A 56,484-nucleotide genomic window follows, 5' to 3' on the forward strand; every position below is an offset into this window, starting at 1 on the left:
CGTGCGCGCCTTTCGGGGCTTGGGCCGGTTAACAGCCCCTCCCGCATAACCCTCGAAAACAACGGAAAAATCCGGCCGCGGCCGGATCGGGAGAACGCTTTCGCGGGGGCAAGTGGCGGAGCGAGAGGGATTCGAACCCTCGAGACGGTTTCCCGCCTACACACTTTCCAGGCGTGCGCCTTCGACCACTCGGCCACCGCTCCGTGAGGCGGGTCTAGCTCGGGACGACGCGCGGCGCAAGTCGGATGTCAGAGCTTCGAGACACGCTTTTGCAGCTCTGCAAGCTGACGCCGGATCTCGGCCATGTCGCGGGCGTCGTCCGTGGTCGTTGACGGCGAGGATGCGTCCCCGTCCCCCGGATCGTCCGGCATCTGGCCCTTGGTTGCGCCGCGCCAGCCGCCCATCATCGCGCTGAGAAATGCCTGCTGCTGTCGCTGCAGAGCGTCGAAGCCGGGCATGGTGGCCATCGGGTTGGGAATGGTGGACATGTTCTCCATCAGCTTCGACTGACCCTCGCGCAGCATCTCGAAGCTGGCGGCCAGGAACTGCGGGACCACGGATTGCGCGTTGCCGGCATAGCTGCGGACAAGATCGGTCAACACATCCAGCGGCAGCACGTTCTCGCCCCGGCTTTCGTGCTCGGCGATGATCTGAAGAAGATATTGCCGCGTCAGGTCGTCGCCGGACTTCAGATCCACGATCTTCACCTCGCGCCCTTCGCGGATGAACAGGGCGATGTCCTCGAGCGTGACGTAGTCGCTTGTTTCGGTATTGTAGAGACGGCGGCTGGCGTAACGCTTGATCAGCAGCGGCGCAGTCGATGCAGCCATTACAGGGTCCTTGCAATGCATTTGGACCATGATGGAAGCTGGACAGGCAAAAGGCAAAGGAAAAACTTGCCGGCCGAACATGCAAAAGGGGCGGCCGGGCCGCCCCTGTGCAGGATCATCGCGAAGCGATCACTTCGCCGCGACGGTCGCCGCGGCCTTCTTGACCGTTGCCGCGTTGTCAGCGGCGGCCTTTTCGGCAACGTTCTGGCCTTCAGCGGACAGATCCTTGCCGGCCTTCAGCATCAGGTCGACGGTGTCCATCTGGACCTTCTTGGCAACCTCGGCGAAGGACGCCATGTGTTCGGCAGCCATTTCAGCCGACGCCGAGGCGAAGTCGCTCATGGCCTTGGCGTAGTCGGTCGGCTCTTCCTTGATGGCGGCAAGCTCGCCCATCCGGGCGATCGAGTCCTTGGCCCACTGGGCCGAGATGTCGGTCGAACGCTCGGCCGCGGTCAGCGCCACGCGGGTCAGACGCTCGCCCAGCATGGTCTGCGATTTCATCGCGTCTTTCATCGAGCTGGTGTCGATCGGGAAGTTCGCCATCATGTCCTGCATGGTCTTGGCGAAATCGGGGGTCTTTGCCATGTCATTCACTCCTGAAGGTGCAGCGGTTCGAAGACAGAGTGGCCATCACCGCTTTTTCCGTCCACCCAATATGGATGCTGCAGTGCAGCATTTCAAGAATTTTCTTCTGCGGCGCAGAAAGTTTCCTGCGGCAACAGGCACTTCAAGCTAAGGCATTGACCATGCAGGATCAGGCCGCCCGGTCGTGGACATAGCGGCCCGGCGCTGGCTCCAGCCCCTCCTCCGGATGCCGCGCAGCCACCATGGGTCCGGCACGCTCCGCCAGCCATTCGCCCCAGTGCGGCCACCAGCTTCCATCGGCGAAGCTGGCCTTTTCCCGCCATGTCTCGGCCCCTTCGCCGAAGCCGTGGTTGCTCAGGTAATGGCCGTATTTCTTCTTCGACGGCGGGTTCACGATCCCTGCGATATGTCCCGACTGCGACAGGATGAAGGTCTTGTCGCGCGATCCCATCTGCGCCACGCCGCGCCAGCAGTCCTTCCAGGGCGCGATGTGATCCGACTCGCAGGCGATGGCGCAGAGCGGCACGTCGACGTCCGACAGCCGCAGTTTATGGCCCAGCAGCTCGAACCCCTCGCCCGCAAAGGCATTCTGCTGGCACAGTCCGCGCAGATACTGCAGGGCCATGCGCCCCGGCAGGTTCGTGCTGTCGCCGTTCCAGAACAGCAGGTCGAAGGCGGGCGGCGTCTCGCCCATCATGTAGCTGCGGATTGCGGGCCCCCAGACCAGGTCGTTGGCGCGCAGAAAGCTCATGGTGCGTGCCATCAGCTGCGCGCGCATCAGGCCGTGGCGCTGGACCTCTTCCGCGATGCCGGCGACGAAATCCTCTTGCAGGAAGCTGGTGAACTCGCCCTGCTCGGAGAAATCCGTCAGCGTCGTGAACAGGGTCGCCGCGTTGACGCGGTCGTCGCCGCGCTGGTTCAGCAAGGCCAGCGTCAGCGACAGCGTCGTCCCGGCGATGCAATAGCCCACGGCGTTCAGCTGCCGCTGCCCGGTCAGGTCGCGGACGCGGTCCATGGCGTCCAGGTAAGCGCCGATGTAATCCTCCATGCCCAGCTCGGCGAAGTCCGACGTCGGGTTGCGCCAACTGACGACGAACAGCGTGTGGCCCTGTTCCACCAGCCAGCGGATCAGGCTGTTCTGCGGCTTGAGGTCCAGGATGTAGAACTTGTTGATCCAGGGCGGAAAGATGATCAGGGGCATCGCGTGGACCGTGTCGGTCGTCGGCGCGTACTGGATCAATTCGTAGAGATCGGTACGGTGGGCGACAGAACCTGGCGCGGTGCCGATGTTCTCGCCGACCGTGAAGGCGCCTCGGTCCGCCAAGGTCACGACCATTTCGCCGCCGTTCTGCTCGACGTCGCGCACAAGGTTCTCCAGCCCCCGGACAAGGCTTTCGCCTTCCGTCTCGATCGCCTTTTCCAGCGCATCGGGGTTTGTCGCCAGGAAGTTCGTGGGCGCCATCATGTCGACGATCTGGTTCGTCAGCCAGGTGACGCGACGGCGCGCGACCTCGTCGGGAAGTTCCAGCCCCTGCGCCGCTTCTTTCAGGGCGCGTGCGTTGGTCAGGTACTGCTTCTTGACCAGGTTGAAATACGGGTGGCTCTGCCACAGCGGGTTCGCGAAGCGCTTGTCGGCCGGGCTGCCGTCGTCGGGCGCCGTCAGCTGCCCCTGCGCCAAGGCCTGCTGGGCGCGGGCATAGTTGGCCAGCGTCTCGCCCCAATAGCTGACCTGGGTGCCGATCATCTTGGCCGGCTGCTCGGTCAGCGTCTTCACGAAGCCCGCGGCCGCGGTCATGTAGAGATCCGCCCCCGGCCCCTCGACTCCGGGATTGGGCAGGTTGCGTTCCGCGAAGGCGGCCATGAGGCGTTGGCCCAACGTCTCGATCCGCTCGATGTTCTGGGCCAGCTTCTGGGCGGTCGGCGCGTGGCCGACCTGCACAAGACGAGACAAAGTCTCGGCTGTCATGTCCTGCACCTCGGAAGCAGCCTCGGGCGCTGTCGCGGGTTGCGGGGGCGTCTCGGCGGCGGGCTTTTCGCGACTGGCGCGGGCCGGCTCTTTGGGCACTGTTGCCGTTGCGCCCTTGGCGCGACGGCGCATCTTCGGCGCGGCCGGCGAACCAGCGTCCGCGCCCGCGTCTGTCGGGGCCTCTTCCTTCTGCGCTTTGGTCGTCCGCGATCTGCGGACAGTTTTACCCGCCCCGTCCGGCTGCCTTGCCATGACCTGGATTCCCTCTTATTGATGGCTTGATGATATGCGCAGGGCAGGCAAGGCGTAAACCCAGCTTTTGTTACGTTTCGACCCTGACGATCCCCCGCGTGACGTTTTAGGTGCCGCAGTGCAGCAAGGGGTGCAACATGCCGTCCAAGGGACTCAAGGGCGTCCTGTCCTACGACGCGATGGAGACGATCCGGAACACCAACGAATGGCTGGGCGCGACGGCCCGCGCCATGGGATCCTATCCGGCTTTTGCGCTGGTTCCCCATCCTGCGTTCCGCATGCTCAGCGCCTGGGGCCGCGTCACCGAACGCAGCTTCGCCCGCATGGTGATCAAGCCTGACTGGGAGATCCCCGCCATCGCCGGCGCCGAAGGCCAGGACCACATCGTCTATGTCGAACCGGTCGTGAAGCGTCCCTTCGGCGACCTGATCCACTTCCGCGTCGCCCGTCGCGACCCGATGCCCCGCAAGGTGCTGCTCGTGGCGCCCATGTCGGGACACTACGCGACGCTGATGCGCTCGACCGTCACCTCGCTGCTGTCGGACTGCGAAGTTTATGTCACCGACTGGCACAACGCCCGCGACATCGCAGTCAGCGAAGGCAAGTTCGACGTCGAGGATTACACGAAATACCTCGTCGACTTCATCCGCCACCTGGGCCCCGACGTGAACGTGATCGCCGTCTGCCAGCCCGCGCCCCTGGCCCTGGCCGCGACCGCCATGCTGGCCGAGGACGATCCCGCGGCGCAGCCCCGCACGCTGACCCTGATCGGCGGCCCCGTCGATCCCGACGCCGCCGCGACCGACGTCACCGATTTCGGCAACCGCATCACCATGGGAGAGCTGGAGCACTTCGTGATCCAGTCCGTCGGCTTCAAGTATCGCGGCGCAGGCCGGATGGTCTATCCGGGGCTCGCGCAGCTGAGCAGCTTCATCAGCATGAACGCCGAAAGCCACAGTCGCGCCTTCATCAACCAGATCTTCGCCGAGGCGCGGGGAACCGCCTCGGACGGCGACAAGCACAACCGCTTCTACGACGAATACCTGGCCGTGATGGACATGACGGCGGAATTCTACCTTTCTACCGTCGAGCGGATCTTCAAGAACCTTGAGATTGCGCAGAACCGCTTCACCGTGGATGGCCGCGCCATCGACATCGGCAAGATCACCGACGTCGCCGTGATGACGGTCGAAGGCGCGAACGACGACATCTCTGCCCCCGGCCAATGCGTCGCGGCGCTCGACCTCTGCAGCGGCGTGGCGGCCTCGAAGAAAATCCAGCATCTGGAACCGGGGGCGGGCCATTACGGCATCTTTGCCGGCAAGTCGTGGCGTCTGAACATCCGCCCGCTGGTGCTGGACTTCATCGACGATAATGCCAGCCCGGCCCAGGATACCAAGCCCACGCGGCGGCGGAAGCAAGGCGGATCGACCGCCGATTGCGGCGTGAACGACCCGGTCGACAGCGACAAGATCGCCGTCTGAGCGCAAGGAACCTGTCCTACGGGGCGGTTGTTATGGTCCCGAACGCCGCCTGTCGCGGCAGGAAAGGACCATCATGACCGACCACGCCCACACGTTCTGGGACCGCCTCGACGACATCAACTCGGGGATGCTGGGCTTGACCGAGGACCCGCGCCTCGTGCCGATGTCGCACTATGTCGACCGCGACAACCGCACGCTGTGGTTCATCACCGCCAAGGGAACCGACCTGGCGCGCAGCCTGACCGGCTCCAAGCCCGCGATCCACGTCGTCAGCGACCGTGACGAGGGGCTCTATGCCCGTATCCACGGCCGCCTCGCGCTGTCGGACGACCGCGCCAAGCTGGACGAGATCTGGAACGCCGTCGCCTCCAGCTGGTTCGAGGACGGCGAGAACGACCCCGACGTCCAGCTGCTGCGCATGGACCTGTCAGAGGCCGAGGTCTGGGCCACCGGCGGCAACATCCGCTTCTTCTTCGAGATTGCCAAGTCCAAGGTCACCGGCGCCAAGCCAGACATGGGCGAACACTACTCGCTGACCTTCTGAGGCAGCGTCTCGACGCTGTCGGTGATCAGGCGCAGGCAATCGGGCGTCGAGAACCGATGATCGGCGCCCTTCACCAGCGTCAGGCGGATGTCGTCGCCGGTCATGTGGTCCAGCAGGTCGTGCGACCATGAAACCGGCACATCCTCGTCCGCAGTGCCCTGCAGCATCCGCACCGGGAACGGCAGGTGCAGCGGCTGGTCCAGCACCAGCTGCCGTCGTCCGTCTTCGATCAGCCGCCGGGTGATAACCAGCGGCTCACCATAATCGCTCGGCACCGGGACCTGCCCGTCGCGCATCAGCGCAGCGCGGTGGGTGTCAGAAAATCCGGCCCAGAACCCGCGCTCGGTGAAGTCGGGCGCTGCGGCGATCGTCACCAGCCCGGCCACCCGCGCCGGCATCGCCCGCGCGATCAGCAGGCTGATCCAGCCGCCCATCGATGATCCGACCAGCACCTGCGGCCCCTCGGTCAATGCCTCGATGGCGGCCGTCGCGTCTGCGGTCCAGTCGCCGATGCAGCCGTCGTCGAACCGGCCCTCGCTGTCGCCGTGGCCGGAATAGTCGAAGCGCAGGAAGGCCCTGCCGCGCGCTTGCGCCCAGTCCCGAAGATGCACCGCCTTGGTGCCCTGCATGTCCGACCTGAACCCGCCCAGAAAGACCACCCCGGGCCCCTGCCCCTTTGTCCGCTCATAGGCCAGTCGCCGCCCCGAGGGCGTGTCGAGCATGTCGGTCATCTTCGGCTCCTTCCAGTTCCGGTCGCGCTTATCTTGACAGTTCTGCCGCCGGGGTCCATCCCTGCGGCCCGACATACCCGCAGCCGGGCGTTCCGTGGGCGCCAAACCGACGAGGAGGACGTCATGTCCCAGATCTCCCTTACCTTTCCCGATGGCAATTCGCGCGATTATCCCGCCGGCGTGACGGCAGCTGCCGTCGCCGAAAGCATCGCGCCCAGCCTGGCCAAGCGCGCCATCTCGGCCAGCCTCGACGGCCGGCACATCGACCTGCAATGGCCGATCACGGGCAGCGGCGCCATCGCGATCCACACCCTGAAGGACGAGGCGCCGGCGCTGGAGCTGATCCGCCACGACTTCGCCCATGTCATGGCCCGCGCCGTGCAGGAGATCTGGCCCGACGTGAAGGTCACCATCGGCCCGGTGCGCGACTACGGCTGGTTCTACGACTTCGACCGCGCCGAGCCCTTCACGCCCGAGGATCTGGGTCGGATCGAGGCGAAGATGAAGGACATCATCAACGCCCGCGAACCCGTCCGCACCGAGGTCTGGGACCGCGAACGCGCCATCGGCTACTACAAGGACCGCGGCGAACCCTTCAAGGTCGAGCTGATCGACCGCATCCCCGAGGGCGAGGACCTGCGGATGTACTGGCACGGCGACTGGCAGGACCTCTGCCGCGGCCCGCACCTGCAGAACACCGCCCAGCTGCCCGCCGATGCTTTCAAACTGACCCATATCGCCGGCGCCTACTGGCTGGGCGATGCCAGCCGCCCGATGCTGCAGCGCATCTATGGCGTCGCCTTCCGCAACCGTGACGACCTGAAGGCCCACCTGCACATGCTGGAGGAGGCCGCCAAGCGCGACCACCGCAAGCTGGGCCGCGAGATGGACCTGTTCCACATGCAGGAAGAGGCGCCCGGCCAGATCTTCTGGCACCCGAACGGCTGGAACATCTACACCACGCTGCAGGACTACATGCGCCGCAAGCAGCGCGCCGACGGCTATGTGGAGGTGAACACGCCCCAGGTCGTCAGCCGCAAGCTGTGGGAGGAATCCGGTCACTGGGACAACTATCAGGAAAACATGTTCATCGTCGAAGTGGACGAGGAACATGCAAAGACGAAGGCGGTGAACGCGCTCAAGCCGATGAACTGTCCCTGCCACGTGCAGGTGTTCAACCACGGCCTGAAATCCTATCGCGATCTACCGCTGCGCATGGCCGAGTTCGGGTCATGCAACCGGTACGAGCCCTCTGGCGCGCTGCACGGCATCATGCGGGTGCGCGGTTTCACGCAGGACGACGCGCATATCTTCTGCACCGAGGAGCAGATCGAGGCCGAAACCAAGAAGTTCATCGACTTCCTCGCGGGGATCTATTCCGACCTGGGGTTCGACGGCTGGCGCATCAAGCTGTCCACGCGGCCCGAAAAGCGCATCGGGACCGAGGAAAGCTGGGACCGGGCAGAAGCCGCCCTTGGCAACGCCTGCAAGGCGGCGGGCCATGACTTCACGATCTTCCCCGGCGAAGGCGCGTTCTACGGTCCCAAGCTGGAGTTCGTGCTGACCGACGCGATCGGGCGCGACTGGCAATGCGGCACCCTGCAGGTGGACCCCAACCTGCCCGAGCGTCTGGACGCCGAATATGTGGGCGCCGACGGCCACAAGCACCGGCCCATCATGCTGCACCGCGCCGTCCTGGGCAGCTTCGAGCGTTTCATCGGCATCCTGATCGAGAACAGCGCCGGCAAGCTGCCCTTCTGGCTGGCGCCGCGCCAGGTGGTCGTCGCCTCGATCGTGTCCGACGCCGACGGCTACGTGGCCGAGGTGGTCGAGGCGCTGCGCCGCGCAGGCATCCGTGCCGAGGCGGACACCCGGAACGAGAAGATCAACTACAAGGTCCGCGAACATTCCGTGGCCAAGGTCCCCGCGATCATGGCCATCGGCATGAAGGAGGTCGAGGAGCAGACCGTCTCGCTCCGCCGCCTCGACAGCCAGGGCAGCCGCACGCTGGCACTGACTGACGCGATCGAGATGCTGAAAGCCGAGGCGACCCCGCCGGATCTTCGCTGAAACCTGCCGATGTCACCAAAGCTTCACGCGCCACGGGGCCCGCGCGTGAAGTTCCCGCTTGCGTTTTCAACCGATTCGGGCATCCTCGCTTTTGCGTGAGCGAAGACTTTCTACCGCCTCCCTTGACGGGCAGCCGGAAGACCGAAAGCGGGCTGCACGGCCTGGCGCAATCCTGCGTCGGGATGACTTGAAGGAGAGAGCGGTTATGGCGACCGGAACGGTTAAGTGGTTCAACGCCACCAAAGGCTTTGGCTTTATTGCACCCGATGATGGCGGCAAGGACGTGTTCGTGCACATCTCGGCCGTTGAACGCGCCGGCCTGACGGGCCTGCAGGACAACCAGAAGATCGGCTACGAGCTGCAGTCGGGCCGCGACGGTCGCGCCTCGGCCAGCGACCTGCGCCTGCTCTGATCACACAGCACTCGATTTTGGACGGCCCGCCCTTCGCGGGCCGTTTCCCGTTTCAAGGCTCCCTCGTCGGGGTGGCCCTGCCCCTTCGCCACCTGCTAAGAGGGGGCGTCCGACCCTTCGGACGATCCGCAGTGCTGGAACCGCCCCTATGACCCGTCTCGACATCTTTGCAGATCCCGTCTGCCCGTGGTGCCTGATCGCCAAGGTCGAATTGGACCGCGCGCTGGAAAGCCGGCCCGCCCATCCCTTCACGATCACCTGGCACCCGTTCCGCCTGAACCCGCAGATGCCGCCCGAGGGCATGGACCGCGTCGCTTATCTACGCGCCAAGCTGGGGGATCGCGCCGACGAAGCGGGCCGTGCCCTGACCGAACGCGCCGCCAGCCTCGGCCTGACGCTGAACCCCTCGCCTCGCGAGCCCGACACCACCGACGCGCATCGCCTGATGCACTGGGCGGGCGTCGAGGGCGCGCAAAGCCGCGTAATGTCCGGACTGCTGCGGGCCCATTGGCAAGAGGCGCAGGACATCGGCAACCCCGAGGTGCTGTCAACCGTCGCCGCCGGTGCCGGCATGGACGGGGCCGTCGTCGCCCGGCTTCTGGCGACCGATGCCGACCGCGAAGAGGTCGCAAGCCGAGAGGACCATGCGCGCCAACGCGGCATCAACTCCGTCCCGACCTTCGTGGTCGCCGACACCCATGCCGTCAGCGGCGCGCAGCCCGCTGCGCTGTGGCAGCAGGTCATCGACGAGATCAACGCAGCTTCGCGCCAGACCTGAAGCACGGCGGCAGAAAGACCCGGCTGCCCCGGAGCAAGGATGCGCCAGCAGTCTCCGGCCCATGGGAACTTCAAGCACCGGCCCTCTGGGGTGGGATCTCGACATATCCGTTGACCGCCCGGTGGCCCAACTCATCCTCTTCAAGGTGGCTCCCTATCGGTGTGAAGCGGCAATGCGCGATGCCGCGGCCAACGCACACGTCGCCAAAGTCGCGATTTCCAGTGGACGGGTTGCGGAAAAACGGATGCCACGGGTTGCCTTTGTCCATTTGTGTCCAAGCGCCAGAGGCGCTCGCCCTGCCCCGAACCTTGTGCAGGATCGCTGCAACGGCTAGCGCGATTGGAAGAGAGTCGATCCGACGAAGGAGCAGCGCATGCCAATCACCCGAAATTGCGATCCAAGCTGTTGCAGGCTCTGCGGCTTGGCGCCGTCGCTATGCTGGCTGCCGTTTCCGACTGCGCGAGTACCCCACTTGCTGAAGCTTGAGTTTTCGTAGCACAACTCGGCGAGGACCCTGCTGTTCAGCGCCCTCAACGCTGTTTCCACCTGAACGAGGCGCCCCGGCGCCACGATCCTCCGCCTGCCCCGCACTTGCACACTGTGCAAATTTATCTTATGTGGCGGGCCTGAAACCGACAGGTGATCCCCATGACCGATCTTGCCTTTGCCGGGGTGACGCCGCAGCGCCGCCTTCCGCTGCCAGAATTCATTGCGATGCTGGCATTTCTGTTTGCCACCATCGCATTTTCGATGGACGCCATGCTTCCGGCGCTGCCGGAGATCGCGGAAAGTCTGACGCCCGACAACGTCAACCGCGCCCAGCTGATCCTGACGGCGTTCATGGCGGGCATGGGGCTCGGCACGCTGTTCGCGGGCCCCATCTCGGACGCCCTGGGACGCAAGCGGACGATCACCATCGGCTTTGCGATCTATATCGTGGGGGCGATCTGGGCGGTCTATGCCAATTCGCTCGAAGCGCTCCTGATGGCGCGGTTCGTGCAGGGTCTTGGCGCAGCAGCGCCTCGGATCGTGGGCCTGGCGCTGGTCCGCGACCTCTATGAGGGGCGCGAGATGGCGCGCATCACCAGCTTCGTCATGATGATCTTCATCATGGTTCCCGCCATCGCGCCGACAGTCGGGGCGGGCATCATCGCCTTCGCGGGCTGGCACGGCGTCTTTCTGGCCTTCGTCGTCTTCGCCGTCGTCGGCGGCCTCTGGCTGAACATCCGCCAGGCCGAGACCCTGCCGCCCGAGCGTCGCCGCCCGCTCCGCTTCACGCCGCTTGTCGCAGCCGCGAAAGAGGTCCTGTCGGATCGCCAAGTGATGTTGACGACGCTGGTGCTGACACTGGGGTTCGGCCAGATGTTCGGGCTTCTCTCCTCGGCCCAGCAGCTGTTCGGAGAGACCTATGGCAAGGGTGAGACGTTCCACCTGTGGTTCGCCGCGATGGCGCTGCTGTCCGGCAGCGGGACCGTCCTGAACGCGACCTTCGTGATCCGCTTCGGCATGCGGCGCATCGCCAAGTGGGCCTATATCATGCAGACCATCGTGTCGGCGACCGTGCTGACGCTGCTGCTGACGGGCGTCCTGCCGCAGGCGATGCAGTTTCCGGTCTTCTTCTTCTGGGCGGTCAGCGTCTTCTTCATGGCTGGCGTGACCTTCGGCAACCTGAACGCCCTGGCATTGCAGCGTATGGGTCACATAGCGGGCATGGCCGCGTCGATCATCGCGGCGATCTCGACCCTCTGCGCGGTGATGATCGCGGCGCCGGTCGGGTTGCTGTATAACGGTACGGCGATCCCGGCGATGACTGCGACGCTGGTCTGTTCGGGCCTGGCCTGGTTCATGATCCGCCAGCTGCAGGACTAGGCGCAGGTTTGCGCTTGACGCGGGCTGCGGGCCGGCTATAAGCGCGCACTTCATTGGTGTTGGTGGACTCCGCAAGGGGAACCCTGTCAGGCTCTTGCCAAAGGACAACGCCCTTCGACAACGACAAGAAGGAGATCAGCCGTGACGAAACGCACGTCTGCCAAGTACAAGATCGACCGCCGCATGGGCGAAAACATCTGGGGCCGCGCCAAGTCGCCGGTCAACCGCCGCGAATACGGCCCTGGCCAGCACGGCCAGCGCCGCAAGAACAAGCTGTCGGACTTCGGCACCCAGCTGCGCGCCAAGCAGAAGCTCAAGGGCTACTACGGCGACCTGACCGAAAAGCAGTTCCGCCGCATCTATGCCGAGGCCGAGCGCGTCAAGGGCGACACCGGCGAGAACCTGGTCGGCCTGCTGGAGCGCCGCCTGGACGCCGTCGTCTACCGCGCCAAGTTCGTGCCGACCATCTGGGCCGCCCGCCAGTTCGTGAACCACGGCCATATCGAGGTGAACGGTCAGCGCGTGAACATCCCCTCCTTCCGCGTGAAGGAAGGCGACGTCATCTCGATCCGCGAGCGTTCGCGCCAGCTGGTCATCGTGCTGGAAGCCGTCGGCCTGACCGAGCGTGACGTTCCGGACTATCTGGACGTCGACCACAACAAGATGACCGCGACGTTCGTGCGCACCCCGGCCCTGGGCGACATCCCCTATGCCGTGCAGATGGAACCGAACCTGGTCGTCGAATTCTACGCGAAGAACTGATCTTCGCCGCATCGCTTGCTTCGGGGGCCGCATCTGTCGATGCGGCCCTTTTGCGTTCCGCGCACTCCCCAAGGATATTTCACGACCAATGCAGGTCGCCGCGGGTTTTCGGTTTCCTTGGACAAGGCGCGGCACTACACGAGGGCGCAGACAAGGATGACCCCATGACCCAGATACCCGTGCAGCCCGGCATCATGGACATCGCGCTTTACGTCAGCGGCGAAAGCAGGCTGGTGGGGCGCGACGACGTTCTGAAGCTGTCGTCGAACGAAAACCCGATGGGGTGCAGCCCCGCGGCGACCGAGGCGTTCAGAGGCGCCTCTGCGGACCTGCACCGCTATCCCGCGACCGATCACATGGGCCTGCGGACGGCCATCGGCGAGGTTCACGGACTGGACCCGGACCGCATCATCTGCGGCGTCGGGTCGGACGAGGTTTTGCAGTTCGTGGTCCAGGCTTATGCCGGCCCGGGGAACGAGGTCATCACGACCGAGCACGGCTTTTCAATGTATCCGATCCTGGCGCGGATGGTCGGCGCGACGCCCGTCACCGTCCCCGAGGCGGACCGGAAGGTTGACGTCGACGCGATCCTGGCGGCGGTCGGCGAACGCACGCGGATCGTCTTCATCGCCAACCCTGCCAATCCGACGGGCACGATGCTGGGCGCTGACGACCTGCAGCGCCTGGTGGAAGCTTTGCCCGCGCAGGTGATCCTGGTCCATGACGGCGCCTACACGGAATTCGCGACGGGGTTCGACGGCGGCGTGTCGCTGGTCGACGGCCATCCGAACGTGATCATGACGCGGACATTCTCCAAGATCCACGGCCTTGGCGGGCTGCGGATCGGCTGGGGCTATGCCAGCCGCGAGATGATCGACGTGCTGAACCGCATCCGCCAGCCGTTCAACCTGTCGAATGCCCAGATGGCTGCCGCCGAGGCCGCGATTCGCGACACCGCATTCACGGCGCACTGTGCCGAACTGAACGCGCGGATGCGGGACCGGATGCGGAACTCGCTGATCCAGATGGGCATCGCCTGCGACGAAAGCTTCGCCAACTTCGTGCTGGCGCGCTTCGACAGCGCCGAAACGGCCGCCGATGCCGATGCCGCATTGCGGGGTGACGGTATCCTCGTCCGTCGCGTCGGCGGCTACGGCCTTCCCGACGCCCTGCGGATCACCGTCGGTGACGAGGACGGGGTCGCCCGCGTGCTGGACAGCCTCGGGCGGTTCATGGCGTCGCGGAGGTCGGAATGAGCGTGATCTATGACCGCGTGGCGCTGATCGGGTTGGGTCTGATCGCTGGATCGATGGCGCTGGCGATCCGTGAGGCTGGTCTGGCCCGTGAAATCACGGGCTTTGCCCGCAGCCAGTCGACGCGCGACACCGCGCGCGAGATCGACCTCTGCACCGTCCACGATACCGCCGCCGAGGCGGTCGCGGGTGCCGATCTGGTCGTCCTGGCCGTCCCGGTGGGCGCCATGGGCGAGGTCATGGCCGAGATCGCGCCGCATCTTGCGCCGGGCGCGACCGTCACCGACGTCGGCTCGGTCAAGCAGTCGGTCATCGACGCGGTCGGCCCGCACCTGCCTGCGGGCGTCCACTTCGTTCCCGGCCATCCGCTGGCCGGGACCGAACATTCGGGACCACGGGCGGGCTTCGCCAGCCTGTTCCGCAACCGCTGGTGGCTGCTGACCCCCCTGCCCGACAGCGATCCCGACGCCATCGCGCGGCTGGACCGGCTGATCACCGCGATGGGCGCCAAGACCGATCGGATGGAGGCGCCGCATCACGACCTCGTGCTGGCCGTGACCAGCCACGCCCCCCACCTGATCGCCTACACGATGGTCGGTGTGGCCGACCACCTGCGGCGCGTCTCGGGCGAAGAGGTAATCCAGTATTCGGCCGCGGGTTTCCGCGACTTCACCCGGATCGCGGCCAGCGACCCGACCATGTGGCGCGACGTGTTCCTGCACAACAAGGAGGCGACGCTGGACATCCTCGGCCGCTTCACCGAGGAGCTGTTCGTCCTGCAGCGGGCGATCCGCATGGGCGACGGTCAGCAGCTGCACGATTATTTCACCCGCACCCGCGCCATTCGCCGCGGCATCATCGAGGCGGGGCAGGACACCGAGGCGCCGGATTTCGGCCGCTCGCCCGGCGCACGGCCGGCGACCTGACAGGCTGTCGCAACGACGCCCTTCCGTCCGCCGGCCCGCTGACCTACCTTCCCTCTGAAAGGATGGAAGGACCATGCACAGGATCGATTGGGTCTTCGCCTACGGCTCGCTGATCTGGAACCCGGGCTTCGCGCCGGCCGAGACGGTCGCGGCCCGGCTTGGCGGCTATGCCCGCAGCTTCTGCCTGCGGTCCATCCAGCATCGCGGAACCGAGGCCCTGCCCGGCCTTGTCCTGGGACTGGACCCGCAGGAGGGCGCGACCTGCCGCGGTCTTGCGCTGCGGATCTCGCCGCAGGACCACGACGCGGTGCTGGACGACCTGCGCCGCCGCGAACTGGTGACGGACGCCTATCACGAGGTGATCCTGCCGCTGGACCTCGACGACGGGCGACAGGTCCAGGCGCTGGCCTACGTGATGCGGCGCGACCATTGGCAATATGCCGGGGGCCTGCCGCATGACGAACAGGCCCGCATCATCGCCGTCGCCCATGGCGGCCGCGGACCGAACTCGGAATACCTGTTCAACACCGCAGCGCATCTGGCCAGCATCGGAATGGCCGACGACCACCTGGATGCGCTGTCGAACGCGGTCCGGGCGCTGCAGGAAGGCAACGACATGACGGCGCGGTAACGCATCCGTGTCGCAATGCTTGGCAAGCGGCAGTCGGCCCCCTACAGTCGCAGCCAAGGCATGGCGGCAACGGGGATTTACGTGAGCGATCCGACCAATGGCGATCCGCAGGCGCCATCGCGGCTGACCCTCGGCAACCGCCGCCTGGCGGCCACGCGCGACCAGGCGCTGATCGGCAGCGGCATGCCGCCGCGCTTTTCCCAGCCCGTCCGCCAGATCCTTCTGATGCTGAGCGTGCTGGCCCTGGTGCTGGTCGGGGGCTGGTTCGCCTATGGCCGCATCCTGCCGATCTTCATGGCGAACCGCTGGCTGAACGGCCTGATTCTGACCGTCTTCGCCTTGGGCGTGCTGGCCTGCTTCTGGCAGGTGGGGCAGCTGGTGCGCTCGGTCAGCTGGATCGAGCGCTTCGCCGCCCGCCGCCGCGACCCGCAGCATGGGGGCGTCCTGCAGGACCAGGCCCCGCGCCTTCTGGCCCCACTTGCGGCGCTTCTGGGCACGCGCGGACCGATCGGCGGCGCGATCTCGGCAAGCTCGGGACGGTCGATCCTCGATTCCGTGGCGACCCGCATCGACGAGATCCGCGACATCACCAGGTATCTTGCGAACCTGCTGATCTTCCTGGGGCTTCTGGGGACCTTCTATGGGCTTGCGACAACCGTCCCGGCGGTCGTGGACACGATCCGCGCCCTTGCCCCGCAAGCAGGCCAAACAAGCCTCGACATCTTCGACCAGCTGATGACCGGCCTCGAGGCGCAGCTGGGCGGCATGGCAACCGCGTTCTCGTCCTCGCTTCTGGGGCTTGCGGGATCGCTGGTGGTGGGGCTGCTGGAACTGTTCGTCACCCACGGCCAGAACCGCTTCTACCGGGAACTCGAGGAATGGATGTCGGGCTTCACCCGGCTCAGCATCGGCACGGGCGACGGCGAAGGCATCGACCAGGCTGCGCTGGCCGGGTTCCTTGAACAGATGGCCGGCCAGATGGACCGGCTGCAAAGCTATCACGCCCAACGCGACGCCATGAGAGAGGAAGCCGCCTTGATGGCGGACGAGCGGGTGGTGGTCATGGCCCAGGCCATCGAGGCGCTGGTGGACCGCAGCCGGTCGGATGCGGGCCCCGATCAGTTGACCGCCGCGCTGACCCGCCTGGCCGACGGCCAGGACCGCCTGCTGGCCGAGGCCCGCACCGCCAGGCAAACCGCCGCGCCCATTGACCTGTCGCGGCTGGAGGATGCGCTGAAGACGCTGGCCGTGGACCTGAACGAGGGGCGGGACGAGATGGTGGCAGAGCTGCGGTCCGATATCCTGGTGCTGACCCGCGCGGTGCGTGCGGCGCGCTTCGGCGATCCCTTCCGCGACGACCTTCTGCCCCGCGACCCGCTGCTGAACCGCGGCGAGGCCTGAGGCGATGCGGCTAGCGCGGGGTTCATCGGCGCAGCGGTTCTCCTCGACCATCTGGCCGGGCTTCGTGGACGCGATGACCGCACTGCTGATGGTGCTGATGTTCGTGCTGACGATCTTCATGGTCGTCCAGTCGGTCCTGCGAGAGCAGATCACCACGCAGGACGACACGATCGCGGGCCAGTCGCGCCAGATCTCCCGCCAGCAGCAGCAGCTTGACACCCTGGGCCAGCAGGTCAGCGCGCTCGGCCAGGCCCTGACGGCGTCAGAGGAACGCGAGGCAGGGCTGACCCGCGACCTCGAGGCGGAAACGGCCCGCGCGGCCGAGGCCGAGGCTGCCGCCCGCGAACGCGCCGCCCAGATCACGCGGCTGACGACTCAGCTGGACCAAGGGCGCGCGAACCTTGAAGCCGCCCAGAGCCGGCTGACCGATTTCGAGGCCGAGGTCGCGGCGTTGCTGGCCGCGCGCGCTGCCGCCGAAGACCGCGTTGCCACGCTGGAGACACGTCTGACCGAAGCGACGAACCGGGCCACGGCGGCCGAACTGGCCGTGGCCGCCGCGCGGTCGGAAACCGATGCGCAAGCCGAGGCCGCGCGCCTCGCCGCGGCCCGCCGTGACGCGCTGGAGGCGCTGACTTCAGAGCTGCGCGCGCAGGTCCAGCAGGGCGAGACGCAGCTGGCCGAGGCGGAGGCCGCGCTGTCGGGCGCCCAGGCTTCGCTGTCGCAGGCACGTGACCGCGTCGCGGAAACCGAGACCGCCCTGACCGAGGCAGAGCAGACGCGGCTGGCGGAAGCCGAAGCCGCCCGCCTGCTGCGAGAGCGTCTGGAGACCGCCGATGCGGAACTGACCGCCATGACCCTGGCGCTGGAGGAGCGCCGCCGAGAGGCCGAGGAGACGCTGACCCTTCTGGCCGCCGCCGATGCCGCCCGCGAGGACGCCGAGGCCAGAACGCAGGACAGCCTCTCGGATGCCGAGCGACAGGCCGCGCTGCTGGCCACCGCCCGCCAGCAACTGGCCGAGCAGGAGGGCCTGGCCGAGGACAGCCAGCGGCGCGTGGCCCTGCTGAACGAGCAGGTGGCCCAGCTGACCGCGCAGCTCGGCTCGTTGCAGGCGCTGCTGGACGCCGCCGGAGACGAGCAGGAACAGGCCGAGCTGCGGGTCGCTGAACTAGGCCAGCAGTTGAACGCGGCACTTGTCCGAACGGCCGAGGAAACCCGCCGCCGCCTTGCACTGGAGGAAGAGGCGCGCCGTGCCGCCGAGGCCGAGGCGCAGGACCTTGCCCGCTATCGGTCCGAATTCTTCGGCCGCCTGTCGCAGATCCTGTCGGGCCGTGAGGGGGTGCAGGTGGTGGGCGACCGCTTCGTCTTCCAGTCCGAAGTCCTCTTCGCGCCGGGCGAGGCGACGCTGTCCGCCGAGGGACGCCAGCAGGTTGCAAACCTGGCCGAACTGCTGCGCGACATCGCCGCCGAGATCCCGCCCGAGATCGACTGGATCATCCGCGTGGACGGCCACACCGACAGCCTGCCCCTGTCCGGGCTGGGGCGGTACCGCGACAACTGGGAACTGAGCCAGGCACGGGCGCTGGCCGTGGTGCGCTATCTGACCGACGATCTGGGTTTTCCGGCCAACCGGCTGGCGCCGACCGGGTTTGCCGACACGCGCCCGGTCGCTGACGGATCGACGGCCCAGGGCCGCGCGCTCAATCGCCGGATCGAGCTGAAGCTGACCGAGCGTTAGTGCCCGACGGTCCTGGAAAAGACGTTGATGATCACGACACCCGCAACGATCAGCGTCATGCCCAGCACCGCCGGACCGTCCAGCCGCTGACCGAAGGCGACCCAGCCGACCAGCGCCACGAGCGCCACGCCGCACGCGCTCCAGATCGCGTAGGCGACGCCCAGGGGCATCACTTTCAGCGTCACCGACAGCAGGTAGAAGCTGGCCAGGTAGCAGACGGCCATGCCAAGCGTGGGCCACAGCCGGGTGAACTGCTCGGACCGCTGCAGCATCGAGGTGCCCAGCACCTCGAGGCTGATGGCCGCCAGCAACGGGACATAGGGAGAATTGATCACGAATGGGCCTCGGTCGACGCGCGGGGAACGTCCAATCCTGCCATGCGTTTCAGGTGACGCTCAATCTCGGAATTGATCTCGGCCCCGATCAGCAGGATCGTCGCGTTCAGCCACAGCCAGATCATCAGGGCGACGACTGCGCCAAGCGAGCCATAGGTCTCGTTGTAGTTCCCGAAACTCGCCGCATACCAGGAAAACAGCATCGAGGTGACGACCAGCGCCACCGCCGCAAAGATCGCCCCCGGCGAGATCCAGCGCCAGCGCGACTTCGGGGCGGCGGGGCCATAGCGGTAGACCCCGGCCAAGGCCAGCACCAGGACGCCGAACATGATCGGCCAGCGGATCAGGCTGACGGCCATCTCTCCGCCCCAGCTCATCGGCAGCAGCTTCAGGACAGCTGGGATGACGGCGATGACCGCCAGCATCAGCGCGATCAGCGCCAGCCCCGAGATGGTGAAGACCATCGCAACCAGGTTCAGGCGCAGGAAGCTGCGGGTCTCGCGCTGGAAGAAGGCGACGTTCAGCGCCGACAGCAGCGCCTTCATGCCGCCGTTTGCGGACCAGAACGCCACCAGCAGCGCCACGATACCCGCCAGCGACAGCGCCCCGCTCGACGCCGACGCGATCGAGCTGACCTGCCCCCTGATGATCTCGAGCGAACTTTGCGGCAGCAGGTTGTCCAGCAGCTGCAGGTGGTTCTGGATCGTGGCCGGATCGGCATAAAGGCCATAGAGCGACACGAACGCCGTGATGGCCGGAAACAGCGACAGCAGCCCGAAGAACGTAACGCCCCCCGCAACCGATGTCACCCGGTCCGACCCGATCTGCGTCAGAACCGATTGCGCGACCTGAATGACGTCCTTGCGGTGCATGTCGCGCAGGCCGGGCATCCGGCCCCGGCGGTTCAGAATCGGCGCCTGCGGCTGCGGCGGCGGCGCGGTCTTTTCTTCCGGAGCGGACAGCCCGAAGCGCCTCCGGGTGGCATCGTCCAGCGGGTCAAACAGCGCCGACAGGACGCCCGGATTGGTCTTTCGGTCCGCCATCCGCTGTCCTTACAGTCGGTGCATGCGCGCGGCGTCGTCGGCGCCTGCCGCCTCGGGCCGATTCTCGGGCGCGACGGGGCGCGGGCCGGGGCCGGCGTTCAGGATAGACTTCAGCTGGTCGGCCGCGATCACGAAGTCCGCCAGGATCGAGTTCGCCTGCCGGGACACGCCCCGGAACGACTCGAACGCCTGAGAGATCGAGGTGGCGACGCCGTTCAGACTGTTGGTCAACTCTGCCGCAGTGCGGGTCAGGTCCTGCGCGATGTTGCCGCGCGGATGCCGCGTCTGCGCAGCCTCGGCCCGCAGGCGAGCGGCCGCGCGCTCGTCGTTCATCGCCTGCGCCCGAACCCGGCGGCGAATCTCGTCGCGCTCGACCTCGTCCATGTCCGCAAAGCGCGGGGCGTGGGTGGGTCCGTGCATGCGCGGGGCGGGCCTGTCCGTCCCGGCCAGCCTGCGCGCCGCCATCGTCGCGGCTACCGTCAGGCCAGCGACGCCAAGCGCCACGCCGCCCCAGACGATGACCGTGGCGGTGGTCGAAGGCGCGGGGCGGGCATGGCGGCCGTCACGCGACAGAGGGGCATCTTCTGTCCGATGCCCGTCGGGGATCGGGCGCGGCTCGAAGCGCGTGTGGCTTGTGCGGTCGGCTTCGATCGGCGGAAGGGTGGGATCGTGGGGGCGCATGACGGTCCTCGGCTATCGGCTTGGCAGTGCGAGATCAACCCCTTGGCACCGGGGATCGTTCCGCACGGCCCCTGCGGGCGTCATGAAAACTTGCCCCCGCGGCAGGTCCCGGCTATGCCCCCGCCAACCGCAAAGGAGCCCAGCATGATCCCGCGTTACGCCCGCCCCGAAATGGTCGCCATCTGGTCCCCCGAGACCAAGTTCCGCATCTGGTACGAGATCGAGGCCCACGCCTGCGACGCGCAGGCCGATCTGGGCGTCATTCCGCGCGAAAACGCCGAGGCCGTCTGGAAGGCCCGCGACGTCCAGTTCGACGTCGCCCGCATCGACGAGATCGAGGCCGTCACCAAGCACGACGTCATCGCCTTCCTGACCCATCTGGCCGAGCATGTGGGCAGCGACCAGGCGCGCTTCGTCCATCAGGGCATGACCAGTTCGGACGTCCTGGACACGACGCTGAACATCCAGCTGGTGCGCGCCGCCGACATCCTGCTGGCCGACATGGACCGCGTGCTGGCCGCGCTGAAGACCCGCGCCTTCGAGCACAAGGACACCGTCCGCATCGGCCGCAGCCACGGCATCCATGCCGAACCGACGACCATGGGCCTGACCTTTGCCCGCTTCTATGCCGAGATGGCGCGCGGCCGCGCCCGCCTTCAGGCCGCGCGGCACGAGGTCGCGACCGGCGCGATCAGCGGCGCAGTCGGCACCTTTGCCAACATCGACCCGGCCGTCGAAGAGCATGTCTGCGCCAAGCTGGGCCTGCGCCCCGAGCCGATCAGCACCCAGGTCATCCCGCGCGACCGCCACGCCATGTTCTTTGCCACCCTGGGCGTCATCGCCAGTTCGATAGAAAACATCGCCATCGAGATCCGCCACATGCAGCGCACCGAGGTGCTGGAGGCCGAGGAGTTCTTCAGCCCCGGCCAGAAGGGGTCGTCGGCGATGCCCCACAAGCGCAACCCCGTCCTGACCGAGAACCTGACCGGCCTTGCGCGTCTTGTCCGCATGGCAGTGGTCCCGGCGATGGAGAACGTGGCCCTGTGGCACGAACGCGACATCAGCCATTCATCCGTCGAACGCGGCATCGCGCCGGACGCGACCATCACGCTGGATTTCGCGCTGAACCGTTTGGCGGGCGTGATCGAGAAGCTGGTGATCTATCCCGACAACATGCTGGCCAACATGAACAAGTTCAAAGGACTGGTCATGTCGCAGCGTGTCCTGCTGGCGCTGACGCAGGCGGGCGTTTCACGCGAGGACAGCTATCGGCTGGTGCAGCGCAACGCCATGAAGGTCTGGGAGAAGGGCGCGGACTTCAAGACCGAGCTTCTGGCCGATCCCGAGGTGACCGCCGCCCTCAGCCCCGCCGAGATCGAGGAGAAATTCGACCTTGGCTATCACACCAGGCATGTCGACACGATCTTCCGGCGGGTCTTCGACGAAAACCCGCTGTGACGGGACCAGCGTCAACCTCCCGTTAGGGATGTCGTGGCACATTGGCACCTGACGGATTGCGACAGGGGGCGGCAGGATGGGCCAGATCGGATTGAGCCAGCGGCAGAAGGCGGCAGTGATTGTGCGGCTTCTGCTGGATGACGACGAGGTGGCGGGCGTGGACCGTCTGACGGCCGACGACCAGACGCTGCTTGCCCAGGAAATGGCGGGGATGGAACTGATCGACCGCAACACCCGCGATGCCGTCATCACCGAGTTCTGCGACAGCCTCGAATCCGTCGGCGTCACCTTCCCCGGCGGTCTGGACGGGACCCTGGCGATGCTGGGCAGTCGCCTATCGGACGACAGCACGGACCGGCTGCATCGCGCGGCGGCGATTTCAGGCAAATCGGATCCCTGGGGGCGCATCTACAAGCTTCCGAAAGAATCGCTGATCTCGATCGCCACTTCTGAATCGGTCGAACTGGTCGCCCTGATGCTGTCCAAGCTGCCGGTCGAGGCGGCCTCGGCAACCTTCATGGCCTTGCCGCGGGACCGCGCACGGGTGGTGGCGCAGGCCATGTCGATGACCTCCGGCGTGACGCCGGATGCACTGAAGCGCGTCGGCCTTGTGCTGCTGCAGGCGGCAGAGGCGCTTCCGAAACCGGCCATCACCACGCCCGCCACGGACCGGATGGGCGCGATCCTCAACTTCGCGACCGCCGATCTGCGCGACGACGTGCTGGGGGCGCTGGACGAGCGTGACGTGGTTTTCGCCGACGGCGTGCGGCGGGCCATCTTCATCTTTGCGCATATCCCCGACCGGATCGAGCCACGGGAGGTGCCGCGCATCGTCCGCGAACTGGATCAGTCGACCCTTGTGCGGGCCTTGGCCGCCACGTCGGAGGCCGACGTGGCCGCGGCCGACTTCATCCTGTCGAACCTCTCGCAGCGCATGGCCGACGGGCTGCGCGAGGAACGCGAAGCCCTGGGAAAGCCGCGGGCGAAGGATGTGGACGAGGCCATGAACGAGGTCATCTCGGTCATCCGGCAGCTCCAGGACAGCAGCCAGATCACGCTGAAGATGCCCCAGGACGAGGAATAGGACTCTTGCCCGGTGTTCGCAGGCTGCATTGAACCCGCCAGCGGAGGCGCCGATGACCAACCAGATCGCCATTGCCCTGCTGCTGCTGATCGGCGCGGTGTTTCTTGCCGACCAGCTGTGGCTTGGCGGCTCGCTGCCGCTGGTCGCCGCCAAGGGTGTGGACCAGTTCATCGAGTACCTGGCCTTCTGGCGCTGACCCTGCACACCGTTAGCGCGCGTCATCCAGACGGCGTTTGCATCGCCCCTTTCGGCAGGCTAGAGGAATGGCAACCGTCACCTGCTAACGAGGGGTACCCATGGCAGTCAAGGTCGCCATCAACGGCTTCGGCCGGATCGGTCGCAACATCCTGCGCGCAATCGTCGAATCCGGCCGCACCGACATCGAGGTCGTCGCCATCAATGACCTCGGCCCGGTCGAGACCAACGCCCATTTGCTGCGCTATGACAGCGTTCACGGCCGCTTCCCGGCCACGGTCACGGTTGACGGGTCCAGCATCGACGTCGGCCGCGGCCCGATCAAGGTGACCGCGATCCGCAACCCGGCCGAGCTGCCCTGGGGCGACATCGACGTCATCATGGAATGCACCGGCATCTTCACGTCGAAGGAAAAGGTGCAGCCGCACCTGTCGACCGGCGCCAAGCGCGTCCTGATCTCGGCCCCGGGCGAGGGCGCGGACAAGACCATCGTCTATGGCGTGAACCACGACACGCTGACCGCAGATGACCTGGTCGTATCGAACGCCAGCTGCACCACGAACTGCCTGTCCCCGGTGGCGAAGGTGCTGAACGACACGATCGGCATCGACCGCGGCTTCATGACCACGATCCACAGCTATACCGGCGACCAGCCGACGCTGGACACCATGCACAAGGACCTCTACCGCGCGCGTGCCGCCGCGCTGTCGATGATCCCGACCTCGACCGGCGCGGCCAAGGCCGTGGGCCTGGTGCTGCCGGAACTGAAGGGCAAGCTGGACGGCGTTGCGATCCGCGTGCCGACGCCCAACGTCTCAGTCGTGGACCTGGTCTTCGAAGCCGCCCGCGACACCTCGGTTGCCGAGATTAACGAGGCGATCAAGGCCGCGGCCGATGGCCCGTTGAAGGGCGTCCTCGGCTACACCGAGGAACCGCTGGTGTCGTCCGACTTCAACCACGACCCGCATTCGTCGATCTTCCACATGGACCAGACCAAGGTCATGGAGGGCCGGATGGTCCGCATCCTGACCTGGTACGACAACGAATGGGGCTTCTCGAACCGCATGTCGGACACGGCCGTTGCCATGGGCAAGCTGATCTGAACCAGCCCGGATGACCGAAAACAGCGGCGGAGCCCTGCTCCGCCGCTGTTTCATGCGACCTGTCGCGGCAGGTCCCGCCCGCCGTCAGGCGGGCAGCCCCCACGATGCAAGGGTCAATCGCAAGGCCGAGAGCGGGTGCTGCGCGTCCCGCCCCGGGGGCTGCCTGTTCTCATTCGGCATAGATCATCCTCACACTCATGCCGCCGTCGATCACGAACTGCTGGCCCGTCACGAAGCCTGCCTCTTCAGAGGCGAGCCACGCGACCAGTCCCGCAACGTCTTCCGGCCGCCCCACCCTGCCAACCGGGTGCTGGTCACGGTCTGCCGCCGAATGGTCCGGATCCTCGCGCTTTGCGACCTTCTGCCACGGCCCCGTCTCGATCCAGCCCGGCAGGATGGTGTTCACCCGGATCGCGGGCCCCAGGCTGACCGCCAGGGCATGGGTCAGGGCGACCAGCGCCCCCTTGGCCGCGGCATATGCCTCGGTCTGCGGTTCGGACTGATGCGCCCTGGTCGAGGACATCGTGACGATGCTCCCCCGGCCCGTCCGCAGCAGCGGAACCGCAGCACGGATGCACAGAAAGGCACCGGTCACGTGGCTGTCCTGCCACCGGCGCCAGCCGTCCAGCGACAGATCCTCGATCGGACCGCTGACCGGATCGGCCAGCCCTGCGTTCGATACCAGCAGGTTCAGGGGCTCGCCGTCCAGCCATCCCCGCAAGGCATCGAAACCTCGGGCCACGTCTTCCTCGGACCCGACATCAACCTGCAGGCCCAGGATTTCCTCATCGGCGTCGCAAAGCTCGCCCACCGCCTCGCGGTCGATGTCGAACACGGCAACCCGCCACCCATCCGTCCTCAGCCGGGTCACGATGCCCTTGCCGATGCCCTGCGCACCGCCTGTGACCAATGCCGTCTTCATTGCGCCGTCCTTCCGGTTGTTGCTGTCAGCACCGGTAACGGACGGGGTTGGCGCGCGTTCCGCTCAGCGCGACTTGACTGCCGAAAGACGACGCGAATTGGCGCGGGTGCGCCGGCCATAGGGCCGCAGCGCCGCTGACAGCATCCGCTCGGTGCTGTCACCGCGCAGACCCGCCTGTGCCATCGCGAACATCGATTCGGACACGGCGGCCTGCTTTTCGGCCACCATCAGGAACGGCTCTCCGGGCGCCTGCGCCATCAGGCCAAACATGCCCGCCATGCGCAGGCCGATGACCATGTTGGCCTCGACCGCCATGCGGGCGAACTCTGCCGCAAGACGCATCTGCGCTGCGGGTAGAAACATCGGCATCATTGACTTCATCTGGACCACTTCCCTCGGTGCCACCTGGGCACGGCATGTGCATAGCAGATCTCATGCTGCAGTGCAGCAAGACAACCGCAACTTCGGGACGTGGTTCCCGAAAACTTGACGCCGCCGCTTGGCAAGTCGGCATTGCCGTGGTTAGAGGCAAGCCCATGACACAGACGCTGACCCTTCGCCGCCCGGACGACTGGCACCTGCACCTGCGCGACGGCGCGATGCTTGCCGCCGTTGCGCCGCATTCCGCGGGCTTCGGCCGCGCGATCATCATGCCGAACCTGGTGCCGCCAGTCACGACCGGCGCGCAGGCCGCCGCCTATCGCGACCGGATCCTCGCGGCCTTGCCCAAGGGCGCGGCGCTCGATCCGCAGATGACGCTCTATCTGACGGATGCGACGGACGCCGCCGATGTCGTCGGGGCGTTCCGCGACGGGATCATCCGGGCGGTCAAGCTCTACCCTGCCGGCGCCACGACCAACAGCGCCTCGGGCGTGACGGATTTCGCGCGCGTCCAGCCCGTGCTGGAGGCGATGGCCGAAGCGGGCGTCACGCTCTGCGTGCACGGCGAAGTCACCGACCCGTCGGTCGACATCTTCGACCGAGAGGCGGTCTTCATCGAAACCGTCCTGGACCCCCTGCGGCGCCGCACCCCCGGCCTGCGCGTGGTGATGGAGCATATCACCACCAGCGAAGGCGTCGCCTATGCCCGGTCCGGCGGCGACGATCTGGCCGCCACGATCACGACCCACCACCTGGTCATCAACCGCAACGCGATCCTCGCGGGCGGGATCCGGCCGCACTATTACTGCCTGCCCGTCGCCAAGCGCGAATCGCACCGCCTGGCCCTTCGGGAGGCCGCCACCGGCGGCGAGGCGCGGTTCTTCCTGGGCACCGACAGTGCGCCCCATGCCGACAGCGCCAAGCTGCAGCCCTGCGGCTGCGCGGGCTGCTTCACCGCACCGAACACCATGTCGATCCTGGCGCAGGTCTTCCAGGACGACGACGCCCTGGACCGGCTGGAAGGCTTTGCCGGCCTGAACGGCGCCGCCTTCTATCGGATGGCGCCGAACGAGGACCGGATCACGCTGACCCGCCGCGACACGCCCGCCGCCTATCCCACCCACATCAACGCGGGGGACGAGACCGTCACCGTCTTCGACCCCGGTTTCCCGCTGTTCTGGCACACGGAGAACGCATGAACCTGACCTTCCCGGCGCGCGAGGAAATCGCCCGCCTTACCGCCCGGATGCTGCTCGAGATCAAGGCGGTCGACTTCAACGCCACCCAGCCCTTCACCTATGCGTCCGGCCTGAAGGGGCCGACCTATGTGGACTGCCGCCGCATCATCAGCTTTCCGCGCATCCGCGCCACGCTGATGGATTTCATGGCCGCTACCATCCTGCGCGATGCGGGTTTCGAGGCGTTCGACAACGTCGCCGGCGGTGAAACCGCGGGCATCCCCTTCGGCGCGCTGGTGGCCGAACGGCTTGGCCTGCCGATGACCTATGTGCGGAAAAAGCCCAAAGGCTATGGCCGCAACGCCCGGATCGAGGGCGTGATGACCGAGGGCCAACGCGTCCTGCTGGTCGAGGATCTGACCACCGACGGGGGCAGCAAGCTGTCCTTCGTCGACGCCATCCGCGAGACGGGCGCCGACTGCGCCCATACGGCGGTGATCTTCTACTACGGCATCTTTCCGGAAACGACGCAGCGGCTGTCCGATCACGGGGTGACGCTGCACCACCTCTGCACCTGGTGGGACGTCCTTGCCGAGGCGCGCGCGCAGATGGCCTTCGACCAGGCAACCCTGACCGAGGTCGAGGCCTTCCTGACCGACCCCCGCGCCTGGCAGGCCGCCAACCCGTAAGTTGTCCACAGGCTGTCCACAGCTTCATGCACCGGAATCTGGGGGCCGGCGATTTCAACGCCCACCCCTTTCGACTATGCTGGCCCCTTGAACCAAAAGTCAGGACAGGACATGAGCGGACTGCGCGTGATCACACCCGGCCAGGCCGAAGGCGAGGACAAACCCGCCATCCCCTTCTCGCTCGAGGCGGAACAGCAGCTTCTGGGCGCACTGCTGACCAACAACGACGTCTTCGACCGCGTCAGCCAGATCATCAAGTCCGACCACTTCTATCACCCGGTCCACGCACGCATCTTCGACATCTGCGCCGAACGCATCCGCAAGAACGCGCTGGCCAGCCCCGTCACCATCAAGGCGTTTCTTGAAAACGACGACGGGCTGAAGGAACTTGGCGGCCCCGCCTACCTTGCCCGGATGGCGGCTGCGGCGATCAGCGCCTATGCGGCGCGCGACTATGCCCAGATGATCCGCGAATTCGCCCTGCGGCGCGAACTCATGCAGCTGGGTCAGGACATCGCCGCCCGCGCCTCGACTGTCGAGGTGGGCGACGACGCCGAGGAACAGATCAAGGCCGCGGAACAGACACTTTATAAGCTGGGCGAGGCCGGCGTCGCCGAACGCGGCTTCCAGAGCTTCCTCAAGGCCGTCACCGGCGCCGTGCAGGCCGCCAACGCCGCTTATCAGCGCGACGGCAAGCTGTCGGGGATCTCGACCGGGCTGATCGACCTGGACGGCAAGATGGGCGGCCTGAACAATTCGGACCTGATCATCCTGGCCGGGCGACCCTCGATGGGCAAGACCTCGCTGGCCACCAACATCGCGTTCAACATCGCGAAGGCCCACAAGTTGGGCGAAAAGCCCGACGGCACCCACGGCACCGTCGAAGGCGGCGTCGTCGGCTTCTTCAGCCTGGAAATGTCTGCCGAGCAGCTGGCCGCCCGCATCCTGTCCGAGGCCGCCGAGGTGCCCAGCGAACGCATCCGCTCGGGCAACATGGACGAGGCCGAGTTCCGCCGCTTCGTCGAGGCCGCCCACGCGCTGCAGAACTGCCCGCTCTATATCGACGACACGCCCGCGCTGCCGATCAACCAGCTGGCGGCCCGCGCCCGCAAGCTGAAGCGGACGCATGGATTGGACGTGCTGATGGTCGACTACCTTCAGCTTCTGAAGGCCGCGACCGCCAAGGACAGCCGCGTGAACGAGGTCAGCGAAATCACCCAGGGCCTCAAGGCCATCGCGAAAGAGCTGAACATCCCTGTGATCGCCCTGTCGCAGCTGTCCCGACAGGTCGAGAACCGCGAGGACAAGCGCCCGCAGCTGTCCGACCTGCGCGAATCCGGCTCGATCGAGCAGGACGCCGACATCGTGATGTTCGTTTTCCGCGAGGAATACTACAAGGAACGCGAGAAGCCGTCCGACAGCGATCTGGATGCGATGGCCAAGTGGCAGCAGATCATGGAGAGCGTGCATGGCAAGGCCGAGGTGATCCTCGGCAAGCAGCGTCACGGCCCCATCGGCACGGTCGAACTGGCCTTCGAGGGACAGTTCACCCGCTTCGGCAACCTCGCCCGCGACCGGCAGAGCCAGTGGGAATGAGCCTGCCGGTTCCGGTCGTCACGGTCGGACTGCTGATCGCGTCGAACGTCTTCATGACCTTCGCGTGGTATGGACACCTGCGCTTCAAGACGGCCCCTCTGCTCGTCGTCATTGCGGTCAGTTGGCTGATCGCACTGCCCGAATATATCCTGCAGGTGCCCGCCAACCGCATCGGGCACGGCCATTTCAGCCCGGCCCAGCTGAAGACCATCCAAGAGGTCATCAGCCTGTCCGTCTTCGCCGTCTTTTCCTGGGCATACCTTGGTGAAAAGCTGGGGTGGCAGCACGGGGTCGGCTTTTCCCTCATCTGCCTTGGCGCCTGGTTCATCTTCCACGACTTCGGCTGAGGCACGAACGGCCATCGGGGGGTGCGGGGGGCTGGCCCCCCGCCGTCGCGGGACGCAAGCTCTGTGTCGCAGTTGGACGCAGATCCGATCACGCGTCCTGATCCACCTTCCCCAGTGGCCCTTGTTTTGGCCTCGCCGGATGGGCGGCTTGGCATAGAACCTACCTGCTCCGGCGCGGCCCTTGCAATGCTGTGCTCTGGACGGCAGCGCGTAGCTCTGCATAACGTGCAAGACACCATCGCCAAAGGCTCCAGATGCGCACGCCCCCTCACCTTCTGACGCTGGTTGCCCTGTCGGGCGTCTCGGCGCTGTCCATGAACGTGTTCCTGCCGTCGCTGCCAGGCATGGCGCGGGACTTCGGCGTCGACTACGCGGTCATGCAGCTGTCGGTTTCGGCCTATATCGGCGCCAGCGCGGCGCTGCAGTTGATCGGTGGGCCGCTCAGCGACCGCTTCGGTCGACGGCCCGTGGTCATCTGGGGCCTCGTCGGCTTCCTGCTGGCCACGATCGGCACGCTGATGGCGACCACTGCCGCGACCTTCCTTGTCTTCCGGCTGCTCCAGTCGGTCATCACCGTCTGCATGCTGGTGCCGCGGGCCGTGGTACGCGACCTTTACGACGGCGACCGGGCGGCGTCGATGCTGGGCTATGTCACGATGGGCATGGCCGTGGTGCCGATGATGGCGCCCGTCTTCGGCGGCGTCCTTGACGAGCTCTTCGGCTGGCAGGCGAATTTCGCGGTGATGGGCCTTCTGGGCATCATCGTCCTGGTCCTCGCGTTTCGCGACATGGGAGAGACGGTGCGCGGCGGCGGCCTGTCCCTGCGGCGGCAGATGGTGAACTATCCCATCCTGGCGCGCTCGCACAGGTTCTGGGGCTATTGCCTGGCCGCGACGCTGTCGTCGGGCGCGTTCTTCGCCTATCTGGGCGGGGCGCCCTTTGTGGGGGAGCGCGTGTTCGGCCTGACGCCCGCGCAGGTCGGCTACTGGTTCGCGGCCCCTTCCATCGGCTATATCATGGGCAACTTCCTGTCGGCACGCCTGTCGGCACGCCTCGGGCTGAACCGGATGATCCTGTTCGGTGCGATCACCTGCTTCGTCGCGCTGTCGCTGGCGCTTCTGGCCGACCTGTCGGGGCTGGTTCGGCCGCTTGTCTTCTTCGGGGCCATCGCGTTGATGGGCCTCGGGAATGGCATGGTCCTGCCCAACGCCAATGCTGGCATGATGAGCGTCCGGCCAGAGTTGGCCGGCACGGCCTCGGGCTTGGGCGGCGCGCTGACCGTCGCCGGGGGCGCGGCGCTGTCGGCGCTGGCCGGCGCGCTGCTGCAACCGGGCAGCGGCGCGACGCCGCTTCTGGTCATCATGTGCGCCTCGGCGGCAGGGTCGCTGCTGGCCATCGCCTGGGTCTTCCGCCGCGAGGCGCAGCTGATGGCCCTGCACTAGGATCTTGCCGGCCCGGCTTTGCAACGGCTAAGGCTTGTTTGCAAAGGGGAACGGGATGGCCACGCAAAAAATCTATGCCGGCAGCGCCTTGCGGGAAACCCGCGCCCGCGCCGGCTTGACGCAGCGCCGCTTCGCGGAAAGCCTCGGCGTGTCGCTGCCCTACCTGTCGCAGATGGAGAACAACCACCGGCCGATCAGCGCAGGAGCCCTGCTGCGGCTGGCGCAGGAGTTCGGCGTCGACCTGACGACGCTGGCCGCCGGCGATGCCGAACGCATGGTGATCGATATGCAGGAAGCCCTGGCCGACCCTTTGTTCGATGCCGCCCCGCCGCTGGCCGACCTGCGCCTCGCTGCGACCAATGCGCCGGTGCTGGCGCGGGCGTTCCTCGACCTCTATCGCGCGCATCGCGAAGGTCAGGAACGCCTGGCCGCGCTGGACGAGGCGATCGGTGCCGCCAGCCAGAACAGCCTGACCACCCCTTGGGAGGAGGTGCGGGACTTCTTCCACTACTGCGACAACTACATCGACGCCGTCGACCGCGCGGCCGAACGCTTTGCCTGCCCGGACGGCAAGCGAGGTGATCCCTGGCAGATGGCCGTCGCGGCACTGGCCGCGAACGGCATCGAGGTCCGCCTGACCGAGCTTCCGGCCAACTCGGTCTATCGCCGCGACGGCGACCGCCTGCTGGTCAATGCCGCAGCCGAGGCCCCTACCCGGCTTTTCCAGCTGCTGCACCTTGTGGCGCTGGAACGGCAGGGCGACCTTCTGGAGGCGACGCTGGACCTGGCCCGCTTCCGCAGCCCCACGGCGCGCGAGATCGCGCGGCTTGGCATGGCGAACTACTTCGCGGGGGCCGCGCTCATGCCCTATCGCGCGTTCCTGGCCGCCGCACAGCACGAACGGCACGACCTGGAGCGTCTGTCGCACCTCTTTGGGGCCTCGCTGGAGCAGGTGGCCCACCGGCTGTCGACGATGCAGCGGCCGGGTGCCAAGGGGGTGCCGTTCTTCTTTGTCCGGGTCGACCAGGCCGGCACGATCACCAAGCGCCATTCGGCAACCCGGCTGCAATTCGCCCGCTTCGGGGGCGCCTGCCCCTTGTGGAACGTGCACCAGGCGTTCGAACAGCCGGGCCGCTTCCTGCGCCAGCTGGCGGAAACGCCGGACGGCGTGCGCTATCTGCTGCTGTCGCGCGACGTGTCCAAGCACGCCGGCGCTTTCAACGCCCCCGTCCGCCGCTTTGCCATCGGGCTGGGGGTCGAGGTCACGCAGGCCGAGGGCATGGTCTATGCAGACGGGCTGGACCTGACCAAGCCGCGGGCCTTCGAACCCATCGGCATCTCTTGCCGGATCTGCCCGCGCCGCGACTGCCACCAGCGGTCGGTGCCACCCATCGACCGCAACCTGCGCATTCCGCAGGATCGCCACGGCCCCCTTCCCTACGAAATCGCCTGACTTATCCACAGACGAACCCCGCAACTTGGGCGGGAACCCGCCGAATAGAGCGAGGTTTCGCGTATCGTTGCCGCGCCTTTTTCTTGGCTGTTGCTTTGAAGGCACAGCTGCTGTTTACCCAACGCCGAATGGAACCAATGCGCCGACCACGGACAAGGCGTGCCTTTCGAGGGACAGTGATCAAATATGACGGTGATGGATCGACTGAACGCGTCGCTTGGAAAAATCCTGCCAGAGCAGCGGCTTTTCCTCCGGTCAGATGATACCACCCGCGTCCTGCGCCTGCGGCCCCTGACGCAACTTGCCGGGATCAGCGGCATCACGCTTGCTTTCGGCTGGACGCTGTTCGCAAGCTCGGCGCTTATGATCGACGCCGTGGGCGCCGACAGGTCGGGGATTTCAGGCACGCAAGCCGGTTTCGAACAGCGGCTGCACGAGCTGCAGGCCGAACGTGACGCGCGCGCGACCGAGGCGCTGGCCGCCCAGGCGCGCTTCGCGACGGCGCTGGACCAGGTGTCGCAGATGCAGACGCAGCTGCTCGGCTCCGAGGAGAAGCGCCGCGAGATGGAGGCCGGCCTTGGCGCGATCCGCTCGACCCTGACCGAGACGCTGGCGAAACGCGAGGCGCAGCAGACCGCCGCCGCGGACGGTGCCGGCCCCGATCGCAGCGAGGAAGTCACCGCCGCGCTGGACATCCTGGCGGAAGAGCTTCGCCAGACCGCCGACCAGCGCGCCCTGGCCCGGCAAGAGGCCGACGAGGCCCGCCTTGCCGCGCAGGAGCTGACCGTCGAGCGCGACCAGATCCTGGCCCGCAACGACGAGATCCTGACGCAGCTCGAGGACGCGGTGACGGTCTCGGTCGCGCCGCTGGACGATGTCTTCCGCGCGGTCGGGATGAACCCGGACAAGGTTCTGGAGACGATCCGCGAAGGGTATTCCGGTCAGGGCGGTCCGCTGACGCCGCTGTCCTATTCGACCCGCGGCAACGCGGCGCTCAGCCAGAACGAGACAAAGGCTCGGCAGATCATCGTGACGCTGGACCAGATGAACACATATCGGATCGCCATCGAGAAGCTGCCGCTGGCTATGCCGGTGCAGCAGGCGTTCCGCTATACCTCGGGCTTCGGCCGGCGGTGGGGGCGCATGCACCAGGGCATCGACATGGCCGGACCCGTGGGCACGCCGATCCACGCTACCGGCGACGGGGTCGTGACCGTTGCAAGTCGCCAGGGCGCCTACGGCAACCTCATCAAGATCGAGCATGAGCTGGGGACCGAAACGCGCTATGGTCATCTCAGCCGGATCGGCGTGAAAGTCGGTCAAAGGGTGTCGCAAGGAGAGCTTATCGGTGCTATGGGCAATACCGGACGCTCGACCGGGCCACACCTGCATTACGAGGTGCGGATGAACGGTCGGGCCGTGGACCCGATGAGCTTCATCAAGGCAGCAGAAAATGTTCAGTAAGACCCGCGTGACCGAGAACCGTCCCACTTCCTCGCCTGCCCCGTCCGGGCCCTTGCCCGAAGCCGCGCCCGCCGCACCCGAACGCGCCGTTGATGCCGCAGCCACGCCGGCGCCGCGTCCCCGGACCACGCCGTCGATCATGTCCTCGGACCTGACGGTCGTCGGGAACATCAAGACGCAGGGCGACATCCAGGTCGAGGGCACTGTCGAGGGCGACATTCGCGCCCATCAGCTGACGGTCGGTGAGACGGCCACCATCAAGGGCGAGATCGTCGGAGATGATGTTATCGTCCACGGCCGCGTGGTCGGCCGCGTGCGCGGCCTGAAGGTGCGCCTGACCGCCACGGCCCGCGTCGAGGGCGACATCATCCACAAGACCATCGCCATCGAATCAGGCGCCCACTTCGAGGGTTCGGTCCAGCGCCAGGAAGACCCGTTGAACAACGGCGGCACCAAGAAGCTGGCTCCTCCGGCCGAATAATATTCGCCGCTGTGCCTGTCGGACCCGCCTCGGCGGGTCCTTTCATTTGTAGCTGGCCTTGCAGGATTTTCAGATCGGCGAACGCCATGGGCGGCGGCCGAGTCCCTGCCCCCTCCTATGGCGCATTCCCAGGACGCAACGAGCGGAGTTCCTGGCCCCTGCTACCTCACATGGAGCACGCTCAGGATGCCGGACACATCGGCACTTTATGAAACCTCAGGCTGCCTCACGACATTGCGAAACGCATATCCGGGCAGAGCGGCGGAATGAGGTACCTGATAACGCGGGGGCGTCCTTATGACTTACTTGCAGTAGCGCAAGAGCGCGCAGGGTCGCCGAAAACGAATTTCCTGTGCGTCTTTTTCCACAGGCGCAAGAAGTCGAGAGACCGGCGCGGTCGGCTAGCTGCGCATGGCGATACCCCTTGGGCAGATATTCCACGGGCCAGTTCGGTATCAACCGACCTGGGTCCGGTGTGGCAGCGTCTTTGCCTGAAGCGTATGCCAGCGCGGTCTCGGCGCAAGCCGACTTCGGCAGAGCACCGCGGATCGCCGTCGGTCCACCCTACATTCCGCATGTTCAAGCGGGCTTTGCATCTTGCCGTCGGCAGAATAGCTTTGCACCCGCAGCCATCGGAAGGTCTGGAGACATCATGCGACACGCCACCTGCACGGCCGGCCCATCGACGAGAAGCGTCGTCGTCGGATGACACAAGGCATCATCATCACGGGCGCGGGCAGCGGGATCGGCCGCACCACTGCGCGCCTCTTCCTGTCGCGGGGCTGGCGGGTGGCATTGCTGGGGCGCCGCGCACCGCCGCTGGAGGAAACGGCCGCCGGCCATCCTGATGCGCTGATCCTGCCCTGCGACGTGACCGACGAGGCTGGTGTACGTTTCGCGTTCGACCGTGCGCGCCGGGACTGGGGGCGCATCGACGCGCTCTTCAACAATGCCGGGCAAGCAGCGTCGCTGGCCGATCCCGACCGCCTTCCGGTCGACGTGTTCCGAAAGGTCATCGATACGAACGTGACCGGCATGTTCATCTGCGCGGCTGCGGCCTTTGCCGTGATGCGCGACCAGACACCGCAGGGCGGGCGCATCATCAACAACGGCTCGGTCGCCGCGCATTCGCCGCGTGCGCAGTCGGTCGCCTACACTGTCTCGAAGCACGCGGTGACCGGCCTGACGCGCAGCCTGTCGCTGGACGGGCGATCGCTCGATATCGCCTGCGGACAGATCGACATCGGCAACGCCTCGACCGAGCTTCTGCGCCAGGCGGCGGCGCAGGATCCTGATGCCGAACCCACGATGGACGTCTCGACCGCCGCCGATTCGGTCTGGCACATGGCCAACCTTCCGCCAGGCGCCAACATTCAGTTCATGACAATCATGGCGACCGCCATGCCCTTCATCGGCCGCGGCTAACCATAGCGGCGCAGCAACGCCTCGGCCACCGGGGGCGTGACGAATTTTGAGATGTCGCCGCCAAGCCGCGCGATTTCCTTGACCAGCTTCGAGGCAATGGCCTGCCGGCGCGCGTCGGCCATCATGAACACCGTCTCGATGCTGCTGTCCAAGGCGCGGTTCATGCCGACCATCTGGAACTCGTATTCGAAGTCGGCCACGGCGCGAAGGCCGCGGACGATCACCTTGGCGCCCACGTCGCGGGCGCAGTCGATCAGCAGGTTCTCGAACGGGTGGACGAGGATCTCGCCCCCGGTCTTCAGCGCGATGGCGTCGCATTCGGCCTGGACCATCGCCACGCGCTCCTCCAGCGGGAAAAGCGGGCTCTTGTCGCGGTTGATCGCGACGCCGATGACCAGCCGATCGACCAGCGCCATGGCGCGCTGGATGATGTCGATATGGCCCAGGGTGATCGGGTCGAATGTCCCGGGATAGAGGCCGATGCGCATGAGGTCGCGTCCTGTGTCAGGGTCCGGGCCTCAGGCAAACCGCATTTGCCCCCCGATTGCAAGAAAGTGATCGCGCGTGACGATGCGTCAGGCGCCCATGATCATCCCGGTCAGCGCCTCCTTTTCGGCGGCCAGTTCCTTCAGCCGCCCGCTGACCGCGTCGCCGATCGAGATGACGCCCAGCATGCGCCCCCCCTCGTCCACCACCGGCATGTGGCGGAATCGCCCCTGGGTCATCCGCTCCAGCACGGTCAGCGCATCCTCTGCCACGGTACAGGTCTGCACCTCGCGGGTCATGAACTCGCTGATGGGGCGCGACAGCACGTCGGGGCCGTGTCGGCCCAGCTGGCGGACGATGTCGCGTTCCGAAAGGATGCCGCCCGCCGTCTCGCCGTCGGTCGACACGACGACGGCACCGATCCGCTTTTCGGCCAGCAGTTGCGCGGCCTCGGCCAAGGTTGCGTCGGGGCCGATGGTCAGGATCGTGGCGGACTCGATCCACGGCTTGGCGGAATCCGACTTCATCGACAGCAACTGCTTGACCAGCATGGTGGGGCCCCCTTCTTCGCGCTTTGTGTGGGTTCATCTTTTGGCCCGAATCGCCATCCGTCAAGTGCGACCGTGGTCGGGGGTGGGCAGCTGCCCCTCCAGCCGCTGGATTTCGGCGCGCACGCCTTGCGCCAGCGCCTCGGCCAGCAGCGTCAGGCGGCGCGACGCCCGGTCGTCCGCGTGCCGGATCAACCAGAAGCTGCGCTTCAGAAAGATTCGGTCGGTCAGAACCCGCGTCACGCCCGGCGCGAAGGGCAGCGCAAAATCATGCACGATCCCCACTCCGGCGCCGGCGCGCAGGGCCTGCATCTGCACCGCCACCGAGTTCGAGCTGATCTGCGCCGTCTCGACCCCGGTCGCCGACAGATAGTCCAGCTCGCGGTCGAAGATCATGTCGGGGATATAGCTGATCATCCGGTGGTCCTTCAGCGCCTCCAGGCTTGTCAGCGGCGGATGCGCGGCCAGATAATCCCGATGCGCCGCAAGGTGCAGGTGATATTCCGCCAGCCGCTGCACCATCAGCCGCCCCGTATCCGGGGGCGAGACGGCGATGGCCATGTCGGCCTCTCGCCGCGTCAGGTTGACGACCCGCGGCAGGGCGACGATCTGCACCTCCAGCCCCGGATGAGCCTCGCAAAGGTCGCGGGCCACCTGCGGCAGCAGATAGTTCGCGCAGCCGTCCGGCGCGCCGATCCGCAGCTGGCCGGTGATCCCCGCTTCGGCACGCACGGCTTCCGACGCGGCGACGGCCGCCTGTTCGGCCGCCTCGGCCGGGGCGGTCAGGCGCGCCCCTTCGGCAGTCAACTGATACCCCTGCGGCGTCTTCAGAAACAGCGCCGCACCGACCGACGCCTCCAGCCTTGCGACCCGACGTCCCACGGTCGAGGCGTCCAGCCCCAGCCTGCGCCCGGCCCCCGACAGGCTCTCGCTGCGGGCCACCGCCAGGAAGATGCGCAGATCGTCCCAGTCCACCGGATCTCCTTTGCAGTTCTGCAAAACCCTTTTGCCACCCTGCCTCTTTATCCGGCGTTATCGCAAGGCTAACCTTCCGCTCAAACAGGAGGACTCTGCATGAACGAGATTCATCACTGGATCGACGGCAAGGAATACAAGGGCACGTCGGGTCGCTTTTCGGACGTCTTCAACCCCGCCACCGGCGAGGTTCAGGCGCGCCTGTCGCTGGCCACCAAGGCCGAACTCGACCATGCCATCGAACGCGCCGCCAAGGCGCAGGTCGCCTGGGGCGCCACCAACCCGCAGCGTCGTGCGCGCGTCATGATGGCCTTCGTCGGCCTGATCAACCGCGACATGGACAAGCTGGCCGAGGTTCTGTCCTCGGAACACGGCAAGACCTTCGCCGACGCCAAGGGCGACGTCCAGCGCGGGCTTGAGGTGATCGAGTTCTGCATCGGCGCGCCGCACCTGCTGAAGGGCGAATTCACCGACAGCGCCGGCCCCGGCATCGACATGTATTCCATGCGCCAACCGCTTGGCGTCGTCGCAGGCATCACGCCCTTCAACTTTCCCGCCATGATTCCGTTGTGGAAGATGGGTCCCGCGCTGGCCGCCGGCAACGCCATGATCCTGAAGCCGTCGGAACGTGACCCCTCGGTCCCCCTGATGCTGGCCAGGCTGCTGCAAGAGGCCGGGCTGCCCGACGGCGTGCTGCAGGTCGTCAACGGCGACAAGGAGAGCGTGGACGCAATCCTCGACAACCCGACCGTCCAGGCGGTGGGCTTCGTGGGTTCGACCCCCATCGCGCAGTACATCTACGAACGCGCGGCGCAGACCGGCAAGCGCGCGCAGTGCTTCGGCGGCGCCAAGAACCACATGATCATCATGCCGGACGCCGATCTGGACCAGGCCGCCGATGCGCTGGTGGGCGCAGGCTATGGCGCGGCGGGCGAACGCTGCATGGCGATCTCGGTCGCGGTGCCGGTGGGCGACAAGACCGCCGACGCGCTGATCGAAAAGCTGGTCCCGCGGATCGAAAAGCTGAAGGTCGGCCCCTGGACCGCCGGCAGCGACATCGACTATGGCCCCGTCGTCACCAAGGCGGCCCAGCAGAACATCCTGCGCCTGGTGCAGTCGGGCGTCGACCAGGGCGCGGAACTGGTCGTCGACGGCCGCGACTTCAAACTGCAGGGCTACGAGAACGGCTTCTTCGTCGGTCCTCACCTGTTTGACCGTGTGACACCGGACATGGACATCTACAAGACCGAGATCTTCGGTCCGGTCCTGACCACCGTCCGCGCCGGCAGCTATGAAGAGGCAATCAAGCTGGCCATGGACCACGAATACGGGAACGGCACGGCGATCTATACTCGTGACGGCGACACGGCTCGCGACTTTGCCAGCCGCATCAATATCGGCATGGTCGGAGTCAACGTGCCGATCCCGGTGCCCCTGGCCTACCACACCTTCGGCGGCTGGAAGAAATCGGGCTTCGGCGACCTGAACCAGCACGGCCCGGACGCGTTCCGCTTCTATACGCGCACCAAGACCGTGACCGCGCGCTGGCCCTCGGGCATCAAGGAAGGCGGAGAGTTCAACTTCAAGGCCATGGACTGATCCGCCATCCATGCAAACCTGTCCCGGGGGTCCGGGGGGCTCTCCCCCCGGCATCCGCGGGACGCACCAGCGCCCGTTCAGGTCTTCCCGAGGGACCGCCATGAGCACAGAGCCTGACTTCACCCTGGGCATCGAAGAGGAATACCTTCTTGTCGATGCCGAAACATGCGATCTTGCCACAGCACCGCAGGCGCTGATGGAAGCCTGCAAGGTCGACCTGGGCGACCAGGTCAGCCCTGAATTCCTGCGCTGCCAGATCGAGATCGGCACGCCTGTATCGTCTGACATCCGGCAGGCCCGCGACCACCTGCGCCGCCTGCGCGCCACTGTCGCCCGTCATGCCGCCGATCATGGGCTGGCGCCGATTTCGGCGTCCTGCCATCCCTTCGCCGACTGGCGCGACCAGGACCACACCGACAAGGACCGCTACAACCAGCTGTCGCGCGACATGGGCGGGGTCGCACGGCGCATGCTGATCTGCGGGATGCATGTGCATGTCGGCATCCCCGATCCGTCGCAGCGCATCGACCTGATGGGGCAGCTGACCTACTTCCTGCCGCACCTGCTGGCGCTTTCGGCCTCCAGCCCCTTCTGGCTGGGAGAGGACACTGGCCTCGCGTCCTACCGCACCACCGTCTTCGGCGACATGCCCCGCACGGGCCTGCCCCCCGCCTTTGGCAGTTGGGCGGAATACGAACGTTCGCTGAATGCGCTGACGGATCTGGGCATCATCGAGGACAGCAGCAAGATTTGGTGGGACCTGCGCCCCTCGTGCAAGTTCCCCACGCTGGAAACCCGCATCTGCGATGCCTGCCCCCGGGCCGAGGATGCCGTGACGCTGGCGGCGCTGATCCAGGCCACGCTGCGGATGCTGTGGCGGCTGTCGCGCAGGAACCAGCGCTGGCGGCAATACGATGCCTTCCTTGTCGGCGAGAACCGCTGGCGCGCCGCCCGCTACGGCACGACCGAGGGGTTGATCGACTTCGGCGCCGGGGCGATCCTGCAGCTCGACCGGATCGCCGAGGACTGGCTGGAACTGATCGCCCAGGACGCCGACGCGCTGGACAGCCAGCCCGCCGTTGCCCACCTGCGCGACATGGTCGCCCGCGGCACCTCGGCCGACGCGCAGCGCAACGTGGCCGGCCTCGCCCGCGCCGCCGGTGCGACCGAGGAGGAGGCCCTGCGCGCCGTCACCCGCCACCTGATCGAGGAGTTTCGCCACGACCTCTGACAGCGGCACTTGCAACACTTCTGCAACATCTGCCAATTAAACGACTGTTCAATTCACCCAGATCCGGGGAGGGGATGACGCATGGATTTCACACTGACCGAGGAACAGCAGGCCATCTTCGACATGGCCCGCGAATTCGGCCAAGCCCGCATCGCGCCCCATGCGCGGGCGTGGGAGGCTGACGGCACGATCCCCCGCGACCTCTGGCCCGAGGTGGCCGAGCTTGGTCTTGGCGGCATCTTCGTCAACGAGGATCACGGCGGCACCGGGCTGACGCGGCTTGACGGAACGCTGATCTTCGAAGCGCTGTCGATGGCCTGCCCCTCGGTCGCGTCCTTCCTGTCGATCCACAACATGTGCGGCGGGATGATCGACAAGTTCGGATCGGCCGAGGACAGGGAACGCTGGCTGCCCGACCTCTGCGCGATGCGAAAGATCTTCAGCTATTGCCTGACCGAACCCGGCAGCGGATCGGACGCAGCCGCACTGCGAACGCGGGCCGAGCGCGACGATCAGGGCTGGCGGCTGAACGGCACCAAGGCGTTCATCTCCGGCGGCAGCTATTCCGACGCCTACATCGTGATGGTCCGCACCGGCAAAGACGGCGCCCGGGGCATCAGCACCGTCATCGTCCAAGACGGAACCCCCGGCCTGACGTTCGGTGCCTTGGAGGACAAGATGGGCTGGCGGTCGCAGCCGACCGCGCAGGTGCAGTTCGACGACTGCGCCATTCCCGCCGCCAACCTGCTGGGCGAGGAAGGGAGCGGCTTCTCCTACGCCATGGCCGGGCTCGACGGTGGCCGGCTGAACATCGCGGCGGCGGCTCTGGGCGGGGCGCAGGCGGCGCTGGATGCGACGCTGGCCTACATGGCCGACCGCAAGGCCTTCGGAAAGTCGCTGGACCAGTTCCAGGCCCTGCAGTTCCGCCTGGCTGAAATGGAGACGGCGCTGCAATCGAGCCGCATCTTCCTGCGACAGGCGGCATGGAAGCTGGACCAGGGCGCGCAGGACGCCAGCAAGTTCTGCGCCATGGCCAAGCTGCACGTCACCGACCGCGCCTTCGACGTGGCCAACCAGTGCCTGCAGCTGCATGGCGGCTATGGCTACCTTGCCGACTACGGGATCGAGAAGATCGTCCGCGACCTGCGCGTCCACCAGATCCTGGAGGGCACGAACGAGATCATGCGCCTGATCGTCAGCCGCGCCCTTCTAGCCGAACGGAGGTAGAATGGACGACCTGAACATCCGCAAATCCGGCCGCGCCGGCCGCATCACCTTCACCCGCCCCAAGACGCTGAACGCGCTGAGCCACCCGATGGCACTGGCGATCCAACAGGCATTGGACGGCTGGCGCGACGATCCCGATGTCGCGCTGGTCATTCTCGACGCCGAGGGCGACCGCGCCTTCTGCGCCGGCGGCGACATCGCGGCGGTCCATCACGCCGGACTGGCGGGCGATCACCGCGTCGGGCGCGACTTCTTCCGCGACGAATACCGCATGAACGCGACCATCGCGGACTATCCCAAGCCGGTGGTCGCCTTCATGCAGGGCTTCGTGATGGGCGGCGGCGTCGGCGTCGGCTGCCATGCCAGCCATCGCATCGTGGGCGACACGACCCGCGTCTCCATGCCGGAAAGCGGCATCGGCCTGATCCCCGACGTGGGCGGCAGCTGGCTTCTGGGCCACGCACCGGGGCGAATCGGCGAATACCTGGCCCTGACCGGCGCCCGCATGGGCCCGGGCGACGCGATCCATACCGGATTCGCGGACCTCTTCATCCCCGAGGCGGAATGGCCGGCCCTGATCGCGACGCTTGAGGCCGAGGGCAACACCGCCTGTCTTGCCGGTCATCCCGCACCCGAGTCCCCGCTGGCGACGCGCGACCTGTCGGCCTTTGGCGGCAGACATGTCGCCGACATCATCGCCGCGCTGCCCGAGGGGGACGAGGTAGCCGCCCTGCGCCGCAACTCTCCGCTGTCGATGGCGGCGGGGCTGGCGCTGGTGCGTGCCGCCCGGGGCGACGCCCGCATCCAGCAGTCGCTGGCGCGCGAGTATCGCTTCACCGCCCGTGCCACCGCCGAAAGCGATTTCCTGGAGGGGGTGCGGGCACAGATCATCGACAAGGATCGCAGCCCCCGCTGGACGGCCGAGGCCAGCGACGACAAGGTGGGGGCCATGCTGGCGCCGCTGCCGGATGACGACCTGCTTTGGGAGGATACGGAATGAAGATCGGGTTCATTGGTCTGGGCAACATGGGCGCGCCGATGGCCGTCAACCTGGCGAAGGCAGGCCACAAGGTGACGGGGTTTGACACCGCGGCACCCGAGCCCGATGGCGTCATTGCCGCGACCTCGGCGGCCGAGGCCGCGCGGGACGCCGACGTGGTGATCGCCATGCTGCCGAACGGCAAGATCCTGCGTGCCGTCGCCGATCAGGTCATTCCCGCCATGAAGACGGGCGCGGTCTTCTGCGATTGCTCAACCGTGGACGTGGACAGCGCCCGCGCGGTGGCGGACGCCGCGCTGGCAGCGGGGCTGGGGGCGCTTGACGCGCCCGTGTCGGGCGGCATCGGCGGCGCGCAGGCCGGAACGCTGACCTTCATGGTCGGCGGCCGCGCCGACGCCTTCGCCGCGGTCGAGCCGCTGTTCCAGGTCATGGGGCAAAAGGCCGTCCATTGCGGCGACAGTGGCGCGGGCCAGGCGGCCAAGATCTGCAATAACATGATCCTGGGCGTCACCATGATCGCCACCTGCGAGGCCTTCGCCATGGCCGACAAGTTGGGACTCGACCGGCAGAAGATGTTCGATGTCGTGTCCACCAGCTCGGGCTATAGCTGGAGCATGAATGCCTATTGCCCCGCCCCGGGCATCGGGCCGAAAAGCCCCGCCGACAACGACTACAAGCCGGGATTTGCGGCCGAATTGATGCTGAAGGACCTGAACCTGTCGCAGCAGGCCGCCGAATCGGCGGGGGCCGACACGCCGATGGGCGCCCTGGCCCGCAGCCTCTACGAACGATTCGTCGAGCGCGAGGACGGCCTCGGACGTGACTTTTCTGCCATGCTGCCCAGGTTTGTCGGCAGGAACGGCTGAAGATGGTCCTTTCGGACATCTTGTAAAGGAACCCTTAACCCGGCATGTGGTTGACGGGTAACCGAGCAGGATCTGACGGAGCAGCGCCCATGCGGCTGTCGCCACGCATAACAGCGGCGTCACTGGCCTTGGTGGTGACAACGGCGGTCGTCGTGCTGGACCGGCGCGAACCGCTGGCACCCCGCCCGGCCCATGCCGACGAGGCGGGCATCGTCGCGACGCCCGTCATCGGCGATGTTCCCCGCGAAGGTCTTGTGACGCCGATCGAGCGACCGGGCATCTTTGGCCTTGGCATTAGTCCTTCGGGCAGCCGCTACGCCATGGTTGGCGGTTATCTTGTCCGGATCGACCTGAAGTCGGGAAAGATCGTGTCGATCCTGCGTCGTCTGCCGACCATGCAACACTGATCTGCAGTCGCAGCGTGGCACGGAACCAGCCTCGACGCGGCGTGTTGATTCGCATGAATGACAGAGGAATGACATGACCCCGCTGCACCCACTGGCCGCCGCGGCGGTCGGGGGACTGCTGAGCCTGACAGCCATCTTCGCCCCTGATCCGCCAGAGCCTGCCGTCGACTATCCGATCCCAGTCTGCGGCCCGGCTTGCCTTGCGGCAAGCCCGACCTTCGCGGTCGGCGATTTTGCGCCCAGGGACCAGGTCCACCTGATCACGCATCCTGGGCGCTATGGTCTGTCGACGCCTCCGTTTGGCGACAGCTATGCGGTGATTGGCGGCTTCCTCGTGCGTCTTGATCCTGAACACCGCCGGATCGAGTCGGTCCTGCGGCCCGTGCCCCGGATCCTCGACTAGCCGTCCAGCAGCGCGCGCGCAGCTTCGGTTGCGGCCTCTGTCACGCGATCGCCCGACAGCATCCGCGCGATCTCGGCCACGCGGTCCGGCTCTGACAGCTGAACAACGGTCGAGGTGGTCATGCCGTCGGCCACGGACTTCGCCACCCGGAAATGAACCTGGCCCAGAGCCGCGACCTGCGGCGAGTGGGTGATGACCAGCACCTGCGCATCCGAGGCCAGCGTCTGCAGGCGCCGCCCCACCGCATCCGCCGTCGCGCCGCCAACACCCCGGTCGATCTCGTCGAAGATCATCACCAGCGCGTCGTTTCCGCGCGCCAGGCACACCTTCAGCGCCAGCAGGAAGCGCGACAGCTCACCGCCCGAGGCGATCTTGTCCAAGGGTCCCGAGGGCGCGCCAGGATTGGTGGCGACCGTGAAGGCGACGGTATCGCGCCCGTCGGGCCCCGCCTCGGCGGGGGTAACGAGGGTTTCGAAGACCGCGCGTTCCATCTTCAAGGGCGCGAGTTCGGCGGTGACCGCAAGATCCAGCTGGCGCGCCGCGTCCTGCCGCGCCGTCGTCAGTGCCGCCGCGCCCGCTTCATAGGCTTCCGCGGCAGATCGGTCGGCGGCGCGCAACGCGCCGATCTCGGCCTCTCCGGCGTCGATCTGGCCCAGCCTCTGGCGCAGATCCTCGGCCAGGGCGGCCAGGTCATCTGGCAACACGTTGTGCTTGCGGGCCAGCCCCCGAAGCGCGAACAGCCGCTCCTCGGTCGCCTCCAGCGCGGCGGGATCGAAATCGAGCGCCCTCAGCGTATCCTCGACCCCCTTCGTCGCCTCGCCCAGTTCGACAAGTGCCCGGGACAGCGCCGCCAGCGGCTCATCGAGACGGCCCTCGGCCTGCTCGGCCGCGCCCTCCAGCCAGCGCGCGGCATCGACCATCGCGGCTTCGGCGCCGTTGCCGCCCAGCATCTGCAGCGCCCGGGCGACGTCGTCACGTATCCGCTCGGCCCCCTGCATGGCCCGCCGCGAGACGTCCAGGCGCTGTTCCTCGCCTCGTTCGGGACCCAGCTTGTCCAGTTCGGCCACAGCGTGGCGCAGGAATTCCTCTTCCTGCCGCGCCGCCTCCAGCGCAGCCTCAGCGTCAGCCAGGGCACGGGCGGCCTGCCGGCGCGCGGTCCAGGCGGAGCGCACCGGCGTCAGGTCCAGCGCGCCAAAGACGTCCAGCAACGCCCGGTGCCCACGCGGGTTCAGAAGACCCCGGTCGTCATGCTGGCCGTGCAGCTCGACCAAGGTTTCGGACAGCTGGCGCAGCACCTCGCCAGAGACGCGCCGGTCGTTGACCCAACCTGTCTTGCGGCCGTCCAACCCGTTCACGCGGCGCAGGATCAGCTCGTCATCGTCGATGTTGATCCCGGCCTCGGCCAGAACTTCGCGTGCCGGGTGGGACGCCGGCAGGTCGAAGACCGCCTGCACCTCGCCCTGCGCCGCACCTTGCCGCACAAGGTCTGCCCGGCTGCGCCAGCCCAGGACGAAGCCAAGGCAGTCCAGCAGGATCGACTTGCCCGCCCCCGTCTCTCCGGTCAGGACGTTCAGGCCCGAACCGAAAACCAGCTCCAGCCGCTCGATCAGCAGCATGTCGCGGATGTCGAGCGACCTCAGCATGACGGCGCCCGCAGCGCCGGTGCGCGGCGCGATTCCATCAGAGCCAGCGACCCTCGACCGTCTGCCGGTACACATTCCCCAGCCAGCTGTTGCCGCGCACTTCGGGCGACAGGCCGCGGCCGCGCAGCTGGCGGAACGCATCTTCGTAGAAGGGCGAGGACTGGAAGTTGTAGCCCAGGATGGCGCCCGCCGTCTGCGCCTCGTCCGTCAGGCCGAGCGCCAGATAGGCCTCGACCAGCCGCAGCAGCGCTTCGGGCGTCTGGGTGGTGGTCTGAAACTCCTCGACCACGACGCGGAAGCGGTTGATGGCGGCCGTATAATGGCCGCGCTTGAGGTAATAGCGCCCGATCTCCATCTCTTTCGCGGCAAGATGGTCGAAGGCCAGGTCGAACTTGAGGATGGCGCTGCGCGCATACTCGCTGTCGGGATATCGTTCGATCACGGTGCGCAGCCCCTGCAGCGCCTGGAAGGTCAGGCCCTGGTCACGGCCCACGTCGTCGATCTGGTCGTAATATGACAGTGCCAGAAGATACTGCGCATAGGCCGCGTCCTCATCCCCCGGATAGGTGTCGAGGAACCGCTGCGCCGCGGCGCGGGCCTCTTCATAGTTGCCGGCCTTGTGGTTGCCGAAGGCCTGCATGATCAGGGCGCGCTTGGCCCATTCGGAGTAGGGGTAGAGACGCTCGATCTCGCTGAAATAGAAGACCGCGTCTTCCGGCTCGCGGCTGTTCTCGAGCTCGTACTCGCCGCGGCGATAGATTTCGGCCGCATCGTACTGGTCCAGGTTCTGGCGCTGCGCGCGATCCCGGTCGCCGCCGCATCCCGTCAGAAGCAGTCCGGCAAGCACCGCAGCCATCACCGAAGCCGAAGTTTTCGCGCCCGCCATCTTCACCCTGCCCTAAGATCCTTGCCGTCGACAGGCCCCGTCGGGGGGCGCTGCCGGCATCTGGTAGCACAGAACATCAGGGGGCGCAAAATGGCAATCCGTTGAATTCTGCATGGCTTTGCAAGCACGCGTGCAAGCAGCCACCGCGGCCTATTCGGCCGCGATGGCTGCCGGGATCATGGCACGCATCAGGGCATAGTCGGCGACGCCGGCGCCCGGAAGGCGGTCTTCCAATTCCGGCGTGCACCGCTCCCACTGCCAGGCAGTCGGGTCAGCAAAGAGCGCGCGCAGCAGGCGGTTCGTCATCGCGTGGCCCGCACGATGGCCGGTGTAGCGCGCCAAAAGCGGTGCCCCCGCCAGCGCCAGATCGCCGGTGGCGTCCAGCATCTTGTGGCGCACCGCCTCGTCGGCGTGACGCAGACCGCCCGGCGACAGCACCTCGGCCCCGTCGACGACGACGGCGTTCAGGAACGTCCCGCCCAGAGCAAGACCATTGCGGCGCATCGCCTCGACATCCGAGACGCGGCAGAACGTCCGGCTGTCGGCCAGCTCTCGCAGGAAGGCGCCGTTGGCCATGTCCAGCCGCATTTCCTGGTGGCCGATGGCGGCGTCGGTGAAGTCGATTTCGAAGTCGATCTCGAGATGATCCGCAGGCGACAGGCGTGCAAAGGCCTCTCCCTCGCGGACCTCGACGGGGCGCAGCACGCGGATAGCGCGCAGCGCCGCCGCCTGGCGCCGGATGCCGACGGCCAGAATGCGTTCAACGAACGGCGCCGAGGATCCGTCGAGGATCGGCACCTCGGGACCATCCACGGTCACCAGCGCGTTGTGAATGCCCGTGCCGGCGAGTGCCGCCATGACATGTTCGACCGTCGACAGTGTCACGCCCGCGCCATTGTCCATCAGCGTGCAGAGCTTGGACGGCGTGACGTGGTTCCACAGCGCGGGAATATCAACGGCCGGGCTCAGGTCGGTGCGGCGGAACACGATGCCATGTCCCGCAGGCGCCGGATGCAGCGTCAACACGGCCGCAGCGCCCGAGTGCAACCCGACGCCCGTGAATGTCACCTTGTCTTTCAGCGTTGCTTGCATGATCGCGCGCCCCTGAGTCTCGTCCATGGCCCTGTGGACCCTTGTTGACAGTGGAGCTAGTCCCGCCCGACCAAGCATTCAATTAACGTTTTGTGACGCGGTGAAACATTCGCCTCGACAACAGGCTCAACCTTGAGGTGATTTCAAGCAAGCCCCTGAACACAAAGAAGAAGGGGACCGGTTCATCCGATCCCCTTCTGCCTGTTGGCGCTCGTTTTCGTGATGACGATCAGTTGGCCTGGCGGCGCAGGAATGCCGGGATTTCGACATTGTCCTGAGCGTTGTCGGGGCTGGCCAGATCGTCGAAATCGGTGTCCTGCTGGCGGGCGCGAACCGCGACACGTTCGTTCACGCGCTCGGCGATCGACGAGGCTGCGGGCTTCTGCCCGGCCGGCTGGTCGCTGCCGTGTCCTGCCATCCGCTCCAGCATCCGGCCAAGGCCGCTCATGCGGCTGTGGCTGCGCGTGTCCTGAACCGGCTGCTGCGGCGGCTGCTGTGCGCGAGAGCCTTGGCCATGGTTGTCGACGGCGCGGCGAAGGCGGTCCATGACCTCGGGGGTCGGCTGGCCGGGGCGGGCACCTTGCGGGGCGCGCGGGGCCACGAAGGCCGAGGCGTCGTCATCGATCCGCACGGCGGTCTGACGCGGCTGCTCTTTCGGCTGGTAGGCCGGCTGCGGCATGTCGTCCTCGACACGCGCTGCGGGGGCTGGTGCGGGCGTCTCGGCGACCGCCGGCATGCGCCGCGCGGGAACCGGAACCTCGTCCTGGACAACCGGGGCGGCAGCAACCGACGGGTTCTGCGTCAGCGGCGCCGCCATGCTGCGGCGGGGCGAGGGAACCTCGGCCACGGCCGCGGCAGCATCGATGCCCGTTGCCACGACGGACACGCGGATCGTGCCGTCCATGTCCGGGTCCAGGGTCGAGCCGACGATGATGTTGGCGTCGCTGTCAACCTTGTCGCGGATGACGTTGGCGGCCTCGTCCAACTCGAACAGGGTCATGTCATAGCCGCCGGTGATGTTGATCAGCACGCCGCGGGCGCCGTTCAGGCTGATCTCGTCCAGCAGCGGGTTGGCAATGGCACGCTCGGCGGCCTCTTGCGCGCGGTTGTCGCCTGCAGCCTCGCCGGTGCCCATCATCGCCTTGCCCATCTCGTCCATGACGGCGCGGACGTCGGCGAAGTCGAGGTTGATCAGGCCCGGGCGCACCATCAGGTCCGTCACGCCCTTGACGCCCTGGTAGAGCACGTCGTCGGCCAGCGCAAAGGCTTCGGTGAAGGTGGTCTTTTCGTTCGCCAGCCGGAACAGGTTCTGGTTGGGGATGATGATCAGCGTGTCCACGACCTTCTGGAGGGCCTCGACGCCCTCCTCGGCCTGGCGCATCCGCTTGGTGCCCTCGAACTGGAAGGGCTTGGTCACGACGCCGACGGTCAGGATGCCCATCTCGCGCGCGGCCTGGGCGATGATCGGGGCGGCGCCGGTACCGGTGCCGCCGCCCATGCCGGCGGTGATGAAGCACATATGCGCGCCCATCAGGTGATCGACGATATCCTCGATCGTCTCCTCGGCGGCCTTGGCGCCGATGGTGGGCTTGGCGCCGGCGCCGAGGCCCTCGGTCACCTTCGGACCCATCTGGATGCGGCTGGTCGCCCGGCTCTGCTGCAGGGCTTGCGCGTCCGTGTTGGCGACCACGAACTCGACACCGTCAAGCTGCTTCTGAATCATGTTGTTGACGGCGTTGCCACCGGCACCGCCGACGCCGAAGACCGTGATGCGCGGCTTCAGCTCTTCTTCGTCATTCATCATCAGGTTGAGGTTCATGGTGTCCGCCTGTTTTCGCTGCTTCGCTTTTTCGGGCGCGGGATGCCCGCTCGAATCCCGATATTTATTGGTGATCGTAACCATTCTGCACCACTGCGTCACTCGAAAAACAGTGGAAACGGGCGAAATGTGGCGGTAGTTCCGGCGCGTTTCGGCGGTATCTTGCCACACGCGCTGAATATGGTGGGGCAAGCCCTACCATGCCATAGCCTCTGCCCGTTCGCTCACCAGTTGTTCTTGAACCAGCGATACGCCCGACGCAGGCTGCGCGCCGAATATCGGTCGGCGGGCATTTCGAAATCCCACCATTCGTCCTGCGGATGCGCCGCGAACAGGGCAAGGCCGACGGCGCTGGAAAAACTGGGATCGGTCAGCTGGTGCGCCAGCCCGTCGATGCGCAGGGGCCGCCCGCAGCGGATGTTGGGTCCCAGGATCCGCGCCGCCAGCCCGTCCAGCCCGGGGATCTGGCTGCCGCCGCCGGTCAACACGATCTGCTGGCTGGGCATATAGTCGAACCCGGCCGCGTCCAGCACCTCGCGCGCGCGCTCCAGGATCTCCTCGACCCGCGGGCGCATGATGCCGATGACGTCGGCGCGGCTGACATGGCGGCGGTCGGCCTCCCACTCGCTTGTATCCGAGCCCACATCGATCATGTCGCGATCATCGCGGCCGGTGGCCTCGACACCGCCGTTCAGCGTCTTCAGACGCTCGGCCACAGGCAAGCTGACGCGCAGGCCCTGCGCGATGTCCTGGGTGATCAGGTTGCCGCCGATGGGCACGTGATCGGAAAAGATCATGTGCTTCTTGATGAAGACCGACACGCCGGTCCCGCCGCCGCCGAAGTCGACGCAGGCTGCGCCCAGTTCCTGCTCGTCCTCGACCAGGCTCGCGCGGGCCGAGGCGTAGGGGGCCGAGGCGATGCCCGCCAGCTCGAGGTCGCAGCGGCGGATGCACTGCACCAGGTTGCCGATGACGTCGCCGTCGACCGTCAGCACATGCATGTCGCAGAACAGCTTGTTGCCCAGATGGTCGCGCGGATCGGCCAGGCTTGACCGATTGTCGACGGCGAAGTTCACCGGCTGCGCGTGAAGCACCTCGCGGCCCCGGCCGAAGTCCGGCGTCTCGCAGGCCGCCAGCACCGCCGCGACGTCATGGTCGCCCACCTGCCCCGACGCCAGCGAGATCTCTCCGGCGAGGCCATAGGATGCCGGGCGCCCGCCCGACAGGCAGGCGATCACGTGGTCGATACGGACACCGGCAACCTTTTGTGCGGCGGCGACGACGGTGCGGATGGCGCGCTCGGTCTCGGCCATCGTCTCGATCTCGCCACGGCGCATGCCGCGCGACCGGGTCGAGGCCGCGCCGATCACGCGGAAGTTCACCTGCCCCGCCATGGACCCGACGCCATCGGTGGCGCGGAATGTGCCGTTGCTGTCGACACGCAGCACCAGACAGGCGATCTTCGACGTGCCGATGTCCAGGATGCCGACGACGCCGCGCTGAAGGGCGGCCCGGCGGATGTTCCGCATCGCGCGCTGCGTTTGATAGAGTTCGGCCATTCGCTTCCCCTCGTTCAACCCTTGTTGTCCGTACCCGGCAGCACCTGGCCGTCAGGACCCAGCAGCGGCAGGCCACGCGCCTGGCGGATGGTGTTCCGGGCATCGACGCCCAGCCTCAGGACCGGGCGCGACGGATCGCGCAAATCGACCGAGGTAATGTCGCGGCCCAGCATGTCCTCGGCCCGGTGCAGCGCGATCGCCGCTTCCAGCGCGACGACGGCGCCCTTCTCGGGCAGCATGATGCGCTGGCCGAAATCAAGCACCAGGTCCCACCGCCGCTCGCCCCGGCGGACCAAGCCGCGCACGCGCGGCAGGATCGGCCCGGCGGCGTCGAACAGGGCCAGCGCCTCCTCGGTCACAAGATCCGCCCCCTCGCCCGAGATCAGCGGCAGCTCCGGCCGTACCTCTCGCGAGGTGACGCTGGCGACGCGGTGGCCGCTGCGGTCCAGGATCTCGATCCCGCGGCTGTGGCGCCAGAGGATGGCGGGCTCGCGCTCCACCACCTCGGCGGACAGGATGCCGCCGGGCTTGATGCGCAGGTCGATGGTCTCGACCGCGTCAAGCTGCATCACCTGCAGGCGCAGCGCGGCCAGGTCGATGTCGAAGCTGGACGCCGGCAAGTCCACCGGCAGCATGGCCCGCAGCGCCGTCTCGACGACCGGAGAAGCCCCCTCGATCGCCATGGTGTGAACCTGGAATTCCTCACGGCTCTGGACCTGCGTCACGACCGAATTCACACCGTCGCGCAGAAGCGCGCGGCGATCCTCGTCCGCCAGCCACAGCCCGCCGACCATTGCCAGCACGAAGGCCGGCGCGCCCACGCGGACGAACCGGCGATAAAGCGGCGTCAGCCACATCCGTTCCAAGCGGTACTGCAGACGCGACGGCGCGGGGTCGCGACGCTGCCGGGGCTGCGGCGTCACCTGCTTTCCGGGGCGATGATCGATCACGACCGGCACAGCGCATCCTCCACCATCCAGCGCATCAGCGCGGGAAAGTCGATGCCGGCATGGGCGGCCTGCTCGGGCGCCAGAGAGGTCGGCGTCATGCCGGGCTGGGTGTTCACCTCGAGGATGATCAGGCCGTCGAGGCCACGGCTCTCGTCCCAGCGGAAATCGGTGCGCGTCAGGCCGGTGCAGCCAAGCGCCCGGTGCGCGCGGCAGGCCATCTGCAGGCAGGCATCGGTGATGTCGGCCGGAATATCGGCGGGAACGACATGGCGCGACCCGCCGACGCTGTACTTGGCGGCGTAGTCGTACCAACCCTCGGTCAGGATCTCGGTCACGCCCAGGGCGCGATCGTCCATCACTGTGGTCGTCAGTTCGCGTCCCGGCGCATAGGTTTCGACCATGACGCGGTCCGGCATCTCGGCCGACAGCTGCGGCGGCTGGTTGGCGCCGTCATGGACGATATAGACGCCCACGGAGGAACCTTCGCCGTTCGGCTTCACCACGTAGGGGGGCGGCATGACATGGCGGCGGCGCACCTCGTCGGCATCGGCGATGATGCTTTCGACCACCGGCAGACCTGCGGCCCGAAACGCATCCTTCGCGCGGCTCTTGTCCATCGCCAGGGCCGAGGCGAGAACGCCCGAATGCGTATAGGGGATGTCCAGCCAGTCCAGCAGGCCCTGGACGCAGCCATCCTCGCCCCACCGGCCATGCAGAGCGTTGAAGACCACGTCAGGATCGACCTCGGCAAGACGCCGGACGATCTCGTCGCCCCGGGCCTGACCCAGCTCTATTTCCGTTACCTGATAACCCGCCACCCGCAGCGCAGCCGCGCATTCGCGCCCTGATGATAACGACACCTCGCGCTCGGCCGAGGGTCCGCCCATCAGAACAGCGACCGAGTGGGCTGTCCTGCTCGACCTGCCCGCCACGATTCTGCCTCTTGTTGCCCGGTTGATCCGGGCTTCGCCTGTCTTGCGCAACCTTTCACGGTTGCGTCATGGCTGACACGTTACAGCCAAAGCACGAAGCACAAAAGCGTATTTTCGTTAACAGGAGGTGAATCGCTCAGTCATCTTCTGCGGGATCGCCGACGCGGACGACCTCCCATTGCAGGTCGTGACCGCTGTCTTCGAAGACGCGGCGGCGCACCAGCTCGCCCAAGGCCTCCAGCTCGGTCGCGGTGGCGCCGCCGGTGTTGACCAGGAAGTTCGGGTGCTTTTCCGACATCTGCGCCCCGCCCCAGCTGTGGCCGCGCAGCCCCGCCCGGTCGATCAGCGACCAGGCTTTCAGATCGTGCGTGTCATCCGCCTGCCCGGTCGAGCTGAAGCCCGCCGGGTTGCGGAAGGTCGACCCGGCGCTGCGTTCGCGCGTCGGCTGGCTGGCGTCGCGTCGGGCCAACTGGTCGACCATTTTCGCGTGCAGCACATCCGGATCGCCGGCACTGGCGCGGAACCGCGCCTGCGTCAAAACCCAGCCGTCGGGAAGCTCGGCGTGGCGATAGCCGAAACCAAGCTCCTTGGCCGTCAGGACCACCTCGCGTCCGTCGCGCGTGACGGCCTGCGCGTCGATCAGGTGATCGGCGACATAGCTGCCGTAGCAGCCGGCGTTCATCCGGACCGCCCCGCCGATGCTGCCGGGAATGGTGCGCAGGAACGTCAGGTCCAGGCCGGCATCCGCGGCACGCCGCGCCACCTGCGCGTCCAGCGCCGCCGCCCCCGCAGTGATGATGCCGTCTTCGATCTCGATGCCGTTGAAGGCGCGGCCAAGCCGGATGACGACGCCTCGGATTCCGCCGTCGCGCACGATCAGATTGCTGCCGACGCCCATGGCGAAAACGGGCATGGGCGGGTCGAGCGCCGACAGGAATTCGGCCAGATCCTCTGCATCGGCGGGCTGGAATAGCCAGTCGGCGGGGCCGCCGACACGCAGCCAGGTCAGGCTGTCAAGGGGACGGTCGGCGGTCAGGGTGCCCCGAGGGCAGGGAAGATCCAGGCTCATGCGCCTGGTCGTAGCCAGCCGCCCGTGTGGCGTCAACCAGAGCCGTCAGATCAAAAAGGTCGCGCCAACCACTGCCGCCGACAAAAGCAAGGCGGCGACCGTTGCAAGACCGGTTCGACCGCACCACGCGAGGCGATGCCCCTGAGGCCCGGCCATCGCCGTGCCGCAAGCGACGCCGACAAGGGCAGGAAGCACGGTGAAGGCCTGGGCCACAAGTGCCGCCAGATCGCGGAAGCCCTCTTGCCCGCGCGCGGCCAGGAACAGCTGGATCGCAATGGCGGCCAGCAGCGCCGACAGCACCAGAAGCGGCCAGCGCAGGCGCAGACGCGCCGCGCCCCAGGCGATGAAGCTTGAACCCGCACAGCACAGGCCCGCGATCAGCCAGGGGTTCACGTCGGTCCGTCGCCCTGCGGGCCCGTGACGGGCGACATGACCGGCACCGCGCGCCGCGGTGACTGCCGGCCCAGAAGGGCCAGCAGGCCCAGCGCAAAGCCCGCGACGCCGATCCCCGGCCCCCAGAGCAGCGTCAGCAGGCCCACGGTCGGCACCCCCAGGGCGACCAGGGTCCAGCGCGCGCGGATATGCCAGCGCCGCGCCAGCCGGGGCATCAGCAGTGCCAGGCACAGCCAGGTGCCGGTCAGAAGAAGTGCCGCCGCTGGCGGCGACGGCAGCGCGATCACGCGGCGCGGCCTTGCAGGCGCGCCGGAAGCGCGTTCGCCCAGGTCGAGATGGTGCCCGCGCCCAGGCACACGACCATGTCGCCCGGTCGTGCCTGCTCGCGGACCAGACGCTCCAGGTCGTCTTCGGACAGGATGGCGCGGGCGTGGCGGTGGCCGTGGGCGATCAGCCCAGCCACCAGGTCGTCGCGCGATGCGCCGGGGATCGGGTCCTCTCCGGCGGCATAGACATCGGCGATGGCAACCACGTCGGCCTCGTTGAAGCAGGTGCAGAAATCGTCGAACAGGCTGGACAGACGGGAAAAACGATGCGGCTGATGCACCGCGATCACCCGCCCGCTGCTGGCCTGCCGGGCTGCTTTCAGCACGGCGGCGATCTCCACCGGATGGTGGCCGTAGTCGTCGATGATGGTCACGCCGTCGATCTCGCCCACGCGGGTGAAGCGGCGCCCCACCCCGCCGAACTTGGCCAGCGCCTCGCGGATCTCGGACATCTTGATGCCCAGGTGCCGCGCCACGGCGACCGCTGCCAGGCAGTTCGAGACGTTGTGGTCGCCCGGCATCGGCAGGGTGCAGCCTTCGATCACGCGCAGATCGCCGTTCTCGGCCGGTCCCTCGCCCTGCAGGGCGATGTCGAAATGGGCGATCCCGGCTTCATAACGCAGGTTCATCGCCCGCACGTCGGCCTGAGCGTTGAAGCCGAAGGTCACCACCCGGCGGTCGGTCAGCTTGCCGACCAGGGCCTGCACCTCGGGGTGATCGGTGCAGCACACGGCCAGGCCGTAGAACGGGATGCCCGAGGCGAAGCTGTAGAAGCCCTGACGCAGCGCGTCGAAGCTGCCCCAATGCTCCATGTGCTCGGGGTCGATATTGGTGACAATGGCGATGTCGGCAGGAAGCCGATTGAAGCTGCCGTCAGATTCGTCGGCCTCGACCACCATCCACTCGCCCGCGCCAGCCCGCGCGTTCGAGCCATAGGCATGGATCACGCCGCCGTTGATGACGGTAGGGTCCAGCCCCCCCGCATCCAGCAGCGTCGCCACCATCGTCGTGGTGGTGGTCTTGCCATGGGTTCCGCCGATGGCGATGTTCGACTTCATCCGCATCAGCTCGGCCAGCATCTCGGCCCGGCGGACGACAGGCAGACCACGACGGCGCGCTTCCTCCAGTTCCGGGTTGCCCTTCTTGATTGCGGTCGAGATCACGATGACGCCCGCGCCCTCGACATTCTCGGGCCGCTGACCTTCGAAGACGGTGGCGCCAAGGGTTTCCAGGCGGTCGGTGATCTTCGAGCGCTTGAGGTCGCTTCCCTGCACCCGGTACCCCAGCGTCAGCAGCACCTCGGCGATGCCGGACATGCCGATGCCGCCGATGCCCACGAAGTGGATCGGGCCCAGCTCACCGGGCAGTTTCGTCGCTGCGTTCATCGCACTATCTCCTCGACGAGGTCGTAAAGGCGCCGCGCCGCATCGGGGCGGGCAAGGGTCAGCGCGGCTTGGGCCATAGCCTGGGCGTGCGCGGGGTCGGTCAGGATCGCGCGGATGTCGCGCGCAAGGCTTTCGGCGTCAAGCACGGATTCGGGATGAATCAGCGCTGCGCCCGCCTCGGC

At 67.0% G+C, this 56,484-nt stretch carries 56 protein-coding genes and 1 tRNA gene (1 of these 57 only partly in view); 32 read left to right on the top strand and 25 right to left on the bottom strand.

Features of this window, described 5'->3' with window-relative positions; genetic code table 11:
- Positions 1–113: 113 nt before the first annotated feature.
- The 4 genes from OC159_RS10080 to phaC form a co-directional block, all read right to left on the bottom strand.
- Positions 114–203: transfer RNA gene (locus tag OC159_RS10080), tRNA-Ser, on the bottom strand.
- 45 nt (positions 204–248) lie between these two features.
- Positions 249–830 carry a polyhydroxyalkanoate synthesis repressor PhaR gene (phaR, locus tag OC159_RS10085; protein WP_265501022.1) on the bottom strand — a complete coding sequence of 194 codons (582 nt, stop codon included), beginning with the start codon at positions 828–830 and terminating at the stop codon, positions 249–251.
- 129 nt (positions 831–959) lie between these two features.
- On the bottom strand, positions 960–1,415 hold the full coding sequence (locus OC159_RS10090; RefSeq protein ID WP_265501023.1) for a phasin family protein: 456 nt from the start codon (positions 1,413–1,415) through the stop codon (positions 960–962).
- A gap of 169 nt (positions 1,416–1,584) precedes the next feature.
- Complete coding sequence (gene phaC, locus OC159_RS10095; protein ID WP_265501097.1) at positions 1,585–3,381, bottom strand: class I poly(R)-hydroxyalkanoic acid synthase; 1,797 nt, start codon at positions 3,379–3,381, stop codon at positions 1,585–1,587.
- A 389-nt stretch (positions 3,382–3,770) separates the two neighbouring features.
- Between phaC and phaZ the strand changes: the two genes are divergently transcribed.
- Both phaZ and OC159_RS10105 read left to right on the top strand, forming a co-directional pair.
- Entirely contained in the window at positions 3,771–5,117 is a 1,347-nt protein-coding gene (gene phaZ / locus OC159_RS10100) for a polyhydroxyalkanoate depolymerase (protein WP_265501024.1), read from the top strand.
- A 73-nt stretch (positions 5,118–5,190) separates the two neighbouring features.
- Entirely contained in the window at positions 5,191–5,661 is a 471-nt protein-coding gene (locus OC159_RS10105; RefSeq protein ID WP_265501025.1) for a pyridoxamine 5'-phosphate oxidase family protein, read from the top strand.
- Here OC159_RS10105 and OC159_RS10110 read toward each other — a convergent pair.
- The gene (locus tag OC159_RS10110; protein ID WP_265501026.1) at positions 5,643–6,392 is read right to left on the bottom strand and encodes an alpha/beta hydrolase; all 750 of its coding nucleotides are present in this window, start codon (positions 6,390–6,392) and stop codon (positions 5,643–5,645) included. The genes OC159_RS10105 and OC159_RS10110 overlap by 19 nt on opposite strands.
- A gap of 123 nt (positions 6,393–6,515) precedes the next feature.
- Between OC159_RS10110 and thrS the strand changes: the two genes are divergently transcribed.
- The 10 genes from thrS (at position 6,516) to OC159_RS10160 (ending at position 18,229) form a co-directional block, all read left to right on the top strand.
- Positions 6,516–8,462, top strand: a complete 1,947-nt coding sequence (gene thrS / locus OC159_RS10115; protein WP_265501027.1) for a threonine--tRNA ligase — start codon at positions 6,516–6,518, stop codon at positions 8,460–8,462.
- A 205-nt stretch (positions 8,463–8,667) separates the two neighbouring features.
- Positions 8,668–8,874 carry a cold-shock protein gene (locus tag OC159_RS10120; RefSeq protein WP_265501028.1) on the top strand — a complete coding sequence of 69 codons (207 nt, stop codon included), beginning with the start codon at positions 8,668–8,670 and terminating at the stop codon, positions 8,872–8,874.
- Between the two features lie 148 nt (positions 8,875–9,022).
- The gene (locus tag OC159_RS10125) at positions 9,023–9,652 is read left to right on the top strand and encodes a DsbA family oxidoreductase (RefSeq protein WP_265501029.1); all 630 of its coding nucleotides are present in this window, start codon (positions 9,023–9,025) and stop codon (positions 9,650–9,652) included.
- 648 nt (positions 9,653–10,300) lie between these two features.
- Positions 10,301–11,521: a multidrug effflux MFS transporter gene (locus tag OC159_RS10130; RefSeq protein WP_265501030.1), complete on the top strand. Its 1,221-nt coding sequence runs from the start codon at positions 10,301–10,303 to the stop codon at positions 11,519–11,521.
- A gap of 141 nt (positions 11,522–11,662) precedes the next feature.
- Positions 11,663–12,283 (top strand): 30S ribosomal protein S4, encoded by a 621-nt coding sequence (gene rpsD / locus OC159_RS10135; protein WP_265501031.1) that lies wholly within the window; start codon positions 11,663–11,665, stop codon positions 12,281–12,283.
- 164 nt (positions 12,284–12,447) lie between these two features.
- Entirely contained in the window at positions 12,448–13,539 is a 1,092-nt protein-coding gene (gene hisC / locus OC159_RS10140; RefSeq protein WP_265501032.1) for a histidinol-phosphate transaminase, read from the top strand.
- The gene (locus tag OC159_RS10145; protein ID WP_265501033.1) at positions 13,536–14,462 is read left to right on the top strand and encodes a prephenate/arogenate dehydrogenase family protein; all 927 of its coding nucleotides are present in this window, start codon (positions 13,536–13,538) and stop codon (positions 14,460–14,462) included. Before hisC ends, OC159_RS10145 begins: the two co-directional genes overlap by 4 nt.
- Positions 14,463–14,535: 73 nt before the next feature.
- Positions 14,536–15,093: a gamma-glutamylcyclotransferase gene (locus OC159_RS10150; RefSeq protein ID WP_265501034.1), complete on the top strand. Its 558-nt coding sequence runs from the start codon at positions 14,536–14,538 to the stop codon at positions 15,091–15,093.
- Positions 15,094–15,174: 81 nt separating this feature from the next.
- Positions 15,175–16,494 (top strand): biopolymer transporter ExbB, encoded by a 1,320-nt coding sequence (locus OC159_RS10155; RefSeq protein ID WP_265501035.1) that lies wholly within the window; start codon positions 15,175–15,177, stop codon positions 16,492–16,494.
- 4 nt (positions 16,495–16,498) lie between these two features.
- On the top strand, positions 16,499–18,229 hold the full coding sequence (locus OC159_RS10160; protein ID WP_265501036.1) for a peptidoglycan -binding protein: 1,731 nt from the start codon (positions 16,499–16,501) through the stop codon (positions 18,227–18,229).
- Here the strand turns inward: OC159_RS10160 and OC159_RS10165 are convergent.
- The 3 genes from OC159_RS10165 to OC159_RS10175 are packed head-to-tail and all read right to left on the bottom strand — an operon-like array spanning position 18,226 to position 20,288.
- Positions 18,226–18,564: an SMR family transporter gene (locus OC159_RS10165; protein ID WP_322626724.1), complete on the bottom strand. Its 339-nt coding sequence runs from the start codon at positions 18,562–18,564 to the stop codon at positions 18,226–18,228. The genes OC159_RS10160 and OC159_RS10165 overlap by 4 nt on opposite strands.
- Positions 18,561–19,607 carry a YihY/virulence factor BrkB family protein gene (locus OC159_RS10170; RefSeq protein ID WP_265501037.1) on the bottom strand — a complete coding sequence of 349 codons (1,047 nt, stop codon included), beginning with the start codon at positions 19,605–19,607 and terminating at the stop codon, positions 18,561–18,563. Before OC159_RS10170 ends, OC159_RS10165 begins: the two co-directional genes overlap by 4 nt.
- Positions 19,608–19,616: 9 nt before the next feature.
- Positions 19,617–20,288, bottom strand: a complete 672-nt coding sequence (locus OC159_RS10175) for a hypothetical protein (RefSeq protein ID WP_265501038.1) — start codon at positions 20,286–20,288, stop codon at positions 19,617–19,619.
- A gap of 144 nt (positions 20,289–20,432) precedes the next feature.
- On the opposite strand from OC159_RS10175, the gene purB reads away from it, so the two are divergent.
- The 4 genes from purB (at position 20,433) to gap (ending at position 24,128) form a co-directional block, all read left to right on the top strand.
- The gene (gene purB, locus OC159_RS10180) at positions 20,433–21,746 is read left to right on the top strand and encodes an adenylosuccinate lyase (RefSeq protein ID WP_265501039.1); all 1,314 of its coding nucleotides are present in this window, start codon (positions 20,433–20,435) and stop codon (positions 21,744–21,746) included.
- Between the two features lie 76 nt (positions 21,747–21,822).
- Positions 21,823–22,830 (top strand): FliG C-terminal domain-containing protein, encoded by a 1,008-nt coding sequence (locus OC159_RS10185; RefSeq protein WP_265501040.1) that lies wholly within the window; start codon positions 21,823–21,825, stop codon positions 22,828–22,830.
- A 52-nt stretch (positions 22,831–22,882) separates the two neighbouring features.
- A complete protein-coding gene (locus OC159_RS10190; RefSeq protein ID WP_265501041.1) occupies positions 22,883–23,026 on the top strand; it encodes a hypothetical protein in 144 nt (47 codons plus the stop codon).
- A 100-nt stretch (positions 23,027–23,126) separates the two neighbouring features.
- Positions 23,127–24,128 (top strand): type I glyceraldehyde-3-phosphate dehydrogenase, encoded by a 1,002-nt coding sequence (gene gap / locus OC159_RS10195; protein ID WP_265501042.1) that lies wholly within the window; start codon positions 23,127–23,129, stop codon positions 24,126–24,128.
- A gap of 169 nt (positions 24,129–24,297) precedes the next feature.
- Here gap and OC159_RS10200 read toward each other — a convergent pair whose 3' ends face one another.
- Positions 24,298–25,050 carry an SDR family NAD(P)-dependent oxidoreductase gene (locus tag OC159_RS10200; RefSeq protein ID WP_265501043.1) on the bottom strand — a complete coding sequence of 251 codons (753 nt, stop codon included), beginning with the start codon at positions 25,048–25,050 and terminating at the stop codon, positions 24,298–24,300.
- 63 nt (positions 25,051–25,113) lie between these two features.
- Positions 25,114–25,419 carry an antibiotic ABC transporter gene (locus OC159_RS10205; RefSeq protein WP_265501044.1) on the bottom strand — a complete coding sequence of 102 codons (306 nt, stop codon included), beginning with the start codon at positions 25,417–25,419 and terminating at the stop codon, positions 25,114–25,116.
- A 167-nt stretch (positions 25,420–25,586) separates the two neighbouring features.
- Here OC159_RS10205 and pyrC point away from each other — a divergent pair, with 167 nt between their 5' ends.
- From pyrC to OC159_RS10250, 9 genes are all read left to right on the top strand, one after another.
- Positions 25,587–26,630: a dihydroorotase gene (pyrC, locus tag OC159_RS10210; RefSeq protein WP_265501045.1), complete on the top strand. Its 1,044-nt coding sequence runs from the start codon at positions 25,587–25,589 to the stop codon at positions 26,628–26,630.
- The gene (locus OC159_RS10215) at positions 26,627–27,298 is read left to right on the top strand and encodes an orotate phosphoribosyltransferase (RefSeq protein ID WP_265501046.1); all 672 of its coding nucleotides are present in this window, start codon (positions 26,627–26,629) and stop codon (positions 27,296–27,298) included. Before pyrC ends, OC159_RS10215 begins: the two co-directional genes overlap by 4 nt.
- Positions 27,299–27,409: 111 nt before the next feature.
- Positions 27,410–28,894: a replicative DNA helicase gene (locus OC159_RS10220; protein ID WP_265501047.1), complete on the top strand. Its 1,485-nt coding sequence runs from the start codon at positions 27,410–27,412 to the stop codon at positions 28,892–28,894.
- Positions 28,891–29,241 (top strand): DMT family protein, encoded by a 351-nt coding sequence (locus tag OC159_RS10225; protein WP_265501048.1) that lies wholly within the window; start codon positions 28,891–28,893, stop codon positions 29,239–29,241. Before OC159_RS10220 ends, OC159_RS10225 begins: the two co-directional genes overlap by 4 nt.
- Before the next feature lie 254 nt (positions 29,242–29,495).
- Complete coding sequence (locus tag OC159_RS10230; RefSeq protein WP_265501049.1) at positions 29,496–30,683, top strand: multidrug effflux MFS transporter; 1,188 nt, start codon at positions 29,496–29,498, stop codon at positions 30,681–30,683.
- Positions 30,684–30,738: 55 nt separating this feature from the next.
- Positions 30,739–32,136, top strand: coding sequence for a helix-turn-helix domain-containing protein (locus tag OC159_RS10235; protein WP_265501050.1), 1,398 nt, complete (start codon positions 30,739–30,741; stop codon positions 32,134–32,136).
- A gap of 195 nt (positions 32,137–32,331) precedes the next feature.
- Positions 32,332–33,600: a DUF5930 domain-containing protein gene (locus OC159_RS10240; protein ID WP_265501051.1), complete on the top strand. Its 1,269-nt coding sequence runs from the start codon at positions 32,332–32,334 to the stop codon at positions 33,598–33,600.
- Complete coding sequence (locus tag OC159_RS10245) at positions 33,590–34,081, top strand: bactofilin family protein (protein WP_265501052.1); 492 nt, start codon at positions 33,590–33,592, stop codon at positions 34,079–34,081. The genes OC159_RS10240 and OC159_RS10245 overlap by 11 nt, the downstream gene beginning before the upstream one ends.
- A 705-nt stretch (positions 34,082–34,786) precedes the next feature.
- Positions 34,787–35,506, top strand: coding sequence for an SDR family oxidoreductase (locus tag OC159_RS10250; RefSeq protein WP_265501053.1), 720 nt, complete (start codon positions 34,787–34,789; stop codon positions 35,504–35,506).
- On the opposite strand, the gene coaD is transcribed toward OC159_RS10250, so the two are convergent.
- From coaD to OC159_RS10265, 3 genes are all read right to left on the bottom strand, one after another.
- Positions 35,503–35,994: a pantetheine-phosphate adenylyltransferase gene (gene coaD / locus OC159_RS10255; RefSeq protein WP_265501054.1), complete on the bottom strand. Its 492-nt coding sequence runs from the start codon at positions 35,992–35,994 to the stop codon at positions 35,503–35,505. The genes OC159_RS10250 and coaD overlap by 4 nt on opposite strands.
- Positions 35,995–36,081: 87 nt before the next feature.
- Positions 36,082–36,543, bottom strand: coding sequence for a CBS domain-containing protein (locus OC159_RS10260; RefSeq protein ID WP_265501055.1), 462 nt, complete (start codon positions 36,541–36,543; stop codon positions 36,082–36,084).
- Positions 36,544–36,603: 60 nt separating this feature from the next.
- On the bottom strand, positions 36,604–37,515 hold the full coding sequence (locus OC159_RS10265) for a LysR family transcriptional regulator (RefSeq protein ID WP_265501056.1): 912 nt from the start codon (positions 37,513–37,515) through the stop codon (positions 36,604–36,606).
- 99 nt (positions 37,516–37,614) lie between these two features.
- On the opposite strand from OC159_RS10265, the gene OC159_RS10270 reads away from it, so the two are divergent.
- The 7 genes from OC159_RS10270 to OC159_RS10300 all read left to right on the top strand — a co-directional run bounded on the left by OC159_RS10270 (position 37,615) and on the right by OC159_RS10300 (position 44,248).
- Entirely contained in the window at positions 37,615–39,114 is a 1,500-nt protein-coding gene (locus OC159_RS10270) for a CoA-acylating methylmalonate-semialdehyde dehydrogenase (RefSeq protein WP_265501057.1), read from the top strand.
- A gap of 100 nt (positions 39,115–39,214) precedes the next feature.
- A complete protein-coding gene (locus OC159_RS10275; RefSeq protein WP_265501058.1) occupies positions 39,215–40,345 on the top strand; it encodes a carboxylate-amine ligase in 1,131 nt (376 codons plus the stop codon).
- An 81-nt stretch (positions 40,346–40,426) separates the two neighbouring features.
- On the top strand, positions 40,427–41,572 hold the full coding sequence (locus tag OC159_RS10280) for an acyl-CoA dehydrogenase family protein (RefSeq protein ID WP_265501059.1): 1,146 nt from the start codon (positions 40,427–40,429) through the stop codon (positions 41,570–41,572).
- A 1-nt stretch (position 41,573) separates the two neighbouring features.
- Positions 41,574–42,572 carry an enoyl-CoA hydratase/isomerase family protein gene (locus tag OC159_RS10285; RefSeq protein WP_265501060.1) on the top strand — a complete coding sequence of 333 codons (999 nt, stop codon included), beginning with the start codon at positions 41,574–41,576 and terminating at the stop codon, positions 42,570–42,572.
- Positions 42,569–43,438 (top strand): 3-hydroxyisobutyrate dehydrogenase, encoded by an 870-nt coding sequence (gene mmsB / locus OC159_RS10290; RefSeq protein ID WP_265501061.1) that lies wholly within the window; start codon positions 42,569–42,571, stop codon positions 43,436–43,438. Before OC159_RS10285 ends, mmsB begins: the two co-directional genes overlap by 4 nt.
- A gap of 89 nt (positions 43,439–43,527) precedes the next feature.
- A complete protein-coding gene (locus tag OC159_RS10295; protein ID WP_265501062.1) occupies positions 43,528–43,845 on the top strand; it encodes a hypothetical protein in 318 nt (105 codons plus the stop codon).
- Between the two features lie 73 nt (positions 43,846–43,918).
- The gene (locus OC159_RS10300; RefSeq protein ID WP_265501063.1) at positions 43,919–44,248 is read left to right on the top strand and encodes a hypothetical protein; all 330 of its coding nucleotides are present in this window, start codon (positions 43,919–43,921) and stop codon (positions 44,246–44,248) included.
- On the opposite strand, the gene recN is transcribed toward OC159_RS10300, so the two are convergent.
- The 12 genes from recN to OC159_RS10360 form a co-directional block, all read right to left on the bottom strand.
- Positions 44,245–45,891 carry a DNA repair protein RecN gene (gene recN / locus OC159_RS10305; protein WP_265501064.1) on the bottom strand — a complete coding sequence of 549 codons (1,647 nt, stop codon included), beginning with the start codon at positions 45,889–45,891 and terminating at the stop codon, positions 44,245–44,247. The genes OC159_RS10300 and recN overlap by 4 nt on opposite strands.
- Positions 45,892–45,928: 37 nt before the next feature.
- A complete protein-coding gene (locus OC159_RS10310) occupies positions 45,929–46,777 on the bottom strand; it encodes an outer membrane protein assembly factor BamD (RefSeq protein WP_265501065.1) in 849 nt (282 codons plus the stop codon).
- 150 nt (positions 46,778–46,927) lie between these two features.
- The gene (gene lpxC / locus OC159_RS10315; protein ID WP_265501099.1) at positions 46,928–47,869 is read right to left on the bottom strand and encodes a UDP-3-O-acyl-N-acetylglucosamine deacetylase; all 942 of its coding nucleotides are present in this window, start codon (positions 47,867–47,869) and stop codon (positions 46,928–46,930) included.
- Between the two features lie 229 nt (positions 47,870–48,098).
- A complete protein-coding gene (gene ftsZ, locus OC159_RS10320; protein ID WP_265501066.1) occupies positions 48,099–49,688 on the bottom strand; it encodes a cell division protein FtsZ in 1,590 nt (529 codons plus the stop codon).
- A gap of 224 nt (positions 49,689–49,912) precedes the next feature.
- Complete coding sequence (gene ftsA, locus OC159_RS10325; protein WP_265501067.1) at positions 49,913–51,247, bottom strand: cell division protein FtsA; 1,335 nt, start codon at positions 51,245–51,247, stop codon at positions 49,913–49,915.
- Positions 51,248–51,261: 14 nt separating this feature from the next.
- A complete protein-coding gene (locus tag OC159_RS10330) occupies positions 51,262–52,206 on the bottom strand; it encodes a cell division protein FtsQ/DivIB (RefSeq protein WP_265501068.1) in 945 nt (314 codons plus the stop codon).
- Positions 52,194–53,129: a D-alanine--D-alanine ligase gene (locus OC159_RS10335; protein WP_265501069.1), complete on the bottom strand. Its 936-nt coding sequence runs from the start codon at positions 53,127–53,129 to the stop codon at positions 52,194–52,196. The genes OC159_RS10330 and OC159_RS10335 overlap by 13 nt, the downstream gene beginning before the upstream one ends.
- A 136-nt stretch (positions 53,130–53,265) precedes the next feature.
- A complete protein-coding gene (gene murB, locus OC159_RS10340; protein ID WP_265501070.1) occupies positions 53,266–54,198 on the bottom strand; it encodes a UDP-N-acetylmuramate dehydrogenase in 933 nt (310 codons plus the stop codon).
- Between the two features lie 45 nt (positions 54,199–54,243).
- Positions 54,244–54,591: a hypothetical protein gene (locus OC159_RS10345; protein WP_265501071.1), complete on the bottom strand. Its 348-nt coding sequence runs from the start codon at positions 54,589–54,591 to the stop codon at positions 54,244–54,246.
- Complete coding sequence (locus OC159_RS10350; RefSeq protein WP_265501072.1) at positions 54,588–54,878, bottom strand: DUF2484 family protein; 291 nt, start codon at positions 54,876–54,878, stop codon at positions 54,588–54,590. Before OC159_RS10350 ends, OC159_RS10345 begins: the two co-directional genes overlap by 4 nt.
- Positions 54,875–56,302: a UDP-N-acetylmuramate--L-alanine ligase gene (gene murC / locus OC159_RS10355; RefSeq protein ID WP_265501073.1), complete on the bottom strand. Its 1,428-nt coding sequence runs from the start codon at positions 56,300–56,302 to the stop codon at positions 54,875–54,877. Before murC ends, OC159_RS10350 begins: the two co-directional genes overlap by 4 nt.
- Positions 56,299–56,484 carry the end of a UDP-N-acetylglucosamine--N-acetylmuramyl-(pentapeptide) pyrophosphoryl-undecaprenol N-acetylglucosamine transferase gene (locus tag OC159_RS10360; RefSeq protein WP_265501074.1) on the bottom strand. It continues 900 nt past the right edge of the window, so 186 of the gene's 1,086 nt are visible here — the last part of the coding sequence; its start codon lies off the right edge, out of view; the stop codon is at positions 56,299–56,301. The genes murC and OC159_RS10360 overlap by 4 nt, the downstream gene beginning before the upstream one ends.

This window comes from Paracoccus beibuensis, assembly GCF_026162625.1.
In the GTDB taxonomy this organism is placed as follows: domain Bacteria; phylum Pseudomonadota; class Alphaproteobacteria; order Rhodobacterales; family Rhodobacteraceae; genus Paracoccus; species Paracoccus beibuensis.

Excerpts from the sequence above, each read along its gene's own strand:
- OC159_RS10145 (WP_265501033.1), top strand. The coding sequence starts at position 13,536 with ATGAGCGTGATCTATGACCGCGTGGCGCTGATCGGGTTGGGTCTGATC.
- OC159_RS10120 (WP_265501028.1), top strand. The coding sequence starts at position 8,668 with ATGGCGACCGGAACGGTTAAGTGGTTCAACGCCACCAAAGGCTTTGGC.
- OC159_RS10175 (WP_265501038.1), bottom strand. The coding sequence starts at position 20,288 with ATGCGCCCCCACGATCCCACCCTTCCGCCGATCGAAGCCGACCGCACA.
- OC159_RS10225 (WP_265501048.1), top strand. The coding sequence starts at position 28,891 with ATGAGCCTGCCGGTTCCGGTCGTCACGGTCGGACTGCTGATCGCGTCG.
- phaR (WP_265501022.1), bottom strand. The coding sequence starts at position 830 with ATGGCTGCATCGACTGCGCCGCTGCTGATCAAGCGTTACGCCAGCCGC.
- hisC (WP_265501032.1), top strand. The coding sequence starts at position 12,448 with ATGACCCAGATACCCGTGCAGCCCGGCATCATGGACATCGCGCTTTAC.
- murB (WP_265501070.1), bottom strand. The coding sequence starts at position 54,198 with ATGAGCCTGGATCTTCCCTGCCCTCGGGGCACCCTGACCGCCGACCGT.
- OC159_RS10285 (WP_265501060.1), top strand. The coding sequence starts at position 41,574 with ATGGACGACCTGAACATCCGCAAATCCGGCCGCGCCGGCCGCATCACC.
- OC159_RS10300 (WP_265501063.1), top strand. The coding sequence starts at position 43,919 with ATGACCCCGCTGCACCCACTGGCCGCCGCGGCGGTCGGGGGACTGCTG.
- murC (WP_265501073.1), bottom strand. The coding sequence starts at position 56,302 with ATGAACGCAGCGACGAAACTGCCCGGTGAGCTGGGCCCGATCCACTTC.
- OC159_RS10150 (WP_265501034.1), top strand. The coding sequence starts at position 14,536 with ATGCACAGGATCGATTGGGTCTTCGCCTACGGCTCGCTGATCTGGAAC.
- OC159_RS10200 (WP_265501043.1), bottom strand. The coding sequence starts at position 25,050 with ATGAAGACGGCATTGGTCACAGGCGGTGCGCAGGGCATCGGCAAGGGC.
- OC159_RS10260 (WP_265501055.1), bottom strand. The coding sequence starts at position 36,543 with ATGCTGGTCAAGCAGTTGCTGTCGATGAAGTCGGATTCCGCCAAGCCG.
- OC159_RS10160 (WP_265501036.1), top strand. The coding sequence starts at position 16,499 with ATGCGGCTAGCGCGGGGTTCATCGGCGCAGCGGTTCTCCTCGACCATC.
- pyrC (WP_265501045.1), top strand. The coding sequence starts at position 25,587 with ATGACACAGACGCTGACCCTTCGCCGCCCGGACGACTGGCACCTGCAC.
- OC159_RS10245 (WP_265501052.1), top strand. The coding sequence starts at position 33,590 with ATGTTCAGTAAGACCCGCGTGACCGAGAACCGTCCCACTTCCTCGCCT.
- OC159_RS10235 (WP_265501050.1), top strand. The coding sequence starts at position 30,739 with ATGGCCACGCAAAAAATCTATGCCGGCAGCGCCTTGCGGGAAACCCGC.
- OC159_RS10280 (WP_265501059.1), top strand. The coding sequence starts at position 40,427 with ATGGATTTCACACTGACCGAGGAACAGCAGGCCATCTTCGACATGGCC.
- OC159_RS10205 (WP_265501044.1), bottom strand. The coding sequence starts at position 25,419 with ATGCCGATGTTTCTACCCGCAGCGCAGATGCGTCTTGCGGCAGAGTTC.
- OC159_RS10110 (WP_265501026.1), bottom strand. The coding sequence starts at position 6,392 with ATGACCGACATGCTCGACACGCCCTCGGGGCGGCGACTGGCCTATGAG.
- OC159_RS10130 (WP_265501030.1), top strand. The coding sequence starts at position 10,301 with ATGACCGATCTTGCCTTTGCCGGGGTGACGCCGCAGCGCCGCCTTCCG.
- recN (WP_265501064.1), bottom strand. The coding sequence starts at position 45,891 with ATGCTGAGGTCGCTCGACATCCGCGACATGCTGCTGATCGAGCGGCTG.
- phaZ (WP_265501024.1), top strand. The coding sequence starts at position 3,771 with ATGCCGTCCAAGGGACTCAAGGGCGTCCTGTCCTACGACGCGATGGAG.
- OC159_RS10310 (WP_265501065.1), bottom strand. The coding sequence starts at position 46,777 with ATGGCGGGCGCGAAAACTTCGGCTTCGGTGATGGCTGCGGTGCTTGCC.
- OC159_RS10230 (WP_265501049.1), top strand. The coding sequence starts at position 29,496 with ATGCGCACGCCCCCTCACCTTCTGACGCTGGTTGCCCTGTCGGGCGTC.
- OC159_RS10125 (WP_265501029.1), top strand. The coding sequence starts at position 9,023 with ATGACCCGTCTCGACATCTTTGCAGATCCCGTCTGCCCGTGGTGCCTG.
- OC159_RS10215 (WP_265501046.1), top strand. The coding sequence starts at position 26,627 with ATGAACCTGACCTTCCCGGCGCGCGAGGAAATCGCCCGCCTTACCGCC.
- OC159_RS10170 (WP_265501037.1), bottom strand. The coding sequence starts at position 19,607 with ATGGCGGACCGAAAGACCAATCCGGGCGTCCTGTCGGCGCTGTTTGAC.
- mmsB (WP_265501061.1), top strand. The coding sequence starts at position 42,569 with ATGAAGATCGGGTTCATTGGTCTGGGCAACATGGGCGCGCCGATGGCC.
- thrS (WP_265501027.1), top strand. The coding sequence starts at position 6,516 with ATGTCCCAGATCTCCCTTACCTTTCCCGATGGCAATTCGCGCGATTAT.
- phaC (WP_265501097.1), bottom strand. The coding sequence starts at position 3,381 with ATGACAGCCGAGACTTTGTCTCGTCTTGTGCAGGTCGGCCACGCGCCG.
- purB (WP_265501039.1), top strand. The coding sequence starts at position 20,433 with ATGATCCCGCGTTACGCCCGCCCCGAAATGGTCGCCATCTGGTCCCCC.
- lpxC (WP_265501099.1), bottom strand. The coding sequence starts at position 47,869 with ATGCAAGCAACGCTGAAAGACAAGGTGACATTCACGGGCGTCGGGTTG.
- ftsZ (WP_265501066.1), bottom strand. The coding sequence starts at position 49,688 with ATGAACCTCAACCTGATGATGAATGACGAAGAAGAGCTGAAGCCGCGC.
- OC159_RS10090 (WP_265501023.1), bottom strand. The coding sequence starts at position 1,415 with ATGGCAAAGACCCCCGATTTCGCCAAGACCATGCAGGACATGATGGCG.
- OC159_RS10295 (WP_265501062.1), top strand. The coding sequence starts at position 43,528 with ATGCGGCTGTCGCCACGCATAACAGCGGCGTCACTGGCCTTGGTGGTG.
- OC159_RS10250 (WP_265501053.1), top strand. The coding sequence starts at position 34,787 with ATGACACAAGGCATCATCATCACGGGCGCGGGCAGCGGGATCGGCCGC.
- OC159_RS10185 (WP_265501040.1), top strand. The coding sequence starts at position 21,823 with ATGGGCCAGATCGGATTGAGCCAGCGGCAGAAGGCGGCAGTGATTGTG.
- gap (WP_265501042.1), top strand. The coding sequence starts at position 23,127 with ATGGCAGTCAAGGTCGCCATCAACGGCTTCGGCCGGATCGGTCGCAAC.
- ftsA (WP_265501067.1), bottom strand. The coding sequence starts at position 51,247 with ATGGCCGAACTCTATCAAACGCAGCGCGCGATGCGGAACATCCGCCGG.
- OC159_RS10275 (WP_265501058.1), top strand. The coding sequence starts at position 39,215 with ATGAGCACAGAGCCTGACTTCACCCTGGGCATCGAAGAGGAATACCTT.
- OC159_RS10105 (WP_265501025.1), top strand. The coding sequence starts at position 5,191 with ATGACCGACCACGCCCACACGTTCTGGGACCGCCTCGACGACATCAAC.
- coaD (WP_265501054.1), bottom strand. The coding sequence starts at position 35,994 with ATGCGCATCGGCCTCTATCCCGGGACATTCGACCCGATCACCCTGGGC.
- OC159_RS10240 (WP_265501051.1), top strand. The coding sequence starts at position 32,332 with ATGGATCGACTGAACGCGTCGCTTGGAAAAATCCTGCCAGAGCAGCGG.
- OC159_RS10270 (WP_265501057.1), top strand. The coding sequence starts at position 37,615 with ATGAACGAGATTCATCACTGGATCGACGGCAAGGAATACAAGGGCACG.
- OC159_RS10220 (WP_265501047.1), top strand. The coding sequence starts at position 27,410 with ATGAGCGGACTGCGCGTGATCACACCCGGCCAGGCCGAAGGCGAGGAC.
- OC159_RS10190 (WP_265501041.1), top strand. The coding sequence starts at position 22,883 with ATGACCAACCAGATCGCCATTGCCCTGCTGCTGCTGATCGGCGCGGTG.